Consider the following 57671-nt stretch of genomic DNA (forward strand, 5'->3'; position numbering starts at 1 on the left):
AGAGAATTGAATCTCTAATCATTCAAAATGGAAATGCATACGATGAAGGTTTACGTGATTTCTGGATTCCTATTAAAAAATATTGGAATGATTATACAATTGCAAACGGTAAAGCATTAGAAGGATTTCACTCTCCTGATGGATTGAAATGGCAATATACTCATGGTGTACAAGATGTTTCAAAAATTAGCCCAGATAACTGGAATCTTGATTTACAACATTTGAAAAGAGCAGAGAATGATAAAATTCAATTAGCAATGTTTTATGACTACAGAACTAATGTGCCTTTATACCCAAAATGGCAAAAATATTTTAGAGATTATCAACCAGCAACATTAATTGTTTGGGGTAAGAACGATTACATTTTTCCAGCTGAAGGAGCACATCCATATAAAAGAGATTTAAAAAATGTAGAAACTCACTTATTAGACACCGGACATTTTGCTTTGGAAGAAAAAGGAGATGAAATAGCAAACTATATTATAAAATTCTTAAAAAAGAATAACATCAAATAAATTAATAAAAAAATGATTGGGCTAGTGAATAACTAGTCCAATCATCATTAAATAAATATAATAGAAATTATGAAAACAATAAATTGGAAAAATGCAATAGTAGCAGGATTTTTAGGTACTATATTATTTGACTTAGTAGGGTTATTAATAACAGGAAACTGGTGGGATATTCCTGGAATATTAGGTGCTAAGACTGGATTAGGTTTAGGGTATGGAGTTATTGGACATTATAGCAACGGAATTTTATTATCAATTTTATATGCAGGAATTGCTCCTTCTCTTTGGGGACCAAAATGGGCTAGACCTTTAATATTTGTTGCTGGAGAAACTGTAGCTTTGGTATGGTTATTCATGCTTCCTTTATTAGGGGCGGGAGTTGCAGGTTTAGACATGTCTCCAATGATGCCAGTAATTACCTTAGTAAGACATTTAGCATATGCTATTCCATTAATCTTCTTAATCAATTACGAACTTAAGAGAGCTTAATATTCAAAATATCACATCGGAGGAAATTGGTTCTTCTTCGATGTAATTTATTATTCAAATAAAAAACCATGGCAAGAAATTATCCTGAAATAGCATTCTCGGATGCAGCAAAAGACTTACAAAAAAATACGGAAGCAGAAATAGCTATTCTCGAATGGAAAAATTTAGCGAAGTAAATGGATTAACAGATGGTGAGTTCTCTTTTATAGAAAATCAGAATAGTTTCTATTTATCATCTATCGGATCAAATGGATTCCCATACATACAACATCGTGGTGGTCCAAAAGGTTTTTTAAAAGTTCTAGATTCAAAACGAGTAGGTTTTATCGATTTTTCTGGTAATAAACAATATGTATCAGTTGGGAACATTGCTACCAATGCAAAAGTTTCTCTAATAATGATTGATTATCCTAGAAAAGCTAGGCTAAAGATCTATGCAACTGCAGAAGTTATTGAATTAGAAGAGAACCCAGAGTTGTACGACTCATTAGATTTAGAGGACTATAAATTTAGACCAGAGCGAATGTTGGTTTTACATATTGAAGCTTATGATTGGAATTGCCCTCAACATATTACTCCAAAATATACAGTTGATGAAATTGAGACAGCTTTAATTCCGCAACAAAAATACATTGCTAAATTAGAACGTGAAATTAAAGAATTAAAAGCACTTTCAAATAACTAATATCATGAAAATAAAACTTCTAATGTTGCTTCTTTTTATAAGTGGTATCACACAATCTCAAATTAACCAGTATTTTAAAGATATACAATTTGGAGATTCATTCTTAAAAGCTCAAAAGAACATCTGTAAACTATCAAAAAAAATTCAGGTTGTTGATGTTTCTAATCCTAGTTTTCCTTTATCTAAAGATAAGGAAAAACACTTGATTGCATCAAAGGTTAAAGGTAAGTATGGTATTCTAAAAAAAGTTGTGTTTACTTTTTCTGATGATAAACTTAGTTTTATTCAAGCTAAAGGAAATGTAATTAAAAGTATCGGTACTAAAGCTAAGAGAGATCCACATTCATTTTTGAATTACCAAATCTATAACTCCGGATTATTATATATAAACCCAAAAACCGATGTTGCTTCATTTTTAACAGCAAAATCACTTCATTTAAACTTATATACTTGGACTAATCCCTACTTAAATTCTAATACAGAAACAAACTATAATTCTTCAGTGAAAATTCCAAGTTTCATAAAAATGGGTTATAAATCAGAGAGCATATTAGCCATTATTAAAGAGAGTATCAGCTTGGTAGACGTTAAATACTTAGGCAAAAAAAATAGCATTGAAAAAACTCAAATAAATGCATTTGGTATTGAATATGCTGGTTTTCCAAGAAAATTTGAAATCAGATTTGAAAACAACCGAATGAGTAAAGTTTGGATTTTAACAGGTAAAGAAGAAGAGTCTCGCATCCGTAAAAAATTAACACAAGAATTTGGAAGATCTATTTTCGAAAATGATGATTGGGTTGTTTTTAACAATTGGACAGTACTTCTAAGAAAAAACAAGCCAGAAATATTTCTGATAACTCAAGAACTTGGATTGAAGTACAAAAAGATTTATACAAAGTAAAACAACCTAACTCAAAACACCATTATTTGTGATGAAAAATACACTACTATTTTTCTTATTAAGCCTAATATATATTCAAAGTTACTCTCAAAATAATCAATCAAAAATTGTAAAAATTAATGAGAACATAAAAATTGATGGAAAACTTAATGAATCTGTATGGAAAAAATCAACTTCATTTAATCAATTTTACAATCATTTTCCTAACGACTCTGGACTTGTAAAAAAGCCAGTAATTGCAAAAGCATTTCATAATGGAAACACTTTATATATTGGGGTTACTATTTTTGAAGATACTCCAGAATATATTGTTCGCTCATTAAAAAGAGATGAAGGGTTTAAAAGTTTTACAAATGGTGATGGCTTTGGTATAGTAATAGATGTTAACGGCAATCAAAACTCTGGTTATTTATTTGCTGTAAATGTAAAAGGTGTACAAACAGATGGAATTATTTCTATAACAAATGACAATTATTCTGTAGATAGTAATTGGAATACTAAATGGCAATCAAAAACAATTATTCAAACAGATAAAAGATACTATGAAATTGCCATTCCTTTAAACGCACTTCCTTATAATATTAAAAATAAAAAATGGGGAATTAATTTTATGAGTATTGATGCAAAAACTCCTCAATATGCAACATTAACCTCTTATTCAAGAAATTATAGTGTTTTAGATCTACGATTTACTAAGCCTATAGAAATTGAAAACCTTACAAAAACAAAGGCATCGAAATCAACTTTAATTCCATCTTCTGTGTATTCGTATAATAAAAATGTTACTACTAACAAAAATAATAGCGAATTAACAGCTGGTTTAGATCTAAAATATAAAGTTACTTCTTCATTAAAATTGGATGTAACCATTAACCCAGATTTTTCTGCTATAGAGCAAGATCAGCAAATTACAAACTTAACCCGCTTCGATATTAGTTTTCCAGAGCAAAGAAATTTCTTTCTAGAAAATGGAGATTTATTTAATAATTTAGGCACTCGTGGTATCAATCCGTTCTATTCAAGAATCATAGGTTCTAAAACTGATATTCAATTTGGTTTAAAACTATCTGGTAAACTTACAGATAAGTTAAGAATTGGCTTTTTAAATTCACAAACAGAATCAAATGATACTGAAAATGGTCAAAATTATACAGTAGTTGTAGGAAGGAGAAAAATATCAAAAACACTCACAACAACTGCTTATTTTATTAATAGACAGGAGTTGAAAAAACACCAAGTTGTTAATGATTATAATAGAGTTGTTGGAATAAATTTTAATTATATTTCTAATGATAATAAGTGGTTAGGACAATTCAATTATGGAAAAAGTTTAACCTCTGGTATCTCAAAGAATAATGACTTTTACAATGCTACTTTGTCATATTCATCACGAAAATGGTTAGGAACTTCTAGTACAAGTCTTGTAAATAAAAATTATATTACTAATGTTGGCTTTGTTCCTCGCTTAAATAATTTCGATGCAATTCTTAAACAATCTACAAAAGATGGTTATCTAGAAAACTATACCGAAGTAATTTATAACAACTACAAGCCTAGTAGTAATACACGAGACAAAAATGAGCATAAAATCAGATTCAATACTTTCTTGAACTCCAATTTAAAGTTAATTGAAGAAGACATCGAATTGGTTAATATTTGGAGATATAAAGATTTAAGTTACTTCTTTTTAAACGTCTTCTACAATCATAACAATTTGCAATTTGCTACAGATATTTTAAGAAACGGAACCCCAATCCTAAAAGATATATACAATACAACTTTTATTAGATTTGGATACATATCACCACCAACTAACAAAGCTTTTTCTTTTCAAAATAGATTTCAATATGGAAGTTTTTATAATGGTGACAGATTTAGATGGGAATTTGTTGCTAATTATAGACTACAACCATGGGCAAACTTTAGTGCCGATTATAATTTAAATATTATTGATTTAAAACAGTATGGAGAAGATACAATTCATGCTCTAAATTTCAAAGGAAGCATTTTTTTCACCAATAAGTTATCATGGACAACTATTGCACAACTAAACACACAAAACGAAAATTTAGGATTTAATACGCGATTGCAATGGGAATTTAATCCGTTGTCATTTGCTCATTTAGTAATCTCTAACAATTACAATGTAAACCCAATTGACCGACAGAGCTACAGTATTGCATTAAAAGTAAATTACTGGTTAGATTTATAAACGAAAAATTCAATTATTAAAACAAATTTCATGAATACATTTAAAGTAGACATTCTAGCCTTTGGAGCACATCCAGATGATGTAGAATGTGCCGCTTCTGGCGTTATACTTAAACATATAGCCTTAGGTAAAACAGTTGCTATTGTAGATATGACTGCGGGAGAAATGGGAACATTTGGTACACCAGAAAGGAGAGCAAAAGAAGCTGAAAAAGCTTCAGAAATCTTAAAAATAAATTATAGAGACCAATTTGGATTAGCTGATGGAGCCATAGAGAACAATGAAGAAAGCAGATTATTAGTTATTCAAGCTATTAGAAAGTATCAACCAGAAATTGTATTAGCTAATGCTATTAATGATCGTCATCCAGATCATGCAAATGCAGCTAAGCTTGTTGCAGATGCTTGCTTTATATCAGGACTTAAAAAGAAAGAAACTTTTTTTAATGGAGAAATTCAAGAACCTTGGAGGCCAAAATCGGTTTATCATTACATACAAGATTATTTTATTGACCCAGATTTTGTGATAGATATATCTTCAGAAATGAATAAAAAAATTGAAACTATTAAAGCATTCAATTCACAATTTGTGAAGCCAGAAAATAACCAGCCTAATTCTATTATCGGTTTATTATATCAAATAAAAAGCACCAATAGTATTTACGGAAGACCAATCAACGCAAAATATGCAGAAGGTTTTACTGTAAATAGATATTTGGGAGTGAATAATTTTTTTCAATTAAAATAAAATCAATTTTAAAAAAATATTAAAAATGAACCTAATAGATAATCTTAAAAAAACATAAAAGATGATAAAGATTCACCATTTAAGAAATGCCACAATGGTTGTGGAAACAGAGAAAAATGTTATTTTAATTGATCCAATGTTGGGAGACCAAGGCATCATGCCTTCTTTTATTTTGTTTAGACATAAAGCAAGAAGAAACCCAACCGTTCCTCTACCCACAAACTCTAATAAGATATTAGAAAAAGTAACACATTGCCTTATAACACATCAACATCCAGATCATATTGATAGTAAAGCCGTTGCATTTTTAATCAAAAAAAACATTCCAGTTACATGTAGTGTAAAAGATGAAAAAGCATTTAAAAAGAGAGGACTAAATGTTGTTCAATCTTTAAAATATTGGGAAAAACAAGAATTTCTAGGTGGAACCATAGAAGGCATTCCTGCTAAACATGGATATGGATTTGTAGCTAAACCAATGGGAAATGTTATTGGTTTTTACTTAAAGTTACCTAATCAAAAGTCGATTTATCTAAGTTCTGATACAATTTACACAGATTCAGTAGATAAAGTTCTAAAAGAATATAAACCTGATATTAGTGTTTTAGCTTGTGGAGCAGCTCAATTTGATTTATTTAAACAACTTATTATGAATATTGATGATATTTTAAAGTTTATAAAAAATACTTCAGGAAAAGTTATTGCAAATCATATGGAATCTATAAATCACTGTCCTTTAACTAGAAAAGAATTAAAAGAAATATTAACAAATAATAAGTTAATTTATAATGTTTTGATTCCCGAAGATGGAGAAATCATGATTATAGAATAACAAATAAATTGACAAGTTAATAGATTTTTTAAAAGTTTAATATTGGAAACAAGTAAAAATCTGAAGTTAATATTTATAATGATTTTAATATTTAAAAGCGCTAATACTATTTATTGGTCGACAAATAAATGCTACTTATGCAGAAGGGTTTATTGTGAATAAATATTTAAAAATTCATAATTTATTTGATATACATTAAATTTTTGCCTGATACGTATATAAATCATAATATCTACCTTTCGCAGCAATCAACTCGTCATGCGTTCCACGTTCTGCAATATTACCAGCTTCAATTACCAAGATTTGATCTGCTTGTTTAATGGTACTTAATCTGTGCGCAATTACAATGGTTGTTCTTTCTTTCATTAATTCTGATAAACTTTTCTGAATTAATGCTTCACTTTCAGTATCTAAGCTTGATGTTGCTTCGTCTAAAATAATAATTTTGGGATTCGCTAAAATCGCTCTTGCAATTGCCAAACGTTGTCGTTGTCCTCCAGAAAGTTTTACACCACGTTCTCCAATTAAGGTGTCTAATCCGTCATCAAATCGATCTGTAAATTCATTTACATAAGCTGCTTTTACAGCATATTGTAATTCTTTTTCTGTAGCATTTGGTCTTGGAAATAAAATATTTTCTCTGATGGTTCCTTCAAACAGAAATTCGTCTTGTAACACAACACCTAGGTTTTTACGATAACTGTTTAATTTTATTTTAGAAACATCTTGATTATCAATTGTGATTAAACCTGACTTTGGATTTAAAAATGTTGCTGACAATCCTGCAATTGTTGATTTTCCAGAACCAGAACTTCCAACCAAAGCGGTAACTGTTCCTTTCGGAACATCAAAACTAATATCATTAATCACTTCTTTTCCTTCATCATACGAAAAAGAAACATTCTCAAATTTAATATCTCCTTTTACCTCTTTTAATTGAATAGTTCTTTCAGCATTATCTTCTTCAGCTTCCATATTCATCAATTCTTCGGTTCTATCTAAACCTGCCAAAGCTTCTGTTAACTGACTTCCAATATTACTCATTTGCACAATTGGCGCAATCATAAAACCAAGAATCAAAGTAAAAAATAAAAACTCACCAGAAGTCATGCTATCATTCATCATATAATAACCACCAATTCCCATAATTCCTGTTGTGGCAACACCAATTAAAAAGGTAGATGAACTAGTCATTAAAGCAGTTGCTGTTAAACTTTTCTTTACATTCTGAAACAGTTTATCTACACCTTTTTCAAAGGTTTTATTTTCTTGATCTTCTGCGTTGAATGCTTTTATTACTCGAACTCCAGCTAAAGTTTCTGTCAATCTTCCTTTAACCTCAGCGTTGATTTTACCACGAGTTCTAAAAATTGGGCGAATAAACTTGAAGGCTTTTAAAGCAACAATTCCGAAAATTGAAATCGGTAAGAATACAAATAATGTCATCCACGGATTTAAATTTATCAAAATGATTAAAGAAATTACTGCAGTAATTGTTCCACCAACTAACTGCACTAAACCAGTTCCGATAAGGTTTCTAACACCTTCAACATCGCTCATAATTCTAGAAACCAACGCGCCAGATTTTGTGTTATCAAAAAAACTGATTGGCAACGACAATACTTTCTTTTGCACTTGTGCTCTTAATTCTGATATTAAATATTGTGCTTGAACACTTAAAATTCGTGTCAATAAAAAAGACGTAATTGCTTGTAATAAAATAGCGACTAAAACTACTCCTATTAAAGTGTATAATTTATCATAATCTTTGTCTGGTACAACTTCGTCTAACAAAACTTTACTTTGCCATGGCAAAATTAATCCTGATAAACTTCTCAAAACAATTAAAATTAATCCAACAAAAACCAAGTTTCTTCTTGGCCAAATAATGGTTTTAAATGCTTTTCCGATAGAAACTTTTTGTTTCTTTTTAGGTTCTTTTGAATCTTTTAAATGTTGCATGCTGTAATTTTTGATAGATATTAAGGTATCCTTTCAAATTACATGCCATGGATATTAACATGACACAATAGCAAAACATTTCTAAAATGATGTTTTATTTCTTTTAAAAATTCAACCTTATGGCTTCAAAATAACTACTTAAGTTTAATAAGTTTTACTTTATCTAATACTACCATTATACAATAAGTAATATCTACTTCATGCCATTTTACGCCAAAATTTGCTCGTCCTCCATGAGCGTGATGGTTATTATGATAGCCTTCGCCCATCATTAAAAAATCAAATGGCAATAAGTTTTTAGATGTATCGCTTACTTTAAAATTTACATATCCGTAAATATGTGCAAACCAATTAATAATTACTCCATGAATTGGAGCCATTAAAAAAGTAACAGGTAAAAATAACCATTGCCACCAGGCAGTTGCAAAAAAAACAAAGAATAACGTATAAATTAGCGCCCAAGTTAATCGAGAAAATCGAGAACTAGCAAAGGCGTCAAAACGTTCCCATTGAGGTACGTTTTTAGTGAACTTTTCTTCTATTGAAATCCTTTTTGTATTGATATCTTGATACATGTTTTTTGTACGCCACATCATACTAAATAAATTACTATCGTATTTTGGTGAATGTGGATCTTTTTCTGTATCTGCATAAGCATGATGCATTCTATGCATAACACCATAACCATAAGCACTTAAATAATTAGAACCTTGAGTTAGCCACGTTAAGAAAAAACAAACTTTTTCTCCAAGTTTAGACATTGTAAAGGTTTGATGTGCTGCATATCTATGTAGAAAAAAGGTTTGAAAAAACAATCCAGAATACCACAAAATCACTATTAAAATTATCACGTACATGTTCAATTATTTAGCCTACAAATAACTGAACATAAATTGTTTTATAAAATGAACCTAAGTTAAGAAATTCGTTTCCGTATTCTACTTAATGCTTGTGCCGTAACACCAATATAAGAGGCAATATATTTTAACGGAATTGCTTTTATCAAATTTGGTCTTTCTTTGAATAAATTTAAATAACGTTCTTCTGCTGTTTCATTTAATAAAGATTGTTCTCTTTTAGATTTTATTAAAAATAAACGTTCTGATGACAAGCGACCAAGTGTATTTCCAATTTTAGTTTTTTTATAAACTTCCTGCAAATCATCATAAGATATGCTCCACATAGTTACTTTTGTTAGTGTTTCTAACTCATATAAAGATGGCTTTCTGGTTAGAAAAGAATCATAAGCACTTACAAATTCATTATCAAAACAAAAACCAAAGGTAATTTCTTTATCCAAATCTTCCTTAGGAATTAAAAACCGAACAATTCCACTAGAAATAAAAGATATGTGGTTTTCAACTTCATTAATAGTTAACAGTTTTGTTCTTTTTTTAACGGTTCTCTGTTCTAATCTTGAAGTAAAAAAGTCCCAATCACTATCTTCTATTGATATGGTTTCTTCTAAATATTTTCTAATAGTATTCATTTACAATTTATTATCAATAATACTTTGCACAACTTCAGGATTTAACAACGTAGAAATATCACCCAAATTATCCATTTCATTATGTGCAATTTTTCGTAAAATTCTACGCATAATTTTACCTGAACGTGTTTTTGGTAAGCCTTCTGAGAATTGAATTTTATCTAACTTCGCAATCGGCCCAATTCTATCTGTAATTAATTGATTGATTTCTTTTCGTAAATTATCGTGATTTCTACTTTCGCCAGTATCTTTTAAAGTTACATAACCATACAATGCACTTCCTTTAATATCATGTGGAAAACCAACAATAGCAGATTCTGCAACTGCCGGATGCTCGTTAATTGCATCTTCTATTGGCGCAGTTCCTAAATTGTGCCCAGAAACAATAATTACATCATCTACTCTACCGGTAATTCTGTAATAACCAACTTCGTCTCGTAAAGCTCCATCACCTGTAAAATACATTTTATCGTAGGCAGAAAAATAGGTTTCTTTATAACGTTCGTGATTTCCCCAAATAGTTCTTGCAATACTTGGCCAAGGAAATTTTATACACAATCTTCCTTCTACTTGGTTTCCTTTTAATTCTTCTCCTTTTTCATCGATTAAAGCTGGTTGAATCCCTATAAAAGGCAACGTTGCATAGGTAGGTTTGGTTGGTGTTACATACGGAATTGGAGTTATCATTATTCCGCCTGTTTCTGTTTGCCACCAAGAATCTATTATTGGGCTTTTTCCTTTCCCAACATTGTCATTATACCAATGCCAAGCTTCTTCGTTAATGGGCTCTCCAACAGAACCTAATACTTTTAAGGACGATAAATCGTATTTGTCTACCAATTCTGTTCCTTGTTTTGCCAACGCTCTAATTGCAGTTGGTGCTGTATAAAATTGATTTACTTTGTGCTTTTCTACAATATCCCAAAAACGACCAAAGTCTGGATAACTTGGTACACCTTCAAACATAACTGTTGTTGCACCATTTGCTAATGGTCCGTAAACTATATAACTGTGACCAGTTATCCAACCTATATCTGCAGTACACCAATACACATCATTTTCTCTATACTGAAACGCATTTTTAAAAGTATAGGCTGTATACACCATATAACCTGCAGTTGTATGTACCATTCCTTTTGGTTTTCCTGTTGAGCCAGAAGTATATAAAATAAACAACGGATCTTCTGCATTCATTATTTCTGCTTCACAATCTGTTGATGCATTGTCTAATAAAGGTTCTAACCATTTGTCTCTTCCTTCTTTCATACGAATGTCTGAATTGATTCTTTTTGCCACCAAAACAGTTTCTACTCCAGAACAAGATTCTAAAGCTTCATCTACGATTCCTTTTAAATCTATTGATTTTTTTCCTCTGTAAGAACCATCTGAAGTGATAACCATTTTACAATCCGAATCATTTATTCTTGTTGCCAATGCTGTTGATGAAAAACCTGCAAAAACTACAGAATGTATAGCTCCTATTCTTGCACATGCTAAAGTTGCAATCGCCAATTCAGGAATCATAGGTACATAAATACAAACTCTATCTCCTTTTTTAACTCCTTCTTCTTTTAAAACGTTTGCAAATTGATTTACTCGTTGATGTAATTGTTTATAAGTAATATGCTCTGCTCCTTCATTAGGATCATTAGGCTCAAATAAAATTGCAGTTTTATCTCCTCTAGTTGCTAAATGCCTATCTATACAGTTCTCTGTAATATTTAATTGTGCTCCTTGAAACCATTTTATTTCTGGTTTTGTAAAATCCCACTCTAAAACTTTATCCCATTTCTTACGCCATATAAAATGTTCTTCTGCAATCTCTTCCCAAAAGTTTTCTGGCTCTCTTATAGATTTTCTATAAACTTGATAGTATTCTTCTAAGTGTTTTATGTGATAATTGCTCATAATTAATTTTTACTGGTTATAAGATTTGATAAAAATAGAAAATTAAAATTCTTTGTAGGGGTGCTAGTTCGTTTAATTTAGGTATGTTTTTAAGCTAGAAAGTTATAAAACATATTTTATTTTTCATTCTTTTTTCTACTTATGACATTTAATAATAGATAAAAAACAATATTTAAAATAAACTTACACCTTATATTAAAGAGAATAATATATTTGCTTACAATGAATTTACAGCTAATATTTGAAGTTTTATTAACAAATTGGCACATTATAAGCTTCTTTTTTATGGTTGCAATTTTATATGCTGCTGTTGGTTTTGGTGGTGGATCTAGTTATTTAGCAATTTTAGCATTAACTGGCATCTTATTCACACAAATAAGAGCAACAGCTTTATTATGTAATATTGTTGTTGTGTCTAGTAATGTTTTCTTGTTTGTTAAACAAAAGGAATTAAATTTTAAAAAAGTAGTTCCTTTAGTTCTTTTAAGTATACCTCTTGCTTTTTTTGGTGGAAAATTGAAGATAAATCAAAATATCTTTTTTATCCTTTTAGGTTTTACACTTCTTTTTGCTGCAATTACGATGTGGCTTTCTAAAAAAATTATTTCTTCGGATGAAAAACCAATAAAACTAAACATAGAGAAAAATGCAACCTTTGGCGGTATCATTGGTTTTATTTCTGGGATGGTTGGTATTGGTGGTGGTATTTTTTTAGCACCTCTTTTACATCTTACAAATTGGGACACTCCTAAAAAAATTGCTGCAACTGCTAGTTTTTTTATTTTAGTGAATTCTATTGCTGGTTTTATTGGGCAATATTCTAATCCTGATTTTTATATCGACTGGAATTTAACTTCTATTCTACTTATAACCGTTTTTATTGGCGGACAAATTGGTAGTAGAATAAGCAACACTTACTTTACACCTATTCAATTAAAAAAGGCAACCGCTATATTGATTGCCTTTGTGAGTATTCGTATTTTAATTAAATATCTTTTCTAGTTATTTCTTAATCGCTTTCATTGCTCTTCCTCCTTGATTTAAAGTTAATGAATTTACAATTCCTTCATCATTTTTATGAAACTCAACACTTGCTTTTACAACTTTTAGATAAAATGTAGTTTCTGTTTCTGCAAATAATTCAAATTGTGGTTGACCGGTTGCTTGTGCAAATAATTGGTTTCTTTTTGATGTTACTGTAATTACAAAACCTGGTTGTAATTCATAAGCTCCATCATATTTTTTTAAAACATCTTCTGCAATGGTAATTACATCTTTTACTTTTGGCGCTTTTTCATCAATAAAAACTCCTTTAAATTTATGTATTCTGTTTTTAAAAAGTACAATCTTTTTACCTTCTTCTAATGAAAAATCAAAAGCAATAAAACCTTCTTTAAATGAAAAAGTATTTGGAGAAGTTGGGTAAATTTTAAATTCTTGAGAACTTCCTTTTCTTTGACTATATAATTGACCATCTTTTAAAGTAATATACCTTAAAGCATCATCGGTAAACTTATAAGTTCCAACCCATTTATTTAGTTGTTCATTAGTTAACTTTACCACATTATCTTCCGTAACTCTTGGCTTATCAATAGCCAAAGCTGCAATTTCTAAAGCTGCATCTGTTGGAGATTTACAACCGCAATTAGAAAAAAGAATTACATATACATTTTTACTTGGTACAAAAACACCCATAGATAAATAACCAGGTATTGCACCACCATGTTCTATCGTTGCTATGTCGCTAATCTCATTTAAACTCCAACCATAACCATAATTTATTTTATCTCCATTATTTAATGTATAATTCGTGAATGCCTTATCTATAGTTGATTCTTTCACAAAAACGTCTCCCGTAATTGCTGTTTGCCATTTTAACATATCATCTACAGTAGACATTACAGAACCTGCTGCATAAGGCAATGTTAAACTTATATATTGAGCATTCGAAAACTCGTCTCTTTTTTGATACCCAGAAGCTCTATTTTTTATCAACTTTGTATGACTTCCAAAATAAGAATTCTTCATATCTATTTTATCAAAAATTCTTTCTTGAAGAAATTTCGCATAAGATAATCCGCTTACTTTTTCGATAATGTATCCTAAAATAAAATACCCAGAATTATTATATTTATACTTTTCTCCAGGATTAAAATCCATTGGTTCGTTTTTAAAGAAATCGATAAATTTTAGAGGAGACTTATCAAGAGTCATCACTTTTCCAAATTCTTGCATAGAGGTATAACTTTTAATACCAGAAGTATGTGTTAATAAATGATGTATTGTTATTTTTTGACCATTTGTAGGATAATCTGGAATAAATTTAGTGATATCGTCTTCTAAACTTAATTTACCTTCTTCTAATAACATTAATATTGAAACAGCAGTAAATTGTTTTGTAATAGAACCTACTTCAAAAACATTATTGGGAGTCATATTTACATCTAACTCTAAATTTGCTTTCCCAAAAGCTTTACGATAAATAACTTTTCCGTTTTTAGCAACTAGCGCAGCAACACCTGTTTCGTTCTTTTTAAACTGATTATTAAGTATTTTATCTATTTTAGATTCTAAATTTTGCGCCTTACCTGTATTAATAAAAAATACACAAAGCGCACATAAAACTATTGATTTTAAAAAAGGCAGCGTTTTCATTTAATGGTTTTTTTAAGTTAATTGATTTTTTAATATGACGACATAAAAACCTTTAAGTTACAATTATTCTACCAAAAGCATACATCTATAAACTCATTCCTTTTAAATACACTTAAATTACAATTGTATTTATTACAAAAAAACTCAATATGATTTAATTTCTTTAAATATCTTTGAGCTTGAAATTTTTCAAAAAAAATAATCAAAAAAAATAGCATGTTAGAAATTGTTTTCACATTAGTAATGTTGGTTTTATTACAAGCCGTTTTAGGTTTCGACAATTTACTATACATATCATTAGAATCTAAAAAAGCACCAGAAGCTGCTCAAAAAAAGGTTAGAAAAACTGGAATTTTAATAGCAATCGTTTTAAGGATTGTATTACTATTTGTACTTGTTTCTATCATCGATTTTTTCCAAGAACCTTTTTCATTTTTATCTGGCGGAATAAAAGATGTTATAAAATTTGCTTTTAACGGTCATAGTATAATTGTACTTTTAGGTGGTGGTTTTATAATTTACACAGCTATTAAAGAAATTTGGCACATGATTTCTACTAAAGGATTAGGTGTTGATGATATGGCTACAGAAAAAAAATCTAAATCTGCAAACGCTGTTATTACTAGTATTGTAATAATGAATTTAGTTTTTTCTTTCGATTCTATTTTAGCTGCAATTGGGCTTACTAGCGAAATAGAAAGTTCTACAACTGCTTTTATCGTTATGGCAATTGCAATTGTAATTAGTGGTTTATTAATGCTTGTTATGGCAGATAAAATTTCTACATTTTTATCTAAAAACAGAATGTACGAGGTATTAGGTTTGTTTATCCTTTTTATAGTGGGAATAATGCTAGTTACAGAAGGTGGTCATTTAGCACACATTAAAATTTTCGGCGAAGAAATTGTACCAATGAGTAAAACAACATTCTACTTTGTATTAGCCATTTTAATAATTGTAGATATTGTACAAGGTAGATATCAAAAAAATTATTAGCAGAACAAAACAAATAATGTAATTTGTTTTTTAATATAAAAAAAGTCGTTGTAAATAAATACAACGACTTTTTTTATGGCAATTCAGAAATACTATCTTTAATTCTTTGGGATGTAATTTGTAAAATCCTTCTATTTATTTCTGATGAATTTTCTGAATAAAATAAAAATTCATCCTCAGAAAAATGACCAATTACAAAACCTAATGTTAAGTTTTTATAATTATTATCAGTTTTAAAAACAGACGATATTCTACTCCTTTTTTCTTTTCTGGTAAAACTATTAAATCGATTTTCCTTTTTTGTAGATAATTTTTAAAAGAGGCAATTAATAATTGATGCTGCATTTTTACAATAGGTCGAAGTACTTCATTCTGAAATTTTTCTATTTCTGAAGTTCCTTTATTTACTAAATTTGATAAAACGGGTCTTTCTTTAGTCATTTCCTAATAAATCATCTAACTCTAATTGAAAATCATATTGTAAATCTTCGTGTAACTTTTCAATCGCTTTTTTTATCAATTTAATTTGAGAGTTAAAAACATTTTGTAGTCTTTGACTTCTTTTAATTGAAGGTCTAAAATCTTTTAGTTTTCTACAGAAATACAATAACAATTCTGCTTCTGTTTCTTTCTTTTTAGAATATCTAATAAATTTCTTTGTGCTTGTTAAAATCTTACGAGCACTTTTTCGAATATAGAAAAAACTCTTTGTGTTTATCTCAGAGAACTGCACATCCATTTCATCTTTTATAGATTGTATGTATGCTTCTTCGTTATGAGACTCAAACATTAAATACGTGAGTAATTCTTTATTCTCTTTTTTAAACCTTGATAAATGTAAACATAACTCTTTTAACTCACTGGCAGATTTGTGAGTTAATTCGTCTTTTAATTGTTTTATAGTTACGGCTTTCATTAAGCTAGAAAATCCAAAACGTTTTTTTCGATTCTATTAATCACATTTTCTGTAGAAGCTTTTACAAACTTTTCTCCAGTAATCTGTTCATATAACTCTATATATCTGTTAGAAATTTCAATTACTTTTTCTTCAGACATTGCTGGTATTTGTTGCCCTTCTAATCCTTGAAAACCATTTTCAATTAACCATTGGCGCACAAACTCTTTAGATAATTGTTTTTGAGCTTCTCCTTTATCTTGTCTTTCTTGATATCCTTCTGCATAAAAATAACGAGAAGAATCTGGCGTATGAATTTCATCAATTAAAACAATTTTACCTTCTTTTGTTTTACCAAATTCATATTTAGTATCAACCAAAATTAAGCCACGTTTTGCAGCAATTTCTGTTCCTCTAGCAAATAATTTACGCGTATAATCTTCAAGAATTAAATAATCTTCTTCAGATACTATTTGGTTTGCTAAAATAGCTTCTCTTGTAATATCTTCGTCATGATCTCCATTATCTGCCTTTGTAGATGGCGTAATAATTGGTGTTGGAAATTTATCATTTTCTTTTAACCCTTCTGCCATTTCTACACCACATAAAACTCTTTTACCTGCTTTATACTCACGTGCTGCATGACCAGACATATAACCTCTAATTACCATTTCTACTTTAAAAGGATCGCATAAATGACCAACAGCTACGTTTTCATCAGGATTTGCAATTAACCAATTAGGAACAATATCTGCTGTATCATTCATCATTTTTGTTGCAATCTGATTTAAAATCTGACCTTTAAACGGAATCTGACTTGGCAAAATAACATCGAAAGCAGATAATCTATCTGTTGCAATCATTACCAAAAGATCGTTATTTATATTGTAAACCTCTCTTACTTTTCCTTTATAAATAGACTTCTGATTTGGAAACTGAAAATTGGTATCGTTAATTGTATTCATTTGTTATGTTGTTGTTTGCGCAAAAATAAACTTTCCTAATTTATTTCTTTTTGTTTTCTAAAATTTTTATTTGCTTCAAATTATCTGCAATTGGTGTAACCGTCATTACTTTTTCTCCTGGTATAAAATAAAAGAAATAAGCCGAATTTTGCCCTACTTTTTTAACATCTAATTTTGTATTGTCTTTAAAAATTAAAGAATAATTTGGCACAATCTCTTCTTTGGTTAACTTTTGCTTTGTTCCAATTCCCATACCTGTTCTCATAGAAATAAATAAAAGAAAAAATAGAAACATCATCCCTTGCGGATTGTTCTTTTTCTTTTCTAATTCGGCATATTTTTTATCCCATTTTTCTATGTTGTACATTTTTCTGTACCACTTTTTAACTCTTAAGTAAGCGTATAATTTAAACATCCATTTAGAAAAGTACATTTGCATTAACCAAAACATTAAAATAAGAAAAATAGAAATTTTCCAATTATTTGTTAATAAACTAATTGGAGATATTAAAGCATCTAAAATTGTTGTATAATTTAAGTAAGAAACACCAAAAATTCCATAAAAAATAGCATCACTTACAATACCTAAAATAATAAGATATAAATAACCTATATAAAAATAATCTTGTAAGCCTAGTTTCTCTTTTTCAATTTTTATCATTCTGTTTCTATACTTTTATAAGCACTAATAATTTTACGAACCAACCTGTGTCTAACCACATCTTTGTCATCTAAATATACTTGAGCAATTCCGTTAATATCTTTTAGAGCTAATAAAGATTCTTTTAAACCCGAAACTTGTTTTCTTGGTAAATCTATTTGACCAGGATCTCCAGTAATTATAAACTTAGCACTTTTACCCATTCTTGTTAAAAACATTTTCATTTGATTATGAGTCGTATTTTGTGCTTCATCTAAAATTACAAACGCATTGTCTAAAGTTCTACCTCGCATAAATGCCAAAGGTGCAATCTGTATTACTCCTTTTTCTATAAACGACTCTAATTTTTCATGCGGAATCATATCTCTTAGCGCATCATATAAAGGTTGCATATAAGGATCTAATTTCTCTTTTAAATCTCCTGGTAAAAACCCTAAATTTTCACCAGATTCTACAGCAGGTCTTGTTAAAATTATTCTTCTAACTTCCTTTTCTTTTAATGCTTTTACAGCAAGTGCAACCGCCGTATATGTTTTTCCTGTTCCTGCTGGTCCTACCGCAAATAACATATCGTTCTTATTCATTAACGATACCATTTTACGTTGATTTTCTGTCTGTGGCTTAATTAACTTACCGCCAACACCATGCACTAGAATGTCTTTTATACTTTTAGCATTATTTGCTTTTTCTTCATTTCCGTTAGAAGTTAAAATTTGCTCAATGCTATTTTCATCTAAGTTATTATATCTATTAAAATACTTTATTAAACGTTCTAAACGAACCTCAAATTCATCTAAAATTTCTGCTTCACCATAAATTTTTAATTTAGAGCCTCTTGCAACAATTTTAATTTTTGGAAAGTATTTTTTTAATTGTTCTATAGTACTATTGTGTGCTCCAAAGAAATCTTTTGGGTTAATTTCTGTTAACTCTATAATGCGTTCGTTCAAATGTTTAATCTATTAGAAAGTTAGTAATAATTATTAAATTAAAAATAGTAATTAAAACTAGTAAATTGATTAGATTTGCTTAAAATATTCAAGAACTTTTACACAACTAATTAACAGCAAAAAAATTAATGTCTTTTATTACATTAACTACAGATTTCGGAACGAAAGACCACTTTGTTGGAGCGGTTAAAGGCGCCATTTATTCTGAACTTGCTGATGCTAAAATAGTTGACATAACTCATGAAATAACGCCGTTTAATATTACGGAAACTGCTTATATTTTAAAAAATTCTTACAAAAGTTTTCCTGAAGGAACCATACATATTGTTGGTGTAGACTCTGAGTTAAGTGCAGATAATAAGCATATTGCCATTGAATTAGACAATCACTTTTTTGTATGTCCAGATAACGGATTAATCTCAATGATTGCTTCAGAAATTCAACCTAAAAAGATTGTAGAAATTAATATTCACGATCGTGTAGAAAGTAGTTTTCCTGTTTTAGATGTTTTTGTACAAGTTGCATGTTTTATTGCTCGCGGAGGAAACTTAACTGTAATTGGTAAAGAAATATATGAGTTTAAAAAACTTGTAGAAATACAACCTAAAGTAAACCAAACACAAACACAGATTATTGGTGGTGTTTTATATATAGATAATTACGGAAATGTAATTACAAACATTAGTAAAAAAATGTTTAACGATGTTGGTAAAGGAAGAAGTTTTAAAATAAATGCTTCGCGCTATTCATTTACCAAAATATTTAATAAGTACAACGAAATTATTGGAAAAGATGCTAAAGACTCTATGCAATTTGATGGAGAAAAACTAGCACTTTTTAATTCTGCTGGTTTTTTAGAAATTTCTATCTACAGAAGCAACTTAGATACTGTTGGTGGCGCATCAACCTTACTAGGCTTAGAATATAGAGATCAAATAATTATTGATTTTTTTACAGAATCTAAACCAGAATACACGCCTTTAACCTAAAAATATGTTTGTTAGAATCGTTAAAATGAGTTTGCACACAAAGCACATTGCAGAATTTAGAGAAATGTTTGATGAGAAAAAACATTTTATTAGAAACTCTGAAGGTTGTAAATTATTAGAATTATACCAAGACAAACAAAACCCAGAAATATTTTTTACCTATTCTTATTGGGAAAAAGAAAGTAATCTAGAAAACTATAGAAACTCTGAGTTATTTAAAAACGTTTGGGCAAAAACCAAAACGTTTTTTAATGACAAACCATACGCTTGGAGTGTAGACAAAAAAATAAGTTTAAATTAATATATGAGCCACAATTTTACACCTTTTCCTGTTTTAGAAACAGAAAGATTAACATTAAGAGAATTAAATTTAGATGATGCTAAAGCTATCTTTGGATTAAGAACCAACAAAGAAGTAAATGAGTTTATCGACAGAAAAGTACCAAGAAACCTTTCTGAAGCTAGAGCATTTATAGACCTAATTTCTAAACTTACTTTAAATAATGTAGGTATTTTTTGGGTAATAGAATCTAAAAGTAATCATCAATTAATGGGTACAATTGGTTTGCGTCATTTTGATGATGAAGACGAAGAGGATTATGCAGAAATTGGTTATGAAATAGATCCTAATTACCAACAAAAAGGGTTTATGAGCGAAGCTTTTGATGCTGTTATAGAATACGGTTTTCAAAATTTAGGGTTAAAAAACATTGAAGCCTATACACATTATAATAATGAAGCTTCTATTGCGTTGTTAGAGAAACAAAACTTTGTTTTGCATCCAGAGAGAAGAGATGAAGGTTTTGAAAACAACCGTAGTTATAGATTGGAAGTTAGCAGTTAGTAAAAAGAAACCTCTCTAAATAATTAACGACAATTTAAAATTTGTTCTTTCTGTCAAAAAAAGTTAGAAAGAACAAATTTTTAAAAATAATATTAAAAACACTTTGAAAGCAATTTTAAAAAAAGAATTTAATTCATTTTTTGCGTCACCAATAGCCTATTTAGTTATTGGTGTTTTTTTGTTGATAAACGGTTTATTCCTTTTTATTTTTAATGATGATTTTAATATTTTAAATGCAGGTTTTGCAGATGTAACTCCGTTTTTTTATTTAGCACCTTGGGTTTTTCTATTCCTGATTCCGGCAATAACAATGAAAAGTTTTGCTGATGAATTTAACACTGGAACCATAGAGCTTTTAAAAACAAAACCAATTTCTGATTGGCAAATTGTTTTAGGCAAATTTTGGGCTTCGCTGCTATTAGTTTGTAGTGCCATCGTTCCTACTTTTATATATGTTTTTTCCGTTTATAAATTAGGAAAACCAATTGGAAACATAGATTTTGGCAGCACAATTGGTTCTTATATTGGTTTACTTTTTTTAGCTGCAACTTATACATCTATTGGTTTGTTTACTTCTACTTTATCTAAAAATCAAATAGTCGCTTTTATATTAGGTGTATTTATCACGTTTTTTCTTTTCTACGGATTTGATGCAATTGCAACTTCTTTTGGAGATAGTAGTTTAACGATTCAACAACTAGGAATTAACGAACATTTTAAAAGCATTTCTAGAGGTGTAATTGATACTAGAGATATTATTTACTTTTTAAGCGTAACTTTTTTCTTTTTATTCATAACTAAAACACGTTTAGATAATGAATAAAAAAATAAAAAACAGCGTACTTTTAGTAATTGGTTTAGTCGCTTTAAACCTCTTAAATCAGTCGTTTTACAAACGATTCGATTTAACACAAGACCAACGTTATACACTTTCTGAAACTACAAACACAATTCTCTCTAATGTAAATAATCGACTTTACATTACCGTTTATTTAGAAGGTAGTTTTCCATCAGAATTTAAAAGACTGCAAGTTGAAACGCGCCAATATCTAGAAGAGTTAGCTGCAAAAAACAGTTTTATAAAAATACATTTCGAAAACCCAGACAATCAACGAGAAGCGTTGATAAAAAAAGGCATGATGCCAAGTCAATTAACCGTTGAAGAAGATGGTAAATTATCTGAAGCTATTATTTTTCCTTGGGCAGAAATAAATTATGGTAAACGTACAAAAGTTGTTTCTTTACTTCCAAATGCCATTGTTGCAAGTCAAGAAGAACAATTGCAAAAAGCTGTAGAAAATTTAGAATACAGTTTTAGTAACGCCATTAAAACCATCACTCAAAAACAACAAAAAAAGGTTGCTTTTCTTACCGGAAACGGACAATTAGAAGATATTTATTTGTTTAGTTTTTTAAGTAAAGTATCTCAAAATTATGGTTTAGGAAAATTTACTTTAGATGCGGTTGCTAAAAATCCGAAGGAAACATTAGCAGGTTTAAACAAGTATGATTTAGCAATTATAGCAAAACCTACTCAAAAATTTACTGCTGAAGAAAAATTTACCTTAGATCAATTTATTGCAAACGGAGGTAAAACTTTGTGGATGATAGATAATGTGCAAGCAGATCAAGACAGTTTATTTGCCACAGAAAAAATGATGGCGTATCCAAGAGATTTAAACTTAACAGATATGTTGTTTTCTTACGGTGTTCGTATAAATACTACGTTGGTTAAAGATTTGTATGCTTCTAAAATTGCATTGGCAACAGGTAGCGTTGGTAACCAAACACAATTTAAAAATTTAGATTGGTTTTATCATCCTTTGGTTGCAGGTAACCCAAATCATGCAATTACCAAAAACGTTTCTCCTGTAAGATTACAATTTGCAAACCAAATAGATACTTTAAAAAACGGTATTAAAAAAACACCTTTATTAATGAGTTCTACGCTAACTCAAAAAGTAGGAACTCCTACAATTATTGCGCTGCAATCTATTGCGGAAGAACCTCAGGAAGAAGAATACGTTTCTGGTCATCAATTATTTGGCGTGTTGTTAGAAGGTAATTTTAATTCGGCTTATAAAAACAGAGTAAAACCTTTTGAAACATCACTTTACAAAGAGCAATCTATAGATAATAAAATGATTGTTATTTCGGATGGTGACATTGCTAAAAATCAAGTTTTAAAAGGAAAACCTACAGATTTATCTAGAGATAAATGGACGAATGAAGAGTTTGGTAATAAAGACTTTTTATTAAATGCAGTAGATTATTTATTAGATGACACTGGTTTAATGGAACTTAGAAATAAGACCTTAAAAATTAATATTCTAGACAAACAAAAAGCATTTAAAGAACGTACTTTCTGGCAGTTTATAAATGTTGCTTTACCGCTAATTTTATTATTTACTTTCGGGTTTGTGTTTAATTATTTAAGAAAGAGGAAGTATAGTTAGTGTTTAGTGTTTAGTGTTTAGTGTTTAGTGTTTAGTGTTTAGTGTTTAGTGTTTAGTGAAAATGGAAAATTCTCGATACAATTTTCTCAAAAAAAATCGAAAATCACTCGAATTGACAAACTCTTCTAAACTGAAACTTTAAAACTTCACCTCCTTTTTACTGTGAGACTTTGAAACTTTGAAACTTTGAAACTTTGCCACTTTCAAACTTTACAACTTAAAACCTTAAATAGAAAGTAAATCGTCATGAATAAAAGTATAGTCTAAAACTTCTTGTACTTTTTTAGAGCTTATTATTTTCCATTCATAAACTTCATTGTTTTCAAATTCTGGCACTTCAAAATCGTTGCTTAACTTTGCAATGGTATAAAATTCTCTTCTTGTAGGATGATGATTAGAACAAGCATTAAAGGTTTGATTCCAGCAATTTTGATCTATAATTTCGTGTATAATTTCGATACAATCTTCTTTGTGAATCATGTTTACAAAACCTTTTGGTTGCGGAATTTTTCGTCCGTTTTTAAACCAATTATAAGGTTGTCTTACATCACCAAATAAACCAGCAAAACGAATTATTGTTGTTTCGAAAAAAGTATTTTCTCTAAATAGATTTTCAATTTCTGTTAACGGAGTATTTAAAACAGCATCTTCTTCTGTCATTACCTTATTTAAACGAGCATAAACCGAAGTAGAGCTAATAAAAATTACTTTCTGAATACTTGAATTTTCAATTTGAGAAATCAGATTTTCAAATCCATCTACATCTTTAGAGGTAATTGCAATAATTAAAATATCAGAATTTAAAAAACCATCAAACTCTTCAAATTCAGAAATATTTACAATATAAGGATCGATATTATTATCTTCTAAAAGCTCTAGTTTTTCTTCTGACGTAGTAGAACCTTTTACAGAAAACCCTTCATCTAACAAAGAAATTGATAACGATTTACCTAACCAACCGCAACCTAAAACACTAATATTTCTCATAAATTAACATTTAGAACCTTCTGCACAACAATTATCATCTTTTACCAATCTACAAGAAACTACTGCTAACAAAGCTCCTAAAATTGGCGCAATCATATACATCCATAAATGCTGTAAATTACCAGAAACAATTGCAGGTGCAAAAGATCGTGCCGGATTCATAGAAGCATTTGTAATAGGACCTGCAAACATAGCTTCTAATAAAACTACTGCTCCGATTGCAATACCAGCAATAACACCAATTTCTTTACTACCTGTAGATACATTTATAATTACAAGCATTAAGAAAAAAGTTAATAATAACTCTAACACAAAAGCGCGCCAAACATCTACTGTAGGTATTGTTGCACCTAAAAACTCACTTGTGGGGAATAAAAACCAAAGAATTAAACTAGCTAAAACTCCGCCTAAAACTTGGGCAATTATATATTTAGGCACCTCTTTCCACGCAAACTTTTTAGCATACGCAAAAGCAATAGTAACTGCAGGATTAAAATGTGCTCCAGAAGTATCGCCAAAGGCATAAATCATTGCCATAACAATTAAACCCCAAGTAATTGCAATTCCTACATGCGTTACATCGCCACCAGTAACTTCATTAATTGTCATTGCACCTGTTCCGCAAAAAATCATGGAAAAAGTACCTATAAATTCTGATATATATTTCTTCATCAATTCTAATAATATTGGCAAAGATACAATCCCTTAATTTAAGGTTTTGTTAACATTTGCCGTTTTTTGAAATTGTAATTTTAACAACGAATTAAAACTAATTAATTATGAGAAAAATATCAATCAAATTTTTAAGTGTATTATCCGTTTCTGCACTTTTATTTTTAACAAGTTGTCAAAATAAAGAAACTAAAAAAGTAGTAGAAGTTGAAGAAATAGAAATTGTAAAAGATAAAGCTCCTGTTGTAAAAATAGCTACACCAGCGCCAAGTCCTGCTTCAACAATAGAACAAAAAGTAGGTTTAACAGATGTTACCGTAAAATATTCTAGACCAAGTATAAAAGGGAGAACTATTTTTGGTGATTTAGTACCTTATGGAAAAGTTTGGAGAACAGGTGCAAATGCTAACACTACAGTTACTTTTAGTACTGATGTTATGGTTGGTAACAAAAATGTTGAAGCAGGTACTTATGCTGTTTATACAAAACCAGGAAAAAACAAATGGGAAATGTTGTTATATAGTGATTCTAAGAACTGGGGAAATCCTCAAAAATGGGATGACACAAAAGTGGTTGCAACTGTAACTGTTGATGTACTTAAAATGCCAATGGATGTAGAAACTTTTACTATTACTTTTGATGATTTAACAAGCACAACAGGTGTTTTAGGTTTACTTTGGGAAGATGTTTATGTTGGTATGCCATTTACTGTGCCAACAGATAAAATTGTTATGAGTACTATAGATAAAGTTATGAAAGGTAAGCCAGATGCTGATGCTTTTTATAATGCAGCTGTTTATTATTTAAATGCTGATAAAGACATTAACCAAGCTGTAACTTGGGTGGATAAAGCAATGGAATTAAAAAAAGAAGATCCTAAATTTTGGATGTTAAGACAACAATCTTTAATACATGCAAAAGCAGGTAAAACAGCGACTGCAATTGCAGCAGCAAAAAAATCTTTAGAACTAGCGGAAAAAGCAGGAAATGCTGGTTACGTTAAAATGAACAAAGCTTCTTTAAAAGAATGGGGAGCAAAATAATTTGTTTTCTTTTTTGATATAACAAAATCTCAAGTGAAAGCTTGAGATTTTTTAGTTAAATAGGGTTTTTCCTGTTGATTTTCTAAATTAAATTATCGAACTTCGCTAACTATGAATATAAAACATTAAAACTGTGTATATTCATGTTAACGTAAGGCACAATTAAAAATCAACGAAACTAAATGCCAAGATTATTAAAAAATGACACGGTTAGACTTATTGAAGCTAGTATAGAATCTTTAGGTTTAGCTCAAGTTGGAATTTGTGCATTCAGAAGAGATGTATTGAAGATGGAGCAAGTAAGGTATTCTCCAGAAATTGGGTTGATTGGAACTTCTATTGAATTAGCGATGAGTTCTATCCTAATTCAAGCATTAGGTAAAAAAAGTATTTATCGAGATTATAAAAATGCGAAATACAAAACAGCTTCTGAAATTTTATCTGACTTCAGAACATTACTAAAACAATCATCTTCAAATATTTTATTTTTATCAAATGGCATAAATAATTCAACCGAACATATCGATAAAATACTAGCTTTGACAAACCGATTTCAAATAATAATTACTGGAAGAGCGAACGGATTGCACAATGGTTACGGATTGAATTATGATTTGGTTGCTTCTTTATTTCAAAATGTGAGTGCTTTTTTAAAACTAGTAGGTCTATCAAATAATTTCAAGCCATATCTTACAAAAGTACCTGAGTTAGTCGGTATCAAAATTGATTCAGATTTAGTTATAAATGATTTGTATAAGCGTTTCAATGAAACCAAAAGTTTAATAGAACAAAAATCAATTCTTTCATCACTTTTTTTAATACTACCAGAAATCCCTAAAGAACTACCCGAATGGATTTCTAAATTTGAAAGCATAAAAATTGCACCAAAAAAAACAGATGTAGTTTACCTTATAAATGCTTTAGAACAAGCTAACCCTGTTACCTTAAATAAAGTTACAAGCAGTAGTAATAGCTTAGATGTAAAAATAGTTGGTAGAGATGTTGAGGGAGCTATTCCTATTTCTGTACAATCATTAAAATCCGAATTTACACAAATAAAAGACCAATTTGATGCAGATGTAGCAAGTGCAAACGGAAGATTAAATAAAAACAAGCAATTAGACCTACCTCCAAAAACATCTATTTATAATGCTTTTTCATTTGATTTAGCTGAGTTAAAAATATTAGAAAAGGACAAAAAATTTACAGCACACCAAACTTGGCCTTTTATTATAGAGGCCATCAATATATCTAAAAACAACACAAATGCTCCTTATTGGTTTTTTATCCGAAAGACAAATGATTTAGGACAATTAAAAGCTTGCATAAAAAAATCTTCGAAATATGGAAATAGCTCATTAAGGAAAAATGCAACTCTTGTTCTTGGTGGAATTGAAGCAATCGAAAAAGATGAACCAATAGACACTGACTCAATATTCATACAAAAATTATTGACTGAAATAAACACCTTAAGTTCTCAACTTGATAAACTGAAAAAACTATACAAAAAAAATGGATTAAACGGTTTGACTGAAGATTATAGTCAGTGTTTTGAAGATTTATTTAATGAAAACATCTCAATTGGTGAAGTATTAGAAAAAATTATAGATGATGAAACTATTGATAATTCATCAAAAAAATATTGGATAGCAAAGTTAACGACAATAATGCCAGAATCGCAGGACTTACATATTCTTGCTGGAATACTAAATAATAACGAATATAAAAATGCTCACACTAATATTAGAAAAGCATACAGGGCATTTGATTTTAATACCTTTGGACCAAAAGTAAAAAGTACCTAACAAAGGCAATAATTATTACGGGTTTCTGTGCTTACCCCCCAAAAAAAGTTTAAAGCTTACAACTAAGTCCACCAAATCTTTTGATTTGGCTTTAAAAATGAAAAAAGGTAAAGACAAACAAAATGCTTTGCCTCGTGCTAAACTGAAAGTCTTCTGACTTTCAATTCCAGCCCTAACCATACATGCAACGCTAGCAAACCATTCCAAAAATCAATATTTCAAACCAATAAGTACTCTTACCTCATCTAAGGTTTTAATCAAGGTTTTAGAAAAATCGAAAGTCATAATTGTGCTTTCTTTTTTACCTTCTCTTAATAGCTGGTTAAAATGTTCTGTTTCGTAATTATAACCAATGGTTTTGTAGCTAAAGTCAATCGTTTCTTCAGTATTATTTTTAATAATGGTTACTGTAGAAGGCTCATGAAATTTAGTATTCACCTTAACAACTGCCGTTTCAAAAGTAAAAATTGCTTGTGTTGGTGTATTCTCTAACAATGTACTTTTTAAAGTTGCTTTTGCATCATTATAATTAAAAACCATAGTACATTCTGCATCAGCGCCATTCTTAAAAAAAGCAGCATTGGCATTTATAGAATTTGGCTTTCCTAAAGTAGATAAAGCCGCAAAAATTGGGTAAATACCAATATCTAACAAACTACCGCCACCAACTTCTTTTTTAAAAACTCTACTTGTTTCATCATATACAGGGAAAAAGCCAAAATCTGCTTCTAAATTTTTTAGTTTTCCAAATTTCTCGTTTTTAACAAGCTCTAAAACATAGTTAAAGTGCGGTAAAAAGAAAGTCCATAAAGCTTCCATTAATAACACATTATTTTCTTTGGCAACTGCAATCATCTCCTCTACTTCTTGCAAATTCATTGCAAAAGGTTTTTCGCACAAAACTGCTTTTTTATGCTGTAAACAAAGTAAAGTATGCTCTTTATGAAAACTATGTGGTGTTGCAATATAAATAGCATCTACAGCTGTATCATTTACCAAATCTGTATAAGAACCGTATGCTTTTGTAGCGTTATGTTTTGCTGCAAATTCTATTGCATTTTCTTTACTTCTAGAAGCTACAGCAACTAAGGTTGCATTTTCTATGGTTGCTAAATCTGTGGCAAACTTATTCGCTATTTTTCCTAACCCAATAATTCCCCATTTTATGGTTTTGTTTTCCATTTTTTAAGCTGTTTCAATTGTTTTTAAATCCTTCTTAGAAGGCATAAAAAATTGTAAAATAATTGCAATTCCCATTACTAAAACACAGCCTAATAGGTTCAACCATAAATATGGCAACCAATCTAATAAATAGACACCAATAATTAAAGCTTGTGTAATTAAAGCGGCTATAAAAACAGCATTTCCTCTTACATATTTAATAAAAAATGCTAACAAGAAAATACCTAACACATTTCCGTAGAAAATAGAACCAATAATATTTACAAGTTGAATTAAATTATCAAACAAATTGGCAATACAAGCCACAGAAATGGCAATTACACCCCATAAAAGTGTAAACCATTTAGACGCTTTTACATAATGTGCATCGCTTTTTTCTTCGCCAACATTACGTTTGTATAAATCGATTGCTGTTGTACTTGCCAACGCATTTAATTCTGATGCTGTAGAAGACATAGCTGCAGATAAAATTACAGCCAATAAAAGACCAATTAATCCTCTTGGTAAATTGTTTAAAATAAAATGGATAAACACATAATCTTTATCATTGGTTTCCATTTGCGAATCTGCTTTTTTAATGACAGCTTTAGAAGCTGCTTTTAAAGCTAAATCTCTTTTATTTAAAGCTTGTATTTGCTCTTTTTCGTTTACCTGAAAACCATCAGCAAAAATTGCTTTTTTAGTGTTTTCTATATCAATATGTTCCTTTTCTAATTGTTTGTATTCTGCGATATATTCCGAACTTACAACTGCTGTATTTGCAGTAGGATTAAAGTTTAAAGGCGAAGGATTAAATTGATAAAACACAAAAACCATGACCCCAATTAACAGAATAAAAAACTGCATTGGCACTTTTAACAATCCATTAAAAATTAAACCTAACTGACTTTCTCTAACCGATTTACCAGACAAATAACGTTGCACTTGACTTTGATCTGTACCAAAATACGAAAGCATTAAAAAAGTACCACCAATAATACCCGTCCAAACAGTATAACGATTACTTAAATCGAAAGAAAAATCGAGCACTTCCATTTTGTTACTTGCGCCTGCAATTTCCAATGCTTTTGTAAACGTAATATTTTCTGGCAACTGACTCATAATCATGAAAAATGCAATTAACATTCCTATAAAAATGATAATCATTTGTTGCTTCTGCGTTACGTTTACCGCTTTTGTACCACCAGAAACGGTGTAAATAATCACTAAAAAACCAATAATTACATTTAGAGTTAACAGATCCCAACCTAAAACTGCACTTAAAATAATTGCAGGTGCAAAAATGGTAATTCCTGCAGCTAAACCTCTTTGTATTAAAAATAAAATTGCGGCTAAACTTCTAGTTTTTAAATCGAATCTTCCTTCTAAAAATTCATACGCAGTGTACACTTTTAACTTATGATAAATAGGAATAAAAACCACACAAATAATAATCATTGCAATAGGCAAACCAAAGTAAAACTGCACAAAACCCATTCCGCTATGAAACGCTTGTCCTGGTGTAGATAAAAAAGTTATTGCACTTGCTTGTGTTGCCATAACAGACAAACCGATTGTCCACCATTTACTATCGCTACCACCTTTTATATAATCGGTAACATTTGCGTTTTTTCTGGTAACATAAGTTCCGTATGCAACAATAGAAATTAAAGTTATCGTAAGAATAATCCAATCTATTGTGTGTAATTTACTTGTAATATCCATCGATTAAACTGTAAAATAATTAGTAATTAAATAGAAAGCAATAATGTAAACTACATTTGCTATTAAAACCATTGAATATTCTTTTTTCCAAGTGTATTTTTGTTTCTCCATATTTTTTTATTTGAAGCTATTTCCTGCTTTTCACTATATCTTTTTATTGCTGTCTTTTCAAAGTTTGCTTTTTGTAAACTGAGGCAATCTCATCATTAAAACAGATTGCTTCGTACCTCGCAATGACGCTTATCTATTTAGGCAATAAAAAGGATGCCGTTTCAATCAGGGCTATACTTGTTAACCAGCTTTTTGTAATTATTAACAACAAATTATTTTTTTTAAAAGAGAGATTGCTTCGTACTTCGCAATGACTGTTTTTTTCACTTTCTAACTCTGAAACTTTCAAACTTTGAAACTTTACAACTCTGAGCCTTTGAAACTACTTTTTACCAACAGACAACATATTTGCAAATAACTTATACGCTCCAGAAACTCCTGCAGGCAATTCTCTAAAGAAACTTAAACCTGTATAAATATAATTTCCTTTACCATATTTAGCAATTAGTAAACTTCCTTTTTTTGCTGTTTCCCCTTTATCATTCATAGATAAAATTGGTGTGTATTCATTGCTCCAAGTATTAGGAAAATACAATCCTCTTTCTTGCACCCAACCTTTAAAATCTTTGTTTGTAATTTTATTAGGGAAATTTAATAATTCATGATTTTTTTCTAAAACTCTAACTTCTGCAAACTCATCTGTAACTCTATCTCTAGATAAATTTAACGTAAAAGGTGCTGCAACATCTACATTTCTATTTGTGTTGTATTGCACAATCATGTTCCCGCCTTTTTCTACATATTCTAGTAAAAACTTTTGCTTAAATTTTAACTCTTTTACTACATTATACGCTCTAATTCCTAAAACTACAGCATCGTATTTATGTAAGTTTTTATTGTCTATTTCTAAAGGATTAATTGCCTCAACGGTATAACCAATCTGACGTAAATTTTCTGGAACCGTATCTCCTGCTCCTTTTATATAACCAATATAATTACCCGATTTTTTAATATTTAAACGTACAATTTTTGCTTCAGAATTTAACAATACAGATTGTTTAGGAATGTGATTGTAGTTAATTTCTACCAATTCTTTTTTATACGTTTTACCGTTAGAAGTAGCAATAACTTTTAATTTTCCTTCAGACTGATTTTTTGGTGCTTTTACTAAAAAAGAAACTGTTTGTTTGTCGTTTTTTTGCTGAATTGTAAATGCTATTTCCTTTGGTGTAACTTCCCAACCATTTGGTATTTTTAAATTCACTTTTCCGCTTACATTATTTGCGCCAGCTCTAACTTCTACTAGTACTTTTTTAGGTTCATCATCAGAAAAAATAATTACTTTGTCTTTTAGTTTTGTAGTAATTACTGGTAAAACCTCAAACGGTTCATAAATTTCTCCTTGGTCTCTTTCTGCATATCTTCTCACAATGTTTTTTGTAAAAGAAATAGCAACTTCATCAATAATTAAATTAAAAGTAATTTTTGTTTCTCTTGGTGTTTCTGGCAAGCCAATTAATTCTTGATTCGCTACTTTATACATTCCTAAAGAAGCGGTTTCTCTTAACCAATAAGGATCTGAGTAACTTGTAGTTTTTAAGTGAATTGTTTCTTTAAAATTGATTTTCTTATTTGCAGATAATTCAATTTCTTTTGTAATCGTTTTCTTATTTATTGTTGATGTAATTGATGCTAATTCGATTGCAACATTACTTCTATTTAAAGCCTCGAAATTTACATTTATGTTAGAGTTTGGTGTTCCGGAAGAACTAATAGCAGAAGCTTCTAAATACAAACCTGCACAGGCTTCTATAATTGTTTTAATTTGTTTTGCTTTAATTGTGCGCCAATGTGCATCTTCTAATAATTGAATTTTCTGATACGCTTCCATTAACTTAGGCAAATGCTTAGACGGATTTACAAAATCGAAATTCTTTTCTACATCATATAAAATATCGCCAATTTCCCCACCTTTTTCAATACGATTCCAAGTAGTATTTATTCCTGAAAAAACATCGTTTTTATCTTTTGGTTTTTCTCCTTTTAAAAACTCTGCATACTCTGTTTGTTCTCCTCTTGTTGTTAAACGACCAAAACCTTGGCATAAATGTTGGCTACTTGCCATTGAAGCTAATTCGTTATTAGACAATCCTTTTAACGGATAATAAACCCCAATATCAAATTTAGAAAAATCTTTAGTTGCTTTTTTAAATTCGTCTTCTTTACCTCTATAAAACCAAGAAGAAGTATTAAAAAACAATCTTTTTGGCTGCCAAGTTTCTGTATACTTTAATTGTTCTGGAAACTGGTTTTTATCTCCAACTTTATCAAAAGCAGCAACACTTAACATAGCCGATGTTGTATGATGACCATGTGTTGTACCTGGTGTTCTATGATTAAATCGATTGATTATTACATCTGGTTTAAAGGTTCTAATTGCCCAAACAACATCACTCAAAACCTTTTCTTGTTCCCAAATTTCTAAAGTTTCATCTGGGTGTTTAGAATATCCAAAATCATTAGCTCTTGTAAAAAATTGTTCTCCTCCATCTACGCTTCTTGCTGCTAATAATTCTTGTGTTCTAATTACACCTAATAACTCTCTAATTTCCGATCCTATTAAGTTTTGACCTCCATCTCCTCTTGTTAATGATAAATAACCCGTTCTTGCTTTTACATTATTTGCTAAATATGCAATTAAACGTGTGTTTTCGTCATCTGGATGCGCAGCAATATATAATGCGGTTCCTAGAAAGTTTAATTTTTGAATTTTCTCGTAAATTTGGTTTGAGTTTAATTTCTTTGGTTTTTGAGCAAAAACAGATGTAGAAACCAAAAACGATATTGCAATTAGAGGTAATATTCTCTTCATTTTTTAAACGATTGTAGTGTCAGTTCGAGCGCAGTCGAGAACTAATAAAAAAACTCTCGAGAACTGCGTTCATTACTTTCTTTCAAAAAACATTTTAATTTCTGTAATGCTCGAGGAGATATTTATCTTAATAATTAAAGAATCTCATTGAAACAAATGTACCTTTTTAATCAATAAAAAAAGTGCTCTTAACATAATTATAACGTTTTAAAAGACATCAACAATTTACTCATAACCTGTTAATAAATTAATTTTTAAAATCACTTATTAAAGTTATATTTGTAAGACTAATTAAGAAAAGAAATTAAATGAAATTTATTGTATCGAGTTCGCAATTATTAAAACAATTACAAGTTTTAGGCGGCGTTATAAATAGCAACAACACTTTACCAATTTTAGATAACTTTTTATTTGAGTTATCTGAAAATCAATTAAAAGTTTCTGCATCAGATTTAGAAACAACAATGAGTTCTGTTGTTGAGGTAGAAAGCGAAAGCACTGGTTCTATTGCTGTTTCAGCCCGTTTATTATTAGATACTTTAAAAACATTTCCTAATCAGCCATTAACTTTTAAAACTGAAGGTGAGAATACTATAGAAATTAGTTCTGACCAAGGTAAATATGACATGGCTTATTTTGGCGGAGATGAGTTTCCTAAAGCGGTTTCTTTACCATCGCCAAGTAAAACAATTGTACCTGCAAGTATTTTAGGAACTGCAATTTCTAAAACAATTTTTGCTGCTGGAAACGACGATTTACGCCCTGTAATGAGCGGAGTGTTTTTTCAATTTAGTTCTCAAAGTTTAACTTTTGTTGCTACAGATGCTCATAAATTAGTAAAATATTCTAGGACGGATGTTACTGCAGATCAAACCGCAGAGTTTATTATGCCAAAAAAACCGTTAAACTTATTAAAAGGTATTTTAGGTGGTTCTGATAGTGAAGTTACTATTGAATATAATGACGCAAACGCAAAATTTACTTTTGATAATGTTGTTTTAGTGTGTCGATTAATTGATGGAAAATACCCTAATTACGAAGCGGTAATACCAAAAGAAAACCCGAATAAATTAACAGTTGATAGAGCTTCTTTCTTAAACTCTGTAAGACGTGTTTCTATATTTTCTAGTAAAACAACACACCAGATTCGTTTAAAAATGGCGGGTACAGAATTAAATATTTCTGCAGAAGATATCGATTTTTCTAACAAAGCAGACGAACGTTTAAGTTGCGATTACCAAGGTGATGATATGCAAATTGGTTTTAACTCTCGTTTTTTATCAGAAATGTTAAACAACTTAAGTTCTAGCGAAGTGTTAATTGAAATGTCTTTACCAAATAGAGCAGGAATTTTAACTCCTATTGATGGTACAGATGAAGGTGAGCAAGTTACAATGCTTGTAATGCCAGTAATGTTGAATAACTAACAACTAAAATGTGTTTTATATAAAAAACACATTTTATAATATTATAAAAACCACAATGGTTCTGAATCAAGTTCAGAATTAATTGTGGTTTTTTATGCTCTTAATTTTAAGAGAAAAGGAATCACTATATTTGAGTAATAAGCGAACAACAAGCGATTAAGCTTTTCAGAAATATAAAAAAGCTACAAAATAAAAAAATAAAACAGGCTAATACTTTAAATATACTGTTGGAGAAACAGCACTGGTAATGGTTTGTATTCTATTAACATTACATAAAAACACTTAATAGGAGATGTATGAAACAAGGTAATTAGTTTCAGTAATAGAATTAACATTATTAGTAAAGAAAAACTTATGATTGAGTTCTTTTATAATTGAACCATAATTTTATAAAACTTAAAAAAATAAAAAAGTGACTTACCAAGAAGTAAATAAATCAAGACGTAGTATAAGAGATTTTAAAAAAACTAAAGTTTCTGAAGAACTCATTCATCAAATTTTAGCAGAAGCATTAGAAGCTCCATCCAGTTCTAATACACAACCTTTTAAGGTTGTAGTTGCAACAGGAGAAATACTCAATAAAATTGGAGAAGAGCTTACAGAAAAATATAACATTTCTTTATCTCTTAAAAAGAAAAATATATTTCAAAAACTCATAACTGCATACAAACACAAACTTAAACCAAATAGCATTTATAAAACAATACAAGGTAAATACCCTGGTATTTATCAAGAAAGAAGAGTAAAAACTGCAATTGGTTTGTATAAAGTATTAGGTATTTCTAAAAAAGATAGGTTAGAAAGAGATTTACAAATGGCTAAAAATTTTAGTTTTTTTGGTGCTCCTGTAGCTATTTGGATTTTTGCAGACCCCAAAATGAAATATACCTCTTTAGTAGATACTGGTTTATTTATGCAAAACCTTATGCTTTCTGCAACCGATAAAGGTTTAGGGACTTGTGCACAAGGCGCTTTAAATTTATGGAGAGAACCTGTTGATACATATTTTTCTATTCCTGAAGAATATGAATTGGTTTGTGGATTGTCTTTAGGATATCCATCATCAGAAAAAGTAAACACTTACAGGCCTGAAAAAATTTCTGTAGAAGAATTATTGATTCCTTTAAAAGAAAAGTAATTTAAGTATATTTACTTCAATGAATTTCCTCGCCCATTTATACTTATCACAAAACGACACCAATATTATGATTGGCAATTTTATTGCAGATCATATTAGAGGTAATAATTACGAAGGTTTTTCTAAAGAAATTCAACAAGGTATTTTTTTACATAGAGAAATAGATACATTTACTGATGCTCATGAAATTGTAAGAAAAAGTAAACGTCGTTTACATGCACGTTACCGACATTATGATGGCGTAATTATAGATATTTTTTACGATTACTTTTTAGCAAAAAACTGGGCAGATTATTCTGCAATTCCTTTAGATCTTTACACAAAATCTGTGTATAAATTATTTCTTGATAAATCACCAGAATTACCTTTAAAATCTCAACAATTTATAAAATACATGGTTGAGTATAATATATTATACAACTATCAATTTAAAGAAGGAATAGAAAAGGTTTTAAATGGAATGAATCAAAGAACAAAAGGTAAATCTCAAATGAATTTAGCTATTGAAGATTTAGTGAATCTAGAAACTGAATTACAAGAAGATTTTACCATATTTTTTAAAGACCTTATTGCTCATACAAATCAAAAATTAGAAGAGATTAGATTATGAAAAAAACACTTTTACTAATTGCAATTTCAGTTTTATTAATCAGTTGTAAAACTGCTGATAAAAAACCAAAAACAACAGGATTAATTACAACCAAAGCAATGGTTGTTTCTGCAAGAGAAGAAGCTTCTAAAATAGGAACAGAGATTCTTAAAAAAGGCGGTAATGCTTTTGATGCAATGGTTGCTACAGAATTGGCTTTAGCTGTTGCTTACCCTTATGCAGGAAATATTGGTGGTGGTGGTTTTATGGTTTATAGAAAAAACGATGGAGAAATTGGCGCTTTAGATTATAGAGAAAAAGCACCTTTAGCTTCTTCTAAAGATATGTTTTTAGATAATGAAGGCAATGTTATAAAAGATAAAAGTACATTAGGTTCTATGGCAGTTGGAATTCCTGGAACTGTAGCTGGTGTTTTTGCTGCTCATAAAAAATTTGGAACACTTACAATACAAGAAATTTTAAAACCAGTTATAGCATTAGCAAAAAGAGGTATCGTTGTTACAAAGAAACAAGAAGCTAGAATAAAAAAATATCAGCCTTTATTTAAAAAAGCCAATAAATCTAAAATCATTTTAGATAGCCTTTGGAAAGAGAATGACATTATTAAATACACGGCTTTAACAGCAACTTTAGAAAGAATTTCTAAAAATGGAAGAGATGAATTTTACAAAGGTGAAACTGCAAAACGTTTGGTAAAATTTATGCAAGCTAATGGCGGCATAATGACTCTTGAAGATTTAGCTAAATATGAAGCAAAATGGAGAAAACCAATTACTTTTAAATACGATGATTTAAAGGTAATTTCTATGTCTCCGCCTTCTAGTGGCGGAATTTGTTTAGCACAAATAATGAACGGTATTGAGCCTTACGATTTAGACAAATATGGTCATAACTCAACAAAAACGATTCAAGTAATTGCAGAAGCAGAAAGACGTGCTTATGCAGATAGAAGTTTTTTTTAGGAGATCCTGATTTTGTAAATATTCCTTTAGAAACTTTAATTTCTAAAAAATATACAAAAGGTAGAATGGATGATTTCTCTTTTGAAAAAGCAACAAAATCTTCGGATGTAGCACACGGAACAATAGAAATGATAGAAAGTGATGAAACAACCCACTACTCTATTGTAGATCAATTTGGTAACGCTGTTTCTGTAACAACAACTATAAATGGTGCGTATGGTTCTAAGTTATATTGTTCTGATTTAGGTTTCTTTTTAAACAACGAAATGGACGATTTTTCTAGCAAACCTGGTGTGCCAAATATGTTTGGTTTAATTGGCGCTAAAGCAAATGAAATTGTACCAGAAAAAAGAATGCTAAGTTCTATGACACCTACAATTGTAGAGAAAAATGGAAAATTATGGATGGTTGTTGGAACGCCTGGTGGCTCTACAATTATAACTTCTGTAATGCAAACTATTTTAAATGTACATGAATTTGGTTTTGGCATGCAAGAAGCTGTAAATCAACCACGTTTTCATCATCAATGGTTACCAGATGTAATTATGATGGAACCAAACAAGTTTGATAAAAACACTGTTATAGAATTACAAAAAGCAGGATACTCAATTAACCAAAAAGATGCGCCAGTTATAGGAAAAGTAGAAGGAATTTTAGTATTACCTAACGGAAGTTTAGAAGGTGGTGCAGACCCTAGAGGTGATGATAAAGCAGCTGGTTTTTAAAATTTAAACGATGATAAAAAACACTGTTCTAAAGCTTTTTTTAATCGTTTTTTTTATTAGTTGTAATACTGATACAAATTTTACAATTAAAAAAATTACAGAATCAAACCCTATTCAGAACAAACAAGCTTATGAGTTTCCTATCTTAAAAGGATATGCAGATATTTCAAAAAAAATAAACACAACTATTATTAGTGATCTTTTAGAATTAGATGTATCAAAAAAACACAATAGTATTTTCGAAAAAGTTTGGGCAACAAAAGACAATCCTATTCCAAGTCTTACATTTTTAAAGTATAAAATTAACTCGTTAACAAATAATGTATATTCAGTTACTTTTAATACTGAAGGTTGCGGTGCATATTGTGAAGAATTTTCTACTTCTTATAATTTTGACACTTCTAATGGAGAAAAAATCTATTTAGATGCTCTTTTGAACCAGAAAAGAAAAAAGGAACTTTTAGATTTATTATCAAATCAAAAAAGAAAAACAATTACAGATTATATTTTTAAGCTTAAAAATGAAAAAACTTCTGAGGAAGATAGTAGAATAATAAATCAATCTATAGAATTGTATACAAATTGTTTAGAAAGTTTACCTTTTAAAACTCTTGATTATTTCGATTTAAAAATATTGAACGACTCTATTATTTTAACTTCCAATAGATGTTCTAATCATGCTGCTAGAGCATTAGATGATTTAGGCGATATTGAATATCAATTTAAGAAGGCCGAACTAAGTTCTTTTCTTAATAATTTCGGAAAAAAATATTAAAATAACATTATCTATGACACAAATACAGCCATTTCATTTAGCAATTCCTGTACAAAATTTAGAAAAATGTAGAACTTTTTACAGAGACATTTTACAATGTGAAGAAGGTAGAAGTACAGAAGAATGGGTAGATTTTAATTTCTTTGGTCATCAATTAGTAATTCATCAAAAAGAGAATTACAAACCAACCGCATCAATTACAAATCCTGTAGATGGGCACGATGTTCCTGTTCCGCATTTTGGTGTAATTCTTACTTGGGAAGATTGGCAAACATTATCAGAAAAACTAAAAGCAGTAAATACAACCTTTATTATTGAACCTTGTATACGTTTTAAAGGTAAAGTTGGCGAGCAAGCAACTATGTTTTTTAACGATCCAGAAAATAATGCTTTAGAGTTTAAGGCTTTTAAGGATATGAGTCAAGTTTTTGCAAAATAATGCAATTAGCAGAAACTCACATTGCAGAAAATTTAGAAACTGCTATTCGTTTTCAGGAATATGCTGTTGGTATATTTAAAACGATACCTACAAAATCGGGCATAAAAAAAGCAATTAAAAAAGAGCTCATTTTTATTGATGGAAACTTAGCTACAACTTCTAAACATATTTCTGGAGGTGAAAAAATAGAACTATTTGAATCTGAAAACTCTTCTTCTTTTGAACGACTAAAACTCGATTTAGAAGTTTTGTTTGAAGATGATTTTTTAGCAATTATCTACAAACCTGCTGGTATATTAGTTAGCGGTAATAAATTTGTAACCATTACAAACGCATTGTCTCAAAACTTAAAAAAAGCAATAAAGCAGACGCTGTAAAACCACAGCCAATTCACAGATTAGATTATCCAACAAGCGGACTTTTATTAATAGGAAAAACAAGTGCTGCAATTATAGCATTAGGAGAATTATTTAAGCATAAAGAAATTAAGAAAACCTATTACGCAATTACAATAGGAGAAACCTGTTGTGCTGGTGTTATTAATTTAAATGTAGATAATAAAAAAGCTGCAACAGATTTTAAGGTTTTAAGTTCTGTAAAATCAAAACGATTTAATTTTTTAAATTTGGTAGAATTACAACCCAAAACGGGTAGAAAACATCAACTTAGAAAACATTTATCTGTATTAGGAAACCCAATTTTAGGTGACAAAGAATATTTTTTAGAGCATAAAATATTAAACGGAAAAGGATTGTATTTACATGCTGCAACCTTAGATTTTAAGCATCCGTTTACGGGTAAAAAAATAGTAATAACAAAAGAACTTCCTAAAAAATTTACAAAGATTTTTCCTTAGTTTTAAGTTTAAAACATCTCGATACAATTTTGCGAAAAGCAAAATCACTCGATGAGACAGTATAAGTATCTTAGTACTATTTTAATAAAAATGTCAGTTCGAGTGAAATTTCTTTTTCAGAAATTTTGTATCGAGAACACATATAATTAACCTCCTTTTAATTCATTCATCGTTTTAGAAAACCTGTTTATCAACTCATAAATTTCTTCTTCATTATATGTTGCAAAACCCATTCTTATGGAATTATGCTTCGTATTTGCATGATCGTATCTTGTATAATCTCCAATTTCTAATTTGTGTTTTATAGCACTATCTACAACACTTTTCCATGTATATTTTTTATCTAGCGTTAACCAAACTGCCATTCCTCCTTTTGGCTTTTCAAACTTAAAAACATCAGAAAAATACTCTTTTAAAAGGCTGCAAAACAAATCTCTTCTGGCTTTATAAATTTTCATCACCTTTTTAATATGTCTATCTAAATCGCCATTTTTAATAAACTCTTCAAAAGTTAATTCTAATAATGCATCTCCTTGCCTATCAATAATTCTTCTTTGATTTGCAGCCTCATTTACAAATTCTTTTGGCGCTATTAAATAACCTACTCTAAAAACGGGCGCAACAGTTTTACAAACCGAACCAATATAAATTACGTTACCATTTACATCATGACTAGCTAATGGTAAAATTGGCGAATGATTATAGTTAAAATCATAATCGTAATCGTCTTCTATAACTGCAAAATTGTATTTTTTAGACAAATTTAATAAGTGAATTCTTCTTTCTGCGGATAAAGTTACTGTTGTTGGATGATGATGATGCGATGTAACATACACTGCTTTTATAGATTTTTTCTTGCAAATTTGTTCTATTTCCTGTGTTACCAATCCGTTTTCATCTACAGAAATTCGTATTAATTTTGCTTTTCTTTCTAAAAAAGAAGCATCTGCAGATGTATAATTTGTTTTTCCAATAACAATATTATCATCTTCATTTAATAACAATTTAGAAGACAAATAAATCCCCATTTGACTACCTCTCGTTATTAAAATATTTTCGAAACTAGTATTTAATCCTCTGGTTTCGTTTAAATAATTTGATAACGTTTTTCTTAGTTTTTCGTTTCCAAATGTAGAACCATAAGACATTTCTTTATAAATATGTTTTCTACTAGAAATTCGTCTGTAAATTCTAGCTAAATCTTCGGTTGGTGTTAAACGAACATCAGAAATACCATCATTTAAAAACATAAAATCTTCTTTACTTTCTGGTAATTTTCGAGTTAACGAATTACTCTTGTAAAATTGAAATCCAATTTTGTGAAGTGTATTTTTAACTTTAGATTTTACAAATTCTTGTTGATATAATTCTGGTAAATCTGCATGCACAAACGTCCCTTTTTTAGCAATACTTTCTACCCAACCTTGTAATAATAATTCTTCATAACAGGCTACAATTGTTTTTCTATGCACTGTTAACAAGTTTGCTAAAGTTCTACTTCCTGGTAACTTTGTATTTGGTAATAATTTTCGATCTTTAATTAATTGAATAAATTGATTTGCCAATTGCAAATACAAAGCCTGATTACTTTTTCTATCTAAACTAAAACTGGTTTTATATGGAAACATAACTGGACTATTATTTATTTTAATTCTGGATGATTATAACAGTCCATAAATATATTATTTTTGAACTACAAAACAACTAAAATGACAAGACAAGATTTACAACCAAACGAATACAATGAATATTACGCTAGATATATTAATTCTGTTTCTGGAGATACCGATTTAAAAACTGGTTTAGAATTTGATAAAAAAATGGTCATCGATTTCTTTTCATCATTACCAGAAGAAAAATTAGAATATAGATATCAACCAGAAAAATGGACGATTAAAGAAATATTGCAACATATTATTGATACTGAAAGAATATTTATGTATCGTTTATTATGCATTTCTAGAAATGACAAAACTGCTTTACCTGGTTATGAGCAAGATGATTATATTGTTCCTTCTGAAGCAAATAAAAAAACTTTAGCAGAACTAATACATGAGTTTACAGTTACTCGTTTATATACAATCAATTTAATAGATAGTATTTCTGATGAGAATTTAAAAAACATGGGAACCGCAAGTGGCTCTCCAATGTCTGCTAGAGCTTGTGCTTTTTTATTATTAGGTCATAGTCTTTGGCACATAAATGTAGTAAAAAAAGGTATCTATAATGCTAGAGTTAAGACCAAGTTGCGAGCATTGTAACACAAATTTACCTAGCAACTCTACAGAGGCTATGATTTGTACTTTCGAGTGCACGTATTGTAGAACTTGTGCTATTGAAATTTTCGAAAATGTGTGCCCTAATTGTTCTGGTAATTTTGTTGAAAGACCAATTCGTCCATCAAAATACATAGAAAAATATCCTTCTTCAACAAAGAAAATATTTAAACCAAAAGATTTAGAAATCACAAAAAAGAATACCGAAAAGTATAAAGATATACAACCTGAAAAAGATAAAACTATGATTACGATAAGAATAGCTACAGAAGCAGATGCTGTATATATTTCTTTATTAGGAAGAATTACATACACGGAATCACATGGAGAATATATAGAAGACAAAAAAACTTACTAGAATTTTACAATACGTATTATTCAGTTTCTAAAATACGTGAAGAATTAAATGATACTGAAAATATATTTTGGATCGTTTTTTCTGATGAATTACCAATTGGTTTTGCTAAACTTTCTTTAAATATTACAAATGAAAAATTAGAGGATAAGAATTCTTGTAAACTACAACGTTTGTATATTTTAAACGATTTTATTGCCCTTAAAATTGGATCTCAATTACAAGATCTTATTTTGGAAAAAACTATCGAATTAAATTTTACATCAATCTGGTTAACAGCTTATTACAAAAACACAAAAGGCTTACGTTTTTATGATAGATATGGTTTTAAACAAATAGGAAGCATCGATTTCTATGTTGGAGAAACCAATTATGAAAACCTCGTTTTCGCTAAAAAATTATAAAATGAAGGAGTACGAAAAATCAAAATTAAACAGAGTTAAAAGAGGCGCAAATAGAGCAACGTATGATGTAGAAAAAATTAACACCATTTTAGATGCTGGTTTTTTATGCTATGTTGGTTATATATATGACGGAAAACCCATAACAATACCAATGGCGTATTCTAGAAGAGAAGATAAAGTATACATTCATGGTTCTACCGCAAATAGAATGTTGTTATCCATTTTAGAAAGCGGAGAAACATCGATAACTGTTATGCATTTAGACGGTTTAGTTTTGGCACGTTCTGGTTTACACCATTCTGTAAATTACAGATCTGTAACAATGTTTGGTAGCTTAAAAAAAATTGAAGAAGATTGTGAAAAGACAGAAATATTAAAGTGGATTGTAAACCAAATGGTACCAAACCAATGGGAATCTTTAAGACCTATGTATCAAAAAGAATTAGACAGAACTATTGTTGTAGAATTTACCATAGAAACGGCTTCTGCAAAGGTTAGAGATGTTGGTGTTGCAGATGAACCTGAAGATTACGAATTGCCAATTTGGGCAGGTATTGTACCTATAAAACAAGTTGCAGAATACCCAATTGCAGATGATGGATTACCTAAAAAAATGGAAATTCCGAAACATGTTTTAGATTATTATGAGCAAAACAAATAATGAATGATTAAAAAATGATAAATTAGCATTATAATTTATCATTTTTTTATGAAGAAATTTTTCAAGTTATTTGGTGCTCTTTTAGTGTTATTCATCCTATTTATTGTGGGATATTATTTAATCAATAACGAAAAATTACCAGAAGGTAAAAAAGGAAAAGAAGCAGATGCTTTAGCTATTAAAATGTTTAATGCAATAAATCATGAAGCTTTTGAAAATACCGAAGTTTTAAAATGGAGCTTTAGAAATAAACATTTTTATACTTGGAACAAACAAGAAAATATAGTTCATATATCTTGGGATCAATACAAAGTAACTTTACACACAAATAACATAGACAATTCTGAAGTTTATATTGATGGAAAAATTTCTGATAATAAAGAGATTCTAAAAAAAGCGGAAGATTTTTTTAACAACGATTCTTTTTGGCTAATTGCACCTTATAAAATATTCGACTCAGGAACTGAAAGAAGTATTGTAAAACATAATGAAAAGGATGCTCTTTTAATAACGTATACTTCTGGCGGAACAACTCCTGGAGATTCTTATCTTTGGATTTTAGACGAAAATTACAAACCTACTTCTTTTAAAATGTGGACTTCTATAATTCCTATTGGAGGAATTTCTGCAACTTGGTCAGATTTAAAACTAACTAAATCTGGGATACAATTACCTACAAAACATAAACTTTCTTTATTTGGTATGGAAATAAATATGGGTAATGTGAAAGCAGAAAACATAAAAGCTGATGAGTTTGCGCATAAAATATTAAAATCTATTAAAAATAAAGCTTACAAAAAAACTCGTTTTATAGAATGGAGTTTTGGAGGTAAAAGACATTTTAAATGGCATAAAGAAAAACATATTGTAGATGTTTCTTGGGATACAATTAGAGTAAATTTATATCCTGATAACGTTAAAAAAAGTACCGTATTCTTTAATAATAAAAAACAAGAAAAAGCAAATTCTACAATTGTAAAAAAAGCTTGGGATATTTTTAATAATGATTCTTTCTGGTTAGTAGCTCCTCATAAATTATTTGATTACGGCACAATTAGAAGCATTAAAAAAGTTGATGATAAAGATGCCTTATTAGTAAAATATACTTCTGGAGGAACAACTCCTGGAGATTCTTATCTTTGGATAGTAGATGAAAAAAACATTCCTAAAAGTTATAAAATGTATGTACCAAGCATGAAAATGAATGGAGTTTCTGCCACATGGGAAGATTGGATTACAACAGAAAGCGGAACTTTATTACCAACAAATCATACATTTGGAAAAAATAGAACTTTAAGTATGGGAGAAGTAAAAGGATATAACTAATGAATTCGAAAACAATAGCAAACGGTATTTTAAGGGCTTTGAGTATTATTTTAGGAATTTTCCTTTTAGGATACTTTTTATACGCCATTCAATCGGTAATTATTTACTTAATTATTGCTGGTATTTTATCTTTAATTTCAAGACCAATTATTATATTTTTAAGAAGAAAATTAAAGTTTCCAAACACAGTTGCTGTTGTGTTTACTATGCTTTTAATGTTAAGTTTATTAACCGGTTTAATTGTAATGTTTATACCTTTAATTGCAGAACAAGGTAGAAGTTTGTCTTTATTAGAAGTAGACAAATTACAGGCAAATGTACAACATGTTTACACCCAGATTACAACCTATTTTTCTTCTAACCGAATAGATGTTTTAAAGGAATTAAAAAATGTTGATTTTGTTTCTCAATTTAAAGAAATACCTAACTTTTTAAATGCTGTTGTAGGCGCAGTTGGTTCTTTAAGTGTAGGTTTATTTTCTGTTTTATTTATCTCTTTCTTTTTTATGAAGGATAGTAAATTATTAAAAAATGGTGTAATGACAATAATACCAAATGGAAAGGAAGGTCGATTTTCTAAATCTTTAGAATCTATTAATGATTTATTATCTAGATATTTTATAGGTTTAATTACACAAATAATTATCCTTTTTGTTTTATACACAATTATCTTACTCGTTTTTGGAATTGACAATGCAGTTGTTATTGCTTTTTTATGTGCTTTGTTAAATTTAATACCTTATGTAGGTCCAATGATTGGTGCTGTGATTATGATTATTTTATCAATGACAAGTAATATTGGACAAGACTTTCAAACCAGTATTTTACCAACTACAATTTATGTAATGATTGGGTATTTTGTAACTCAAATGATAGATAATTTTATCAGTCAACCAATTATTTTTTCGAAAACAACTAAATCACATCCATTAGAGATTTTTTTAATTATTATTATTGGTGGCTTATTATTTGGTATTGTTGGTATGATAACTGCTGTACCTTGTTACACTGCTTTAAAAGTAATTTTAAAAGAATTTTTAGCCGATAATAAAATTGTAAAATCCTTAACTAAAGATATTTAGACTATTTTGAATCTTGCAATTCTAGAACAAAAAATACAACAATTTATTACTGATAATTTAAAATCTGATATTACAAAACTGATTTTAAAAGGCAGTCCTTTTAAAGATATTACTATTCAGGAATTGGCAAATCAAATTGTTGCAAAACAAAAGTCTGAACTTAAATTACCTACTTGGTTTTCTGTAGAAAATATTTATTATCCTGCAAAAATTAGTATAGAACAAACTTCCTCTGAAATTACTGCCAACTATAAATCAAAAATAATTACTGGTAATTATATAATTGATATTACTGGCGGTTTAGGAGTAGATTGTTTCTATTTTTCCAAACAATTTAAAAAGGTAATTCATTGTGAAATAAACAAAGATTTATCAGCAATTGTAAAGCATAATTATCAGCAATTAAATGTAAATAATATTAAAACTCTTTCTGGTGATGGAGTTGATTTTTTAAAGAACAATGAAACCGTTTTCGATTGTATTTATATAGATCCTTCCAGAAGAAATGACATTAAAGGAAAGGTTTTTTTATTGAAGGATTGTTTACCCAATGTACCCAAAAACATCGATTTCTTATTTACAAAAGCAAATAAAATTTTATTAAAAAACTCTCCTATTCTAGATATTTCTAGCGCAATTTCAGAATTAAAATTTGTAAAAGAAATTCATATAATCGCCCTTAAAAACGAAGTAAAAGAAGTATTATTTTTATTAGAAAAAAACTATAAAAATAGTATTCAGATAAAAACTATAAACATACAAAAAGAAGGTAATCAACAATTAAACTTTAATTTACAAGAAACCGTTTATTCTAATTATTCTGAGCCTCTAACCTATTTATACGAACCGAATGCTGCAATCTTAAAATCGGGTGGTTTTCATCAAGTTGGTTATCAATTAAACATTTTTAAACTACACCAACATTCACATATTTATACAGCAACAGAACTCATTAATTTTCCTGGTAGAGTTTTTAAAATTGAGACTGTAATAAATTACGATAAGAAAAAAATTAAAAAGTTAATAGCCAATAATAAAGCGAATATTACTATTAGAAACTTTCCTAAAACGGTAGCACAAATTAGAAAGGAAACCAATTTAAAAGATGGTGGAAATACCTATTTATTTTTTACAACGGATTTAAATAATAAACTAATTTGTATTTTTTGCTCTAAAATACTAGTTTAAAAAGCATAAGTTTAAAGTAAACAACCACAAAAAGTATTTCATTTTCATTAAATTTGTAGAGAAAGCTTTACTTTCATTTCTATGCAAACAATAAAGTATCAAGGTTTAAAAATAGCATCAAAAAAAACATTGAAGTAGCAGACTTTTTAGTTACAGAATCTGCGCTACAAATAAACATTAACAACGAACCTTATACTGTTGTTATGAGAACTCCAAATGATGATTTTGAACTAATTAGAGGCTTATTATATGCAGAAGATATTTATAAAAAAGAGACTCCTTTACAGTATAAAATTATAAAAGAAGACAATAAAATTCCTTCTATTATAAATATTGATATTTCTAAAGAGAATTTAGGAAAGGGATATTTAAACAAAAGAACGTTACTTTCAGTTTCGTCTTGTGGTATTTGCGGAAAACAAGAATTGAAAGATTTAAAAGTTGAAGGAAATCAATTAAAAAATATCTTTTTTTCTTCTGATAAAATACATGACATGCAAATTAAAATGCGTTCGTTTCAAGATACGTTTTCCAAAACAGGAGGAAGTCATGCCGCAGCACTTTTTGATGAAAAACAACAATTATTAACCATAAAAGAAGATATTGGAAGGCACAATGCAGTAGACAAAACTGTGGGAGATTTGTTACATCAAAATAAATTAAAAAAAGCAAAATTTTTACTTGTTAGCGGTCGTGTTTCTTACGAGATTGTTAGCAAAGCATTTATTGCAAAAATACCCATAATTGTTGCTGTTTCTGCATGCTCTTCATTAGCTGTAGACTTTGCCAAAGAATTCGGAATTTGTTTAATTGGTTTTACTAGAGATGAAAAAATGACAATTTATTCCAATCCAAATTATTTAAAAAAATTAAAAAATGTCTAAGAAAACAACTGCACAACCACCAGAAAAACTAACAGGAATTGAGTTAACAGAAGTTCCTAAATCTGCTGTTGGTGTTAAGGCAATAACATCTGCCTTATCACATGTAAAAAACGAAGTTGGGTTATTTAAAGGTATTGGATTATTAGCAAATATTAATCAAAAATATGGTTTTGATTGCCCAGGTTGCGCGTGGCCAGATCCTGATGAAAAACGTACGTTCTTAGCTGAATATTGTGAAAACGGTGCAAAAGCGATTGCAGAAGAAGCCACAAAAAATATGGTTTCACCTATGTTTTTTGCAACACATTCAGTAAACGAATTAGCTAAATTATCTGATTACGAAATTGGTAAAAGTGGTAGAATTACACATCCAATGTACTTACCTGAAGGGAAAGATAATTACGAAGAAATTTCTTGGGGAAAAGCTTTTAAATTAATTGCAGATGAATTAAACGGATTAGATTCACCCGATGAAGCCATTTTTTATACTTCTGGTAGAACAAGCAATGAAGCTGCATTCTTGTATCAATTATTTGTACGTGAGTTTGGAACAAACAACTTACCAGATTGCTCTAATATGTGTCATGAATCTAGTGGTGTTGCACTTTCAGAAACGCTAGGTATTGGTAAAGGTTCTGTTACTTTAGATGACTTTAATCATGCCGATTTGGTAATTGTTATTGGGCAAAATCCAGGAACAAACCACCCAAGAATGTTAACAGCTTTGAGTGAAACAAAAAAGAAAGGCGGAAAAATTATTACTATAAATCCGTTACCAGAAGTTGGTTTAATGAATTATAAAGATCCTCAAAACCCACTAAAATGGATTGGAAAAGGGCAAGATTTAACAGACTTATTTCTGCAAGTAAAAATTAATGGAGATGTTGCGTTGTTAAAAATCATCTTAAAATTGATGAAAGAACAAGAAGATCTAAAACCTAATTCGGTTTTCGATCATCAATTTATAAAAGAAAAAACGGCAGGAATTAACGATCTATTAAAAGATTTAGATAATTATTCTATTGATGAATTATTACCACAAACAGGTTTAACTTTAAAAGAAGTAGAAGCAGCAGCAAAATTAATTATCAATAACGAAAAAGTTATTATTTGTTGGGCAATGGGTTTAACACAGCATAAAAACGCAGTTGATAACATACGTGAAGTGGTAAATATACTATTGCTAAAAGGTAGTATTGGTAAAAAAGGTGCAGGAACTTGTCCTGTTCGTGGGCATTCTAATGTACAAGGAGACAGAACAATGGGTATTTGGGAAAAAGCACCAGATACTTTTTTAGATAATTTAGAAAAAGAATTTAATTTTAAAGCCCCTAGGAAACATGGTTTTGATGTTGTAGAAGCTATTGAAGCGATGCATGCTAAAAAAGCGAAAGTATTTTTTGGAATGGGTGGTAATTTTGTTTCTGCTACACCAGATACCGAATTTACTGCAGATGCATTACGAAACTGTAATTTAACAGTACAGGTTTCAACAAAACTTAATAGAAGTCATTTAATTACGGGTAAAAAAGCATTGATTTTACCTTGTTTAGGTCGCTCTGAAAAAGATTATCAAACTTCTGGACAACAATTTGTTTCTGTAGAAAATTCCATGGGAGTTGTACATTTATCTAGAGGTCATTTAGAACCATGTTCTGAAAAAACATTAAGTGAAACGGCAATTGTAGCTAATTTAGCAAATATCACTTTAAAAAAATCGAACACAGACTGGATAAACTTAACGTCTCATTACGATTTAATTAGAGATAAAATTGAAGCTACTATTCCTGGTTTTGAAAACTATAACAAAAGAGTTAGAGTTAAAGGAGGCTTTTATTTACCTAATAACGCGAGAGAAAATAATTTTGAGCCTACAAAAACAGGAAAAGCTAATTTCAGTATCAATAAACCATCAGAAATTGAATTAGAAAAGAATCAATTTATGATGATGACAATTAGAACTCACGATCAATACAATACTACAATTTATGGTTTAAATGATAGGTATAGAGGTGTTTTAAATGAAAGAAGAGTTGTTTTTATGAATGCTGATGATATGCAAAATTTAGGTTTACAAAAATTAGATTTAGTAGATTTAACAAGCCATTTTAAAGACGAAAAAAGAGAAGCTAAAGGTTTTTTAGCAATCCCATATGATATTCCATCACAATGTACAGCTACTTATTTTCCAGAAGCAAATGTTTTAGTACCAATAAAAAGTAAAGCAAATATAAGTAATACACCAGCTTCTAAAACGGTAATTATTACTATTAAAAAAAGATAAACTCATTATATGAAAAAGTATATTTTATTATTTTTTATCGCATTTATCAGTCCTTTTTTAAATGCTCAGGAAGAAGTAGTTCCGGAAATGAAAACTCAAAAAGGATTTTCAAAACTCGATTTTCTTTCTTTAGATTTACCTGCAAACGACCCAAATATGGGGTTTACAGGAATTCATTATAATTTAATGATTAACGATTGGTCATATGCAGGTTTAGGAATCTATGGAGCTGTTTCTGGCAACAAAGGAGGTTTTTTTACTCTTGGTATAAACGCTGGTATTAAGAAGTATATAACTGAAGACTTATATTTAGACACTGGTTTCCATTTTGGTGGTGGTGGTGGTGCTTCTGCTCCGGATGGTGGTGGCGCATTTATTTTACCTCATTTTAATTTAGGATATAACTTTAAAAATTTCTCGATTAATTCGGGATGGAGTTACGCAAACTTTTTTGATGATGGTGATATTAAAGGACATCAATTAAATGTTGGTTTAGAAATACCATTAGATTACTCCTACTCCAATTATGAGAATTTAGAAAGTAAATTTGATTACAATAATCTAAAAACTTCTAAATGGAATGTGCCGTCTAAAAAAACATCGATGATGTTTCATGTAAATAATTTAAAAATTAAAGGGAGAACACAAAACAGTAGTGGTGTAAAATATAGTGGAGAAACCATAAGATTAGCTGGTTTTGAACTAGCTTCTTACCTCTCTAAAAACTGGTTTGCATTTTTAAAATTAGATGGTGCTTTTGATGGTATAAAAGCTGGTTATATGGATGTTTTTTTAGGCGGAGGATATCAATTCTATTTTAACAAAAACAGAACAAACATTGCAACTAAATTTGGACTTGGTGCTGGCGGCGGCGGCGGTGTAGATACTAAAGGCGGTTTTTTAATATACCCTGACATTTCTATTGAACAACAAATTTTTAAAGACATTTATCTTTCTGTAAATAAAGGATTTGTAATGTCTCCAGATTCTCACTTTTATACTTCTTCTTTTGGTGTTGGTTTAAAATACTATTTAGAAAGAAATGGTATTATATCTAACGAAAAATCATTTTCTACTGGAATTTTTAAAGGCTTAGAAGTAATTACAAAGCACGATCTTTATTTTAATGCAAAAAGGGATACTAATCCTACAGAAAATTTACATCAAATATCTTTACAAGTTAATTTAGGTTTAAATAAAAACCTATATGTTGCAGGCCAAACCTCATTTGCAAATTTTGGAAATGCTGGTGCCTATGCAGAAGGCATAGTTGGTATAGGTATTAAAACAAATTCACTTTTAAATAATAAACTAACATTATTTGCGCAAGGTTTAGGTGGTGCTGCTGGTGGTGGCGGTATTAGTACTGGAGAAGGTTTAATTGTAAAACCAAGTACAGGTTTTAGTTATCAATTAAATAAAACATTAAGTTTTAGAACTGCTGCAGGATATGTAAAGGCTAAAGGCGGAAATTTAAGTAGTACGTTTTTAAATTTCGGAATTAAATATAATTTATCAATTCTAAAAATGAATTAAAATAAAGTCCTATTTTTAAAGAATAAAAATATGTAAACATGAAATTTAAAATCCTCCCTCTATTTATTTCTTTATTTGTTCTTAATATTTTGACAGTCCATTCGCAAAACATAAATATTATCCCAAAACCACAAGAATTTTCTTTTGGGAAAAATAATTTTATAATAGATGAAAGTACTTTAATTATTAACACTGCAGAGAGTATTAAGTCTAGTAAAAACTTACAAGATTATTTTATAGATACTTATAATATAAATCTAAAATCTACTGAATTTAAAAGTTTAAAGAAGAAATCTATTCATTTTATGGTAGATGAAAACTTATCAGAAGAAAGTTACGATTTATCAATTACTAATGAAGGAATTACCATTTGTGCTCTTAATGAAAAAGGTTGGTTTTATGCTATACAAAGTTTAATACAGTATTGTTCTTCTAATTCTTATTTCTCAAAATATGAAAAGTTAATTAAAATAAGAGAAGTTACTATTAAAGACTCTCCTAGATTTAAATGGAGAGCTTTTATGCTAGATGAAGCTAGACATTTTAAAGGAATGGATCAAGTAAAAATGCTATTAGATGAAATGGCTTTTTTAAAAATGAATATTTTTCATTGGCATTTAGTTGACGATCAAGGTTGGAGGATAGAAATAAAAAAATATCCTAAACTTACAGAAATTGGCTCTACAAGAAAAAGCACACAAATTGGTCCATTACAATGGGAAAGCCCAATACAATCTGCAGAACCACATTCTGGTTTTTATACTCAAGAACAGATAAAAGAAATTATTAAATACGCTAAAGAAAGACATATTACAATTGTTCCTGAAATAGAAATGCCAGGTCACTCTAGTGCTGCCATTGCATCTTACCCTTGGTTAGGTACATCAAAAAAAGAAATAGAAGTACCAATTAAATTTGGTGTTGGTAAAGATGTTTATGATGTTACAAACCCAAAAGTACAGCAATTTTTAACAGATGTTTTAGACGAAGTTATGTTACTCTTCCCATCAAAAGTAATTCATATTGGTGGAGATGAAGTAAAATATAATCATTGGAAATCTTCTACTTCTGTAAATAAATACATGCAGAAAAAAGAATTAAAAACCCCTGCTGACTTACAAGTTTACTTTACCAACAACATTTCTAATTACTTACAAAGTAAAGGTAGAAGAATGATGGGGTGGAATGAAATAATGGGACATAATTTACATTTTTACCAAAATAAAGAAGATACAAAAACAACACAAAAACTAGCAAAAGAAAGTATTGTTCATTTCTGGAAAGGCGATATTGACTTAGTTACAACAGCTGCTAGTAGTGGTTATGAAATAGTAAACTCGTTACATTCTTATACTTATTTAGATTATAGATATAAAAACTTACCATTATCTAAAGCATATTCTTTTGACCCTATTCCAGAAAAACTAGAAGCAAAATACCATAATAAAATAATTGGCTTAGGAGCTCAAATGTGGGGAGAATGGATTCCAACTAACGGAGAAATGCATTTTAAAGTTTTTCCTAGAATTGCTGCTTATGCAGAAATTGGATGGACCAATAAAAGAAACAAAAACTTCAATTCTTTTAAATCTGCATTAAAAAACCTACAAAAGAGATGGGAGAAAAAAGGAATTTATTTTGCTACTGATGATTTTGTAGAAAAAAACAAATAACCTTATTCTTAAATAAGATAATGTACTAACTATTATACCAAATAGTTAGTACTTAATTTTTAGAAAATATTTTTTTTAAGCTTGAAAAGGAAACTTTTTGAGCTTTTTTTATTCTTTTAAAAGTGACTAAAATGTCTTTTATCTAAATAAAATTGCCTTTCACCTAAAAACGAGATTATTTTTCTAATAAAAAGTGACCTTTGAACAAAATATGTATCATAATAGTGAGGGTCATTTATAAAATAACTAATCTAAACTTTAACCTTAAAAAAATCTAAATTATGTATAAGAGCACATTTCAACAATTATTACTTTTCATTTTAACATCAGTAATCATCTTTAAATCAGGTCAATACTTAGTTGCATTAAATGATATCAAGTCATTTACAGATTTTTTTATAATTATGGCTTTCTTTGTATCTACAGTTTTATTCCTTAATTGCTTTGCTAGATTAGGTAGTAAACTTGTAAACACTTTAAGTTTCTAAAAACATATTCTTAGATATATAATATCTAGATTTTATAATATAACCACATATTGAATTAATTATAAAGCTTTACTTTACTGTAAAGCTTTTTTATTTTCTAATTAAAACTCACGTCTTTATCTTTAGCTTTTAATGTAATACTAAAAAAGCCTCACATTTCTGAGAAGCTTTAGGATAAATTATTTTAAACTTGATCTTTTTTTACTTGAAAAAAGATTACATATTGTATACCCCTCCATTTATATCTAGAGTTGCTCCTGTAATAAAACCATCGTATTCTGAAGCTAAATATAAAACAGCTCTAGCTACATCGGCTGCATTACCAGCTCTTTGAATAGGAATACCAGCAGTAGTTTCTGCTGCAGACTCTTTAGTTGTGTGAGTATTATGAAAAGAAGTACCTAAGATTAAACCAGGTGAAACCGCATTTACTCGAGTACCTTGTGCTCCTAGTTCTGCAGAAAGCGCTCTTGTAAACGTTAATATTGCTCCTTTACTAGTTTGAATAAACCAATGATCCTGGATCCCCTCCTTTTCTACCTGCTAATGATGCTAAATTAACAATACTACTATTATTATTTTTAGCTAAGTAAGGTGATGCTGCTTTTGTTACAAACATCATAGATGTAAGATTAATATCCATTACTTTATGCCAAAAATCTGCTTCCATTTCATTTAACAATCTACGAGCAACAAGAGAACCTGCATTATTAATTAGAATATCCAAACTGCTAAAAGCTTCAATAGTTTTTTCAACCACAGAAATAGCATCAGCTTCTTTTGTTAAATCTCCTCCAATAGATATAGCTTTTAAACCTTTACTTTTAGCATAATCTACCAGTTTATTTGCAGTATCTGAACTAGAAAAATAATGAATTGCTACATTGGCTCCACAATCAATAAAATGCTTTGTTATTGATTCTCCTATACCCTGAGCTCCAGCAGTAACAAGAACATTTTTTCCCTTTAATTTATTTTGATTCATTTTATGTTATATTATTTATGATCGTTTTTAGTGAAATACCCTTGATTAGAAACAGAAGCATCACTTACGTTGATACTTGCTGTTTTAAACCAAACTTCAGCATAATTTCCGTCTGCATATTGTTTTTGAATATCTCCTCCATGAGTTTCTGCTCCAGAACACCAATTTCTATTTACTTCTGGAGATTTTCCATTAGTTTGATTATAAGCCCCTAATTTAAAGAAACAACCTTCACCTGCGTATGCTTCTTTTCGTTCTACTCCATCTTGACCAATTGGTACAAATAATTTTTGTGTTTGCTCAGGAATGTCTGCTTTTGTAATGTACTCTGATGTTATTAAATTTTTAGTAAATGTTTTAGTTTCATGATTTTTACTTGTAAATTTCAAGTTCATAATTCCATCTTTTACTTCAATTTCATAGCTAAATTCTTCACCTAGAGCAATACCATCTTTTGGTTCTTCTGGATAGGTGTCTTCCGTTTCTCCAACTACGGAAAAATCATCTCCCCAAACTGCATAAGAAAAATCCCATCTTTTAGAATTGTCTTCACCTTTAGTATTTATTTCATAATGCCAAAATACTGATCCTTTTGTATGACCTGGATACTTCTTATAAAATATTTTTAACGGTTCATTTTCATGTTTATCTGCACTATGAATTTGTCCAACAACTACAGCATGCGAAGCTGCCACTCTAGCATCTCCTGTTGTTGAAACATTCATTACCTTAAGTGTAGCTGTTAATTTATCATTAGCCGTTTTTGGGTACCATTTTTTAGTTTGTCCTAATTCTGTTCTAGTATTGTTAGAAGTTCCATGCGTACTTCCTGCATTTGGAGCTTTAAAAACCACCCAATTTCCATTGGCATCATTTTCTGTATAAAAAAAATCTTTATGTTCAAAATTATTAGCTATTCCGGCATTTTCACCATTCCCTAAAACTAATTTCCAATGATCAAAAAACGGAATAACTTCACTTGCATAAATAGTTTTTTCGGTAACTTTTTGAGCTTCTTTTTTTGATGTATTCACACAACTATTTAACATAAAAAAAACACTAAAAAATAGTATTAACGTTTTTAATATAATCTTTCTTTTATTCATTTTGCTTTTATTTAATTTCATTGCTTAATCTATTTTTATTCTTTATTTTTTAATATGTTTAAATAATTTAAAAAAGTGTTGATGCATCATTTTTTCAGCAAGCTCCTCATCTTGAGCTTCAATGGCTAAATAAATATCTTCATGTTTTTTAATTTCTGAAATTACTAAATCTCCCTCACAAACTGTATCACGTTCATAAGTAGATAGAATTGGAGGTGTTAATAATAACATTAAAGAAACCATTGTTTTGTTTTTACTAGCTTTTGCTATTGATAAATGAAATAATAAGTCTTCTTCTAAATAGTCTTCGCCACAAGAAATTTTAGTTTTAAATTCATTTAATGCATCCTTTATTCTTTTTAAATCAATATCAGAACGTCTTTTAGCAGCTAAACAAACTGTTTTCAATTCTAAAGAAATTCTTGTTTCTACAAGCTCGTTAAAAGAAGGTGCTTCTAATGAAAGAATTTCTTCTACCATACCATTAAAACCTATTAATCCAATTGCTAGTATTGTTCCACTCTGTGACATAGATTTTAGAACACCATAAAATTCTAACCTTCTTATTGCTTCTCGAATATGGTTTCGTTTAAAACCAAACTTTTCAGACATAATTCTTTCTGAAGGCAACTTTTCTCCTCTTTCTAAATTCTTTAAATTTATATAATCTCGAATTTTGGCTATTACATCATTCTGTAAAATTCTATTCTTATTATTATCTACTAAACTTATTTTCATGAAATTGAATTATTATATGGTTATTTTTAATATTAATAGATTATTAAAAATAATCTAATAATGCTAAAATCCCATTATAAGAAATTACTAATGAAAAGAACAGTGCTGCATATAACCCAACATAAACTCCAAGATTCGTTTTATAATCTTTCATTACTTTTTTGTTATTTAACATTAAAATAATTCCAAAAATTACTACTGGTAAAATAAATACATTAAATACTAGAGATAAAATTTGAATTTCTATTGGGTTAGCTCCAAATGCTGGTCCAATTAACGCTACTAA

General features: G+C 29.3%; 55 protein-coding genes and 2 pseudogenes (2 of these 57 only partly in view). 36 read left to right on the forward strand and 21 right to left on the reverse strand.

The genetic code is table 11. The features are described from left to right. From N5A56_RS01120 to N5A56_RS01150, 7 genes are all read left to right on the forward strand, one after another. Window positions 1-515: the 3' portion of an alpha/beta fold hydrolase gene (locus N5A56_RS01120; RefSeq protein WP_265724161.1), read on the forward strand. Its footprint begins 472 nt before the window's first position; 515 of the gene's 987 nt are visible here — the last part of the coding sequence; the start codon falls outside the window, past its left edge; the stop codon is at window positions 513-515. A gap of 69 nt (window positions 516-584) precedes the next feature. After that, window positions 585-1001, forward strand: a complete 417-nt coding sequence (locus N5A56_RS01125; protein WP_265724160.1) for a hypothetical protein — start codon at window positions 585-587, stop codon at window positions 999-1001. A 154-nt stretch (window positions 1002-1155) separates the two neighbouring features. Continuing rightward, window positions 1156-1686 carry a pyridoxamine 5'-phosphate oxidase family protein gene (locus N5A56_RS01130; RefSeq protein WP_274270133.1) on the forward strand — a complete coding sequence of 177 codons (531 nt, stop codon included), beginning with the start codon at window positions 1156-1158 and terminating at the stop codon, window positions 1684-1686. Between the two features lie 4 nt (window positions 1687-1690). Beyond that, window positions 1691-2590 carry a hypothetical protein gene (locus N5A56_RS01135; protein ID WP_265724158.1) on the forward strand — a complete coding sequence of 300 codons (900 nt, stop codon included), beginning with the start codon at window positions 1691-1693 and terminating at the stop codon, window positions 2588-2590. A 31-nt stretch (window positions 2591-2621) separates the two neighbouring features. Then, window positions 2622-4802, forward strand: a complete 2181-nt coding sequence (locus tag N5A56_RS01140; RefSeq protein ID WP_265724157.1) for a DUF5916 domain-containing protein — start codon at window positions 2622-2624, stop codon at window positions 4800-4802. A gap of 30 nt (window positions 4803-4832) precedes the next feature. Beyond that, entirely contained in the window at window positions 4833-5549 is a 717-nt protein-coding gene (bshB1, locus tag N5A56_RS01145) for a bacillithiol biosynthesis deacetylase BshB1 (RefSeq protein ID WP_265724156.1), read from the forward strand. 61 nt (window positions 5550-5610) lie between these two features. Then, window positions 5611-6381 (forward strand): MBL fold metallo-hydrolase, encoded by a 771-nt coding sequence (locus N5A56_RS01150; RefSeq protein ID WP_265724155.1) that lies wholly within the window; start codon window positions 5611-5613, stop codon window positions 6379-6381. A gap of 195 nt (window positions 6382-6576) precedes the next feature. On the opposite strand, the gene N5A56_RS01155 is transcribed toward N5A56_RS01150, so the two are convergent. The 4 genes from N5A56_RS01155 to acs form a co-directional block, all read right to left on the reverse strand. Next, a complete protein-coding gene (locus N5A56_RS01155; RefSeq protein ID WP_265724154.1) occupies window positions 6577-8343 on the reverse strand; it encodes an ABC transporter ATP-binding protein in 1767 nt (588 codons plus the stop codon). Between the two features lie 134 nt (window positions 8344-8477). Further along, window positions 8478-9200 carry an acyl-CoA desaturase gene (locus N5A56_RS01160; protein WP_265724153.1) on the reverse strand — a complete coding sequence of 241 codons (723 nt, stop codon included), beginning with the start codon at window positions 9198-9200 and terminating at the stop codon, window positions 8478-8480. A gap of 59 nt (window positions 9201-9259) precedes the next feature. Further along, window positions 9260-9832 carry a Crp/Fnr family transcriptional regulator gene (locus N5A56_RS01165; RefSeq protein WP_265724152.1) on the reverse strand — a complete coding sequence of 191 codons (573 nt, stop codon included), beginning with the start codon at window positions 9830-9832 and terminating at the stop codon, window positions 9260-9262. Further along, window positions 9833-11740 carry an acetate--CoA ligase gene (gene acs / locus N5A56_RS01170; RefSeq protein WP_265724151.1) on the reverse strand — a complete coding sequence of 636 codons (1908 nt, stop codon included), beginning with the start codon at window positions 11738-11740 and terminating at the stop codon, window positions 9833-9835. A gap of 222 nt (window positions 11741-11962) precedes the next feature. Here acs and N5A56_RS01175 point away from each other — a divergent pair, with 222 nt between their 5' ends. Further along, window positions 11963-12742: a sulfite exporter TauE/SafE family protein gene (locus N5A56_RS01175; RefSeq protein WP_265724150.1), complete on the forward strand. Its 780-nt coding sequence runs from the start codon at window positions 11963-11965 to the stop codon at window positions 12740-12742. On the opposite strand, the gene N5A56_RS01180 is transcribed toward N5A56_RS01175, so the two are convergent. Continuing rightward, window positions 12743-14395, reverse strand: coding sequence for a serine hydrolase (locus N5A56_RS01180; RefSeq protein ID WP_265724149.1), 1653 nt, complete (start codon window positions 14393-14395; stop codon window positions 12743-12745). A gap of 216 nt (window positions 14396-14611) precedes the next feature. On the opposite strand from N5A56_RS01180, the gene N5A56_RS01185 reads away from it, so the two are divergent. Beyond that, entirely contained in the window at window positions 14612-15391 is a 780-nt protein-coding gene (locus tag N5A56_RS01185) for a TerC family protein (RefSeq protein WP_274270134.1), read from the forward strand. 207 nt (window positions 15392-15598) lie between these two features. On the opposite strand, the gene N5A56_RS01190 is transcribed toward N5A56_RS01185, so the two are convergent. Genes N5A56_RS01190 through N5A56_RS01210 form a run of 5 tightly spaced genes read right to left on the reverse strand, consistent with a single transcriptional unit; the run spans window position 15599 to window position 18862 of the window. After that, window positions 15599-15832 (reverse strand): hypothetical protein, encoded by a 234-nt coding sequence (locus N5A56_RS01190; RefSeq protein ID WP_265724147.1) that lies wholly within the window; start codon window positions 15830-15832, stop codon window positions 15599-15601. Continuing rightward, entirely contained in the window at window positions 15825-16307 is a 483-nt protein-coding gene (locus N5A56_RS01195) for a hypothetical protein (protein ID WP_265724146.1), read from the reverse strand. Before N5A56_RS01195 ends, N5A56_RS01190 begins: the two co-directional genes overlap by 8 nt. Further along, window positions 16307-17251, reverse strand: coding sequence for a phosphoribosylaminoimidazolesuccinocarboxamide synthase (locus N5A56_RS01200; protein WP_265724145.1), 945 nt, complete (start codon window positions 17249-17251; stop codon window positions 16307-16309). Before N5A56_RS01200 ends, N5A56_RS01195 begins: the two co-directional genes overlap by 1 nt. Window positions 17252-17291: 40 nt before the next feature. Then, entirely contained in the window at window positions 17292-17912 is a 621-nt protein-coding gene (locus tag N5A56_RS01205) for a hypothetical protein (protein ID WP_265724144.1), read from the reverse strand. Continuing rightward, window positions 17909-18862 carry a PhoH family protein gene (locus tag N5A56_RS01210; RefSeq protein ID WP_265724143.1) on the reverse strand — a complete coding sequence of 318 codons (954 nt, stop codon included), beginning with the start codon at window positions 18860-18862 and terminating at the stop codon, window positions 17909-17911. Before N5A56_RS01210 ends, N5A56_RS01205 begins: the two co-directional genes overlap by 4 nt. Window positions 18863-18990: 128 nt before the next feature. Here N5A56_RS01210 and N5A56_RS01215 point away from each other — a divergent pair, with 128 nt between their 5' ends. From N5A56_RS01215 to gldG, 5 genes are all read left to right on the forward strand, one after another. After that, window positions 18991-19851 (forward strand): SAM hydrolase/SAM-dependent halogenase family protein, encoded by an 861-nt coding sequence (locus tag N5A56_RS01215; RefSeq protein ID WP_265724142.1) that lies wholly within the window; start codon window positions 18991-18993, stop codon window positions 19849-19851. Between the two features lie 4 nt (window positions 19852-19855). Continuing rightward, window positions 19856-20152: a putative quinol monooxygenase gene (locus N5A56_RS01220; protein ID WP_265724141.1), complete on the forward strand. Its 297-nt coding sequence runs from the start codon at window positions 19856-19858 to the stop codon at window positions 20150-20152. A 3-nt stretch (window positions 20153-20155) separates the two neighbouring features. Then, entirely contained in the window at window positions 20156-20695 is a 540-nt protein-coding gene (locus N5A56_RS01225) for a GNAT family N-acetyltransferase (protein WP_265724140.1), read from the forward strand. A gap of 103 nt (window positions 20696-20798) precedes the next feature. Further along, complete coding sequence (gene gldF, locus N5A56_RS01230; protein ID WP_265724139.1) at window positions 20799-21518, forward strand: gliding motility-associated ABC transporter permease subunit GldF; 720 nt, start codon at window positions 20799-20801, stop codon at window positions 21516-21518. Next, on the forward strand, window positions 21511-23151 hold the full coding sequence (gene gldG, locus N5A56_RS01235; RefSeq protein ID WP_265724138.1) for a gliding motility-associated ABC transporter substrate-binding protein GldG: 1641 nt from the start codon (window positions 21511-21513) through the stop codon (window positions 23149-23151). The genes gldF and gldG overlap by 8 nt, the downstream gene beginning before the upstream one ends. Window positions 23152-23376: 225 nt before the next feature. Here the strand turns inward: gldG and N5A56_RS01240 are convergent, their stop codons facing one another. After that, a complete protein-coding gene (locus N5A56_RS01240) occupies window positions 23377-24138 on the reverse strand; it encodes a Rossmann-fold NAD(P)-binding domain-containing protein (RefSeq protein WP_265724137.1) in 762 nt (253 codons plus the stop codon). Between the two features lie 3 nt (window positions 24139-24141). Beyond that, window positions 24142-24810 carry an MIP/aquaporin family protein gene (locus N5A56_RS01245; RefSeq protein ID WP_265724136.1) on the reverse strand — a complete coding sequence of 223 codons (669 nt, stop codon included), beginning with the start codon at window positions 24808-24810 and terminating at the stop codon, window positions 24142-24144. Window positions 24811-24917: 107 nt separating this feature from the next. Here N5A56_RS01245 and N5A56_RS01250 point away from each other — a divergent pair, with 107 nt between their 5' ends. Together N5A56_RS01250 and N5A56_RS01255 are read left to right on the forward strand one after the other, a co-directional pair. Continuing rightward, entirely contained in the window at window positions 24918-25853 is a 936-nt protein-coding gene (locus N5A56_RS01250) for a DUF2911 domain-containing protein (RefSeq protein ID WP_265724135.1), read from the forward strand. A 182-nt stretch (window positions 25854-26035) separates the two neighbouring features. Next, the gene (locus N5A56_RS01255) at window positions 26036-27658 is read left to right on the forward strand and encodes a hypothetical protein (RefSeq protein WP_274270135.1); all 1623 of its coding nucleotides are present in this window, start codon (window positions 26036-26038) and stop codon (window positions 27656-27658) included. Between the two features lie 210 nt (window positions 27659-27868). Here the strand turns inward: N5A56_RS01255 and N5A56_RS01260 are convergent, their stop codons facing one another. The 3 genes from N5A56_RS01260 to N5A56_RS01270 form a co-directional block, all read right to left on the reverse strand. Then, entirely contained in the window at window positions 27869-28840 is a 972-nt protein-coding gene (locus tag N5A56_RS01260) for a Gfo/Idh/MocA family protein (protein ID WP_265724132.1), read from the reverse strand. Window positions 28841-28843: 3 nt separating this feature from the next. Beyond that, a complete protein-coding gene (locus N5A56_RS01265) occupies window positions 28844-30544 on the reverse strand; it encodes a sodium:solute symporter family protein (protein WP_265724131.1) in 1701 nt (566 codons plus the stop codon). A gap of 433 nt (window positions 30545-30977) precedes the next feature. Further along, window positions 30978-33467 carry a PIG-L family deacetylase gene (locus tag N5A56_RS01270; RefSeq protein WP_265724130.1) on the reverse strand — a complete coding sequence of 830 codons (2490 nt, stop codon included), beginning with the start codon at window positions 33465-33467 and terminating at the stop codon, window positions 30978-30980. A gap of 308 nt (window positions 33468-33775) precedes the next feature. Here N5A56_RS01270 and dnaN point away from each other — a divergent pair, with 308 nt between their 5' ends. The 9 genes and pseudogenes from dnaN to N5A56_RS17290 all read left to right on the forward strand — a co-directional run bounded on the left by dnaN (window position 33776) and on the right by N5A56_RS17290 (window position 40399). Further along, window positions 33776-34894: a DNA polymerase III subunit beta gene (dnaN, locus tag N5A56_RS01275; protein ID WP_265724129.1), complete on the forward strand. Its 1119-nt coding sequence runs from the start codon at window positions 33776-33778 to the stop codon at window positions 34892-34894. Between the two features lie 412 nt (window positions 34895-35306). Then, a complete protein-coding gene (locus N5A56_RS01280; protein WP_265724128.1) occupies window positions 35307-36032 on the forward strand; it encodes a nitroreductase in 726 nt (241 codons plus the stop codon). Between the two features lie 19 nt (window positions 36033-36051). Then, window positions 36052-36642, forward strand: coding sequence for an acyl carrier protein phosphodiesterase (locus N5A56_RS01285; RefSeq protein ID WP_420793178.1), 591 nt, complete (start codon window positions 36052-36054; stop codon window positions 36640-36642). After that, a pseudogene (gene ggt, locus N5A56_RS01290) lies at window positions 36639-38329 on the forward strand (gamma-glutamyltransferase). The gene N5A56_RS01285 and the pseudogene ggt overlap by 4 nt, the downstream one beginning before the upstream one ends. Before the next feature lie 10 nt (window positions 38330-38339). Beyond that, a complete protein-coding gene (locus N5A56_RS01295) occupies window positions 38340-39104 on the forward strand; it encodes a hypothetical protein (protein ID WP_274270136.1) in 765 nt (254 codons plus the stop codon). Between the two features lie 13 nt (window positions 39105-39117). Then, window positions 39118-39543, forward strand: a complete 426-nt coding sequence (locus N5A56_RS01300) for a VOC family protein (RefSeq protein ID WP_265724125.1) — start codon at window positions 39118-39120, stop codon at window positions 39541-39543. Then, window positions 39543-39920 (forward strand): RluD family protein, encoded by a 378-nt coding sequence (locus N5A56_RS17280; RefSeq protein ID WP_337994734.1) that lies wholly within the window; start codon window positions 39543-39545, stop codon window positions 39918-39920. Before N5A56_RS01300 ends, N5A56_RS17280 begins: the two co-directional genes overlap by 1 nt. Window positions 39921-39931: 11 nt before the next feature. After that, window positions 39932-40165, forward strand: a pseudogene (locus N5A56_RS17285) (pseudouridine synthase); the annotation flags it as partial. Between the two features lie 3 nt (window positions 40166-40168). Beyond that, on the forward strand, window positions 40169-40399 hold the full coding sequence (locus N5A56_RS17290; RefSeq protein WP_337994735.1) for an RluA family pseudouridine synthase: 231 nt from the start codon (window positions 40169-40171) through the stop codon (window positions 40397-40399). Window positions 40400-40545: 146 nt separating this feature from the next. Here N5A56_RS17290 and pdxR read toward each other — a convergent pair whose 3' ends face one another. Then, the gene (gene pdxR / locus N5A56_RS01310; protein WP_265724123.1) at window positions 40546-42027 is read right to left on the reverse strand and encodes a MocR-like pyridoxine biosynthesis transcription factor PdxR; all 1482 of its coding nucleotides are present in this window, start codon (window positions 42025-42027) and stop codon (window positions 40546-40548) included. An 81-nt stretch (window positions 42028-42108) separates the two neighbouring features. Here pdxR and N5A56_RS01315 point away from each other — a divergent pair, with 81 nt between their 5' ends. The 11 genes from N5A56_RS01315 (at window position 42109) to N5A56_RS01365 (ending at window position 54068) form a co-directional block, all read left to right on the forward strand. After that, window positions 42109-42660, forward strand: a complete 552-nt coding sequence (locus N5A56_RS01315) for a DinB family protein (RefSeq protein WP_265724122.1) — start codon at window positions 42109-42111, stop codon at window positions 42658-42660. After that, window positions 42626-43033 carry a DUF1272 domain-containing protein gene (locus N5A56_RS17295; protein ID WP_337994736.1) on the forward strand — a complete coding sequence of 136 codons (408 nt, stop codon included), beginning with the start codon at window positions 42626-42628 and terminating at the stop codon, window positions 43031-43033. Before N5A56_RS01315 ends, N5A56_RS17295 begins: the two co-directional genes overlap by 35 nt. After that, entirely contained in the window at window positions 43006-43434 is a 429-nt protein-coding gene (locus N5A56_RS01325; protein WP_265726079.1) for a GNAT family N-acetyltransferase, read from the forward strand. The genes N5A56_RS17295 and N5A56_RS01325 overlap by 28 nt, the downstream gene beginning before the upstream one ends. A gap of 1 nt (window position 43435) precedes the next feature. Next, window positions 43436-44095: a pyridoxamine 5'-phosphate oxidase family protein gene (locus tag N5A56_RS01330; RefSeq protein WP_265724121.1), complete on the forward strand. Its 660-nt coding sequence runs from the start codon at window positions 43436-43438 to the stop codon at window positions 44093-44095. A 48-nt stretch (window positions 44096-44143) separates the two neighbouring features. Further along, window positions 44144-45421, forward strand: coding sequence for a hypothetical protein (locus N5A56_RS01335; protein WP_265724120.1), 1278 nt, complete (start codon window positions 44144-44146; stop codon window positions 45419-45421). Next, complete coding sequence (locus N5A56_RS01340) at window positions 45421-46503, forward strand: AI-2E family transporter (protein ID WP_265724119.1); 1083 nt, start codon at window positions 45421-45423, stop codon at window positions 46501-46503. Before N5A56_RS01335 ends, N5A56_RS01340 begins: the two co-directional genes overlap by 1 nt. Before the next feature lie 6 nt (window positions 46504-46509). Further along, window positions 46510-47691: a class I SAM-dependent methyltransferase gene (locus tag N5A56_RS01345; RefSeq protein WP_265724118.1), complete on the forward strand. Its 1182-nt coding sequence runs from the start codon at window positions 46510-46512 to the stop codon at window positions 47689-47691. Window positions 47692-47867: 176 nt separating this feature from the next. Beyond that, entirely contained in the window at window positions 47868-48575 is a 708-nt protein-coding gene (gene fdhD / locus N5A56_RS01350) for a formate dehydrogenase accessory sulfurtransferase FdhD (protein ID WP_274270221.1), read from the forward strand. Then, a complete protein-coding gene (locus N5A56_RS01355; protein WP_265724115.1) occupies window positions 48568-50859 on the forward strand; it encodes an FdhF/YdeP family oxidoreductase in 2292 nt (763 codons plus the stop codon). Before fdhD ends, N5A56_RS01355 begins: the two co-directional genes overlap by 8 nt. A 9-nt stretch (window positions 50860-50868) precedes the next feature. After that, a complete protein-coding gene (locus N5A56_RS01360; protein ID WP_265724114.1) occupies window positions 50869-52395 on the forward strand; it encodes a hypothetical protein in 1527 nt (508 codons plus the stop codon). Between the two features lie 38 nt (window positions 52396-52433). Further along, window positions 52434-54068, forward strand: a complete 1635-nt coding sequence (locus tag N5A56_RS01365; RefSeq protein ID WP_265724113.1) for a beta-N-acetylhexosaminidase — start codon at window positions 52434-52436, stop codon at window positions 54066-54068. 704 nt (window positions 54069-54772) lie between these two features. On the opposite strand, the gene N5A56_RS01370 is transcribed toward N5A56_RS01365, so the two are convergent. The 5 genes from N5A56_RS01370 to N5A56_RS01390 form a co-directional block, all read right to left on the reverse strand. Beyond that, window positions 54773-55081, reverse strand: coding sequence for an SDR family NAD(P)-dependent oxidoreductase (locus N5A56_RS01370; RefSeq protein WP_337994751.1), 309 nt, complete (start codon window positions 55079-55081; stop codon window positions 54773-54775). Next, window positions 55053-55541 carry an SDR family NAD(P)-dependent oxidoreductase gene (locus N5A56_RS01375; RefSeq protein ID WP_265724112.1) on the reverse strand — a complete coding sequence of 163 codons (489 nt, stop codon included), beginning with the start codon at window positions 55539-55541 and terminating at the stop codon, window positions 55053-55055. The genes N5A56_RS01370 and N5A56_RS01375 overlap by 29 nt, the downstream gene beginning before the upstream one ends. Window positions 55542-55552: 11 nt before the next feature. Then, the gene (locus tag N5A56_RS01380) at window positions 55553-56590 is read right to left on the reverse strand and encodes a polysaccharide lyase family 7 protein (RefSeq protein WP_265726077.1); all 1038 of its coding nucleotides are present in this window, start codon (window positions 56588-56590) and stop codon (window positions 55553-55555) included. A 99-nt stretch (window positions 56591-56689) separates the two neighbouring features. Then, on the reverse strand, window positions 56690-57385 hold the full coding sequence (locus N5A56_RS01385; RefSeq protein ID WP_265724111.1) for a FadR/GntR family transcriptional regulator: 696 nt from the start codon (window positions 57383-57385) through the stop codon (window positions 56690-56692). Between the two features lie 43 nt (window positions 57386-57428). Beyond that, window positions 57429-57671: the 3' end of a divalent metal cation transporter gene (locus N5A56_RS01390; protein WP_265724110.1), read on the reverse strand. 411 nt of this gene lie beyond the right edge of the window; only the last 243 of its 654 coding nucleotides appear in the window; the start codon falls outside the window, past its right edge; its stop codon occupies window positions 57429-57431.

Source organism: Polaribacter ponticola, from assembly GCF_026191475.2.
GTDB classification, from domain to species: Bacteria; Bacteroidota; Bacteroidia; order Flavobacteriales; family Flavobacteriaceae; genus Polaribacter; species Polaribacter ponticola.

Coding starts and splice junctions, on each gene's coding strand:
- N5A56_RS01125 (WP_265724160.1), top strand. CDS start 585: ATGAAAACAATAAATTGGAAAAATGCAATAGTAGCAGGATTTTTAGGT.
- N5A56_RS01130 (WP_274270133.1), top strand. CDS start 1,156: ATGGAAAAATTTAGCGAAGTAAATGGATTAACAGATGGTGAGTTCTCT.
- N5A56_RS01135 (WP_265724158.1), top strand. CDS start 1,691: ATGAAAATAAAACTTCTAATGTTGCTTCTTTTTATAAGTGGTATCACA.
- N5A56_RS01140 (WP_265724157.1), top strand. CDS start 2,622: ATGAAAAATACACTACTATTTTTCTTATTAAGCCTAATATATATTCAA.
- bshB1 (WP_265724156.1), top strand. CDS start 4,833: ATGAATACATTTAAAGTAGACATTCTAGCCTTTGGAGCACATCCAGAT.
- N5A56_RS01150 (WP_265724155.1), top strand. CDS start 5,611: ATGATAAAGATTCACCATTTAAGAAATGCCACAATGGTTGTGGAAACA.
- N5A56_RS01155 (WP_265724154.1), bottom strand. CDS start 8,343: ATGCAACATTTAAAAGATTCAAAAGAACCTAAAAAGAAACAAAAAGTT.
- N5A56_RS01160 (WP_265724153.1), bottom strand. CDS start 9,200: ATGTACGTGATAATTTTAATAGTGATTTTGTGGTATTCTGGATTGTTT.
- N5A56_RS01165 (WP_265724152.1), bottom strand. CDS start 9,832: ATGAATACTATTAGAAAATATTTAGAAGAAACCATATCAATAGAAGAT.
- acs (WP_265724151.1), bottom strand. CDS start 11,740: ATGAGCAATTATCACATAAAACACTTAGAAGAATACTATCAAGTTTAT.
- N5A56_RS01175 (WP_265724150.1), top strand. CDS start 11,963: ATGAATTTACAGCTAATATTTGAAGTTTTATTAACAAATTGGCACATT.
- N5A56_RS01180 (WP_265724149.1), bottom strand. CDS start 14,395: ATGAAAACGCTGCCTTTTTTAAAATCAATAGTTTTATGTGCGCTTTGT.
- N5A56_RS01185 (WP_274270134.1), top strand. CDS start 14,612: ATGTTAGAAATTGTTTTCACATTAGTAATGTTGGTTTTATTACAAGCC.
- N5A56_RS01190 (WP_265724147.1), bottom strand. CDS start 15,832: ATGACTAAAGAAAGACCCGTTTTATCAAATTTAGTAAATAAAGGAACT.
- N5A56_RS01195 (WP_265724146.1), bottom strand. CDS start 16,307: ATGAAAGCCGTAACTATAAAACAATTAAAAGACGAATTAACTCACAAA.
- N5A56_RS01200 (WP_265724145.1), bottom strand. CDS start 17,251: ATGAATACAATTAACGATACCAATTTTCAGTTTCCAAATCAGAAGTCT.
- N5A56_RS01205 (WP_265724144.1), bottom strand. CDS start 17,912: ATGATAAAAATTGAAAAAGAGAAACTAGGCTTACAAGATTATTTTTAT.
- N5A56_RS01215 (WP_265724142.1), top strand. CDS start 18,991: ATGTCTTTTATTACATTAACTACAGATTTCGGAACGAAAGACCACTTT.
- N5A56_RS01220 (WP_265724141.1), top strand. CDS start 19,856: ATGTTTGTTAGAATCGTTAAAATGAGTTTGCACACAAAGCACATTGCA.
- N5A56_RS01225 (WP_265724140.1), top strand. CDS start 20,156: ATGAGCCACAATTTTACACCTTTTCCTGTTTTAGAAACAGAAAGATTA.
- gldG (WP_265724138.1), top strand. CDS start 21,511: ATGAATAAAAAAATAAAAAACAGCGTACTTTTAGTAATTGGTTTAGTC.
- N5A56_RS01240 (WP_265724137.1), bottom strand. CDS start 24,138: ATGAGAAATATTAGTGTTTTAGGTTGCGGTTGGTTAGGTAAATCGTTA.
- N5A56_RS01245 (WP_265724136.1), bottom strand. CDS start 24,810: ATGAAGAAATATATATCAGAATTTATAGGTACTTTTTCCATGATTTTT.
- N5A56_RS01250 (WP_265724135.1), top strand. CDS start 24,918: ATGAGAAAAATATCAATCAAATTTTTAAGTGTATTATCCGTTTCTGCA.
- N5A56_RS01255 (WP_274270135.1), top strand. CDS start 26,036: ATGCCAAGATTATTAAAAAATGACACGGTTAGACTTATTGAAGCTAGT.
- N5A56_RS01260 (WP_265724132.1), bottom strand. CDS start 28,840: ATGGAAAACAAAACCATAAAATGGGGAATTATTGGGTTAGGAAAAATA.
- N5A56_RS01265 (WP_265724131.1), bottom strand. CDS start 30,544: ATGGATATTACAAGTAAATTACACACAATAGATTGGATTATTCTTACG.
- N5A56_RS01270 (WP_265724130.1), bottom strand. CDS start 33,467: ATGAAGAGAATATTACCTCTAATTGCAATATCGTTTTTGGTTTCTACA.
- dnaN (WP_265724129.1), top strand. CDS start 33,776: ATGAAATTTATTGTATCGAGTTCGCAATTATTAAAACAATTACAAGTT.
- N5A56_RS01285 (WP_420793178.1), top strand. CDS start 36,052: ATGAATTTCCTCGCCCATTTATACTTATCACAAAACGACACCAATATT.
- N5A56_RS01295 (WP_274270136.1), top strand. CDS start 38,340: ATGATAAAAAACACTGTTCTAAAGCTTTTTTTAATCGTTTTTTTTATT.
- N5A56_RS01300 (WP_265724125.1), top strand. CDS start 39,118: ATGACACAAATACAGCCATTTCATTTAGCAATTCCTGTACAAAATTTA.
- N5A56_RS17280 (WP_337994734.1), top strand. CDS start 39,543: ATGCAATTAGCAGAAACTCACATTGCAGAAAATTTAGAAACTGCTATT.
- pdxR (WP_265724123.1), bottom strand. CDS start 42,027: ATGTTTCCATATAAAACCAGTTTTAGTTTAGATAGAAAAAGTAATCAG.
- N5A56_RS01315 (WP_265724122.1), top strand. CDS start 42,109: ATGACAAGACAAGATTTACAACCAAACGAATACAATGAATATTACGCT.
- N5A56_RS17295 (WP_337994736.1), top strand. CDS start 42,626: ATGCTAGAGTTAAGACCAAGTTGCGAGCATTGTAACACAAATTTACCT.
- N5A56_RS01330 (WP_265724121.1), top strand. CDS start 43,436: ATGAAGGAGTACGAAAAATCAAAATTAAACAGAGTTAAAAGAGGCGCA.
- N5A56_RS01335 (WP_265724120.1), top strand. CDS start 44,144: ATGAAGAAATTTTTCAAGTTATTTGGTGCTCTTTTAGTGTTATTCATC.
- N5A56_RS01340 (WP_265724119.1), top strand. CDS start 45,421: ATGAATTCGAAAACAATAGCAAACGGTATTTTAAGGGCTTTGAGTATT.
- N5A56_RS01355 (WP_265724115.1), top strand. CDS start 48,568: ATGTCTAAGAAAACAACTGCACAACCACCAGAAAAACTAACAGGAATT.
- N5A56_RS01360 (WP_265724114.1), top strand. CDS start 50,869: ATGAAAAAGTATATTTTATTATTTTTTATCGCATTTATCAGTCCTTTT.
- N5A56_RS01365 (WP_265724113.1), top strand. CDS start 52,434: ATGAAATTTAAAATCCTCCCTCTATTTATTTCTTTATTTGTTCTTAAT.
- N5A56_RS01375 (WP_265724112.1), bottom strand. CDS start 55,541: ATGAATCAAAATAAATTAAAGGGAAAAAATGTTCTTGTTACTGCTGGA.
- N5A56_RS01380 (WP_265726077.1), bottom strand. CDS start 56,590: ATGTTAAATAGTTGTGTGAATACATCAAAAAAAGAAGCTCAAAAAGTT.
- N5A56_RS01385 (WP_265724111.1), bottom strand. CDS start 57,385: ATGAAAATAAGTTTAGTAGATAATAATAAGAATAGAATTTTACAGAAT.